Below are 54,363 nucleotides of genomic sequence, written 5' to 3'. Positions count from 1 at the left end.
TCCGGCGGCAGGTGCCGCTGAACCGCTTCCACCAGCGACCCGGTCGCCGCCGGGTCGTACATCTCCGGGCCCTGGCCGGTCATCTCGGCCAGCATGGCGTCGAACGTCTCGAGCACGTGGCGATCGACCACTTCGCGCAGCGCCTCCTTCGAACCGAAGTGATGGACGACCAGCGCCGCCGACACCCCCGCCGCGGCGGCGATCTGCCGCACCGACACCGCGTCCGGGCCGTGCTGCGCGAACAGGCGCAGCGCCTCGTCCCGGATCACCGCCCGCGCGGTCCGATCATCCCTGACTGAACGCATGTACAGCATACTAAACGCTCGTTCAGCGAGAATCCACGCGGGTGTCCGGTCGAATGCCCCTCCCGCACGTCAGAGACGCAGGAGAGCTGCTCAGGTCAGCAGGTCGGCGGGTCAGCGGTTCAGCGGATCGGCGGATCAGGCGTCGAGCCCGGCTTCGCGCCGGTCGAGTTCGGCCTGCAGGCGGCGGCGCAGCCCGTCGCCGATCTGCTCCTCGGCGAACAGGCGCCGCAGTTCGGCGGCTTGGACGCTGAGGACATCGCGACGCAACATGGCCAGGTCCTCCAGCAGTGCGGCGTCGGTGTCCGGGTCCAGACGCTCGGCATAGCGTCCCCGCAACCGGACCACGGCCAACTCGTTCACCTTGCCGGTCGCCGCCAAGTCGTCCAGGTACTCCACGACGGCCTGATCCATCGCCGCGCGGGCCGCCTCCTCCTTGGCCGCGGCGTGTTCCGGAGCGACGGCCAGCCCGGAGGTCTTCACCACGCCGGCCAGACTCAGGCCCTGCACCGTGAGGGTGGCGGCGACCACGGCCGTCGTCAGGACCAGGACCAGCGGACGGCCCGGCAGCGGGGTGCCGTCGTCGGCCAGCAGGGGGATCGACAGCGCCGCCGCCAGCGGCATCACGCCCCGGGTCCCCGCCCAGGTGACCACGCGCGTCAGCGGCCACGTCGGATACGAACGCGTCGGCCGGGCCAGGGCGGTCGTCGGCCACACCCAGGCCATGCGGACGCCGATCAGCGCCGCGGCCAGCACCGCCGCCTGCAGCGGCCACCAGGCGTCGCCGGGACCGAGATCGCGGACCAGCGTCGGCAGTTGCAGGCCGATCAGCGCGAACACCACCGACTCCAGACCGAACACCACGACGGCGTAGACGCTGTGCAGGTGCAGCCGGGTGTGGGCGTCGGTGATCCGGTGGGCGACGCTGCCGGAGACGATCCCGGCCACCACGACCGCGGTCACCCCGGAGACGTCGACACTCTCCGCCAGCAGATACGCGGTGTACGGGGTGACCAGGGCGATCACCGTTTCCAGCACCGGGTCGTCGATGAACGAGCGCAACAACGCCACGGCCCCGGCCAGCGCCGCGCCGATCGCGATGCCGCCGCCGGCCAGGACGAAGAACTTCCCCACCGCACCGAACACCCCCACCGAGCCCGCCGCCGCGGCCACGACCGCGACCTTGAACAACACCAGCGACGTGGCGTCGTTGAACAGGCTCTCGGACTGCACCAGCACCTGGATCCGGCCCGGCAGCGGCAGCCGCCGCCCCAGGGCCGTCACCGCGACCGGATCGGTGGAGGCCAGCACCGCGCCCAGCACGAACGCCATCGCCCCGGACAATGCGGTCAACGCCAGCGCCAGCGAGGCGACCACGGCGGCCGTGGCCAACACCAGCCCCAGGGCCAGCACGAGAACCGGGGCCCATACCCGACGCAGATCGCGTGCGGAGATCTCCTCGGCGGAGGCATACAACAGCGGCGGCAACACCACCAGCGCGATCACGTCCGGGGCCACGTGGACGGTGGGCGCTCCGGGAACCAGCGCCACCGCGATCCCGGCCAGCACGAGCAACGACGGCGCCGGGATCCCCCAACGGCCCGCGAACGTGGCCACGGCGGTGCCCAACACCACCAACACCAGCACGATCCCCACCGCATGCAGCACCGGAAAGCTCCTGAACCCGATCGTCGGATCCGACACCTCTGGCAGGTATCGGGAAACCCCGAGCCGACCAGACTTCCCGGCGCACCACCGCACAGCCTATTGATCAACAAACGAGTTCGCCACGCCGATCTCACGGCTTGCTCGCACACCATGAAGGTCAATGGGCTCGGCCGGGGACCGCCACACGGCAGCCCGACGTGCTGGGCCACTGGTCAGAGTATGGTGAACGACCCCTGGTCACGGGAGAGCAGCAGAAGGAACAACACGCGGATACGCGCAAGCAGGCTGAGCCGCAGCGGCGGCAGACCGGTGTGATCAGCCGGTACAGACATAGGAATCACCTTCCTAGGTACGATCATTTTAGTACCTAGGCCGGATCCGCACCGGCTTCCACCACGGGCTCCAGCGCGGACAGGCTCCGCACCACAGCCCCGCCGCGGCAGCCGCACGATCGCGGCCTGCTGAACGCGGACGGGGAACGGCGCGGTCGGCTCCGTCTCGGTGACGACGGTCAGTTCTTGCGGCGGTAGGCGCCCAGGGTCAGCGGCGCGAACACCGCGATCATCGCCAGCGCGGTGAGCAGCACCCCTGCGACCTGCCCCGCCGTGATGCTCCCGGCCATGGCGGCGCGGGTGGCGGTGACCAGGTGGGTGACCGGGTTGGCGTCCACGACCGCACGGAGCCAGCCGGGCATGGTGTGCGGGTCGACGAAGGTGTTGCTGGCCAGGGTGAGCGGGAACAGCACGACCATCGCCAGGCTCATGATGGCGTTGGCCGAACGCAGCAGCAGTCCCAGCCAGCAGAACACCCAGGACAGGGCGGAGGCGAAGCCGATCACCAGAGCCATGCCGAGCACAATCCCGCCGGCGCCGCCGTGGGGACGGAAGCCGAGCGCCAGCCCGAGGCCGACGACGAGGACGGAGGCGAGCAGGTAACGCAGGGCATCGCCGAGCAGGGCGCCGACGATCGGAGCCGGGCGCCACATCGGCAGGGTGCGGAACCGGTCGTAGACGCCCTTGTCCATGTCCGCGTTCAGGTTGACGCCGGTGTACATCGTGGCCAGCAGCACCGCCATCACCAAGGTTCCAGGCAGGAGGAACTGCAGGTAGCGGTGCGGAGATCCGGCCATGGCACCCCCGAACAGGTACGTGAACAACACCGTGAAGATGATCGGCACGGCGATGACGTCGGACAGCTGCTCCGGCACGTGCTTGATCTTCAGCAACGCGCGCCAGGCGAAGACCCGGGCGGCGGCAGCGGGTCCGGGGCGTGGCGGCCGTGCCGCGGGTGACAAGGCTTTGATGAGCTGTCGTGGCTCGGCGGCGGTGTGGGCGGGCGTGGTCGTGCTCATGTCTGCTCCCGGCGGTGGTCAGGTGATGGCTGGTTCGGTCAGCTCGGGATGGGGGTGTGTCCGGTGAGGGTGAGGAAGACCTCGTCCAGGCTGGGCTGCTCCAGGGCGAAGGAGGCCAGCGCGACACCGGCTTGTTCGAGCTCTGTCAGAACCGCCAGGGCCCGGCCGGGTTCGAGTGCTGTCATGGTCAGCGCGGCCGGGTCGCCGTCCAGGCGCGGTGGGGCGTCCAGGCGGGCGGCGAGCAGGTGTGCGACGTCGTCACGGCGGTGGGGCTCGACGAGGCGGATGTGGAGGGCGCCGGTGCCGGTGGCGGCCTTCAGTTCGCCGGGGGTGCCTTCGGCGATCAGCCGTCCGTGGTCGATCACGGCCAGCCGATCGGCCAACTGGTCGGCCTCGTCCAGATACTGGGTGGTCAGCAGCACCGTGGTGCCCTGGGCGGCCAGGGTCCGGACGACGTCCCAGACCTGGTTGCGGCTGGCGGGGTCCAGGCCGGTGGTGGGCTCGTCCAGGAACAGCAGTTCGGGGGTGACGATGAGGCTGGCCGCGACGTCGAGACGGCGGCGCATCCCGCCGGAGTAGGTCTTCACCGGTTTGCCGGCGGCTTCGTCCAGGCCGAAGGCCGACAGCAGTTCCGCGGCGCGGCCGGCCGCCGGCTCGGGCCGGTGGCCGAGCAGCCGGGCCAGGACCCTGAGGTTCTCGGCGCCGGTCAGGTCGTCGTCGAGGGCCGCGAACTGGCCGGTCAGAGCGATCCGCGCCCGGACCGCTTCGGGATCGCGGGTGACGTCGTGGCCCAAGACGGCCGCCGTTCCGGCGTCCGGGCGCAGCAAGGTGGCCAGCATGCGCACCGTGGTCGTCTTGCCGGCGCCGTTGGGCCCGAGGAAGCCGTAGACGCAACCCGCCGGGACGGCCAGGTCCAGCCCGTCGACCGCACGGGTGCCCTTGAAGTCCTTGGTGAGCCCGACCGCGTGGACTGCCAGGTCGGATGCTGGAGTCATGGATGATCCCCTCGTCGTGGCACGGCGGCGCGCTCACCGTCGCGGCCATAAACGTGACAGTTCTGTCACCGTAAACCGCCCGCGGTAAGATTGGCAACCGTGTCACCTTTAAGCCCGTCGCCCGCCCCCCGCCGACGCCGCGCCGACGCCGTGCACAACGCCCAGGCGATCCTGAACGCCGCCTCCGCCGTGCTGACCGAACGACCCGAGGCAGGTCTGGCCGAGGTCGCCAAGGCCGCGGGCATCAGCCGCAAGACGCTGTACACGCACTTCCCCTCCCGCGACGCCCTGATCAACGCCTTGATCGACCGGGCCACCGCACGCGTCGTCGCCGCGATCGAAGCCGCCGACCTGGAAACCGGGCCAGCCGACCAAGCCCTGGTCCGGCTTCTGGAAGCCGGATGGCGCAGCTTCGAAGACGACCCTTTTCTGCTGCACCTGTCCGCGGCGCCGGCCCCCGCCGAACAGGACCGCGACCGTCACGCCCCGGTCCTGGAGCACCTGCGCCGCGTGGTGATCCGCGGTCAGCGCGAGGGCGACATCGACCCGGAAGCCTCGGTGGACTGGCTGCTGGCCGCCACCCTCGCCCTCGGCCATGCCGCCGGCGAGGAGGTGCGGGCCGGACGGATGACTTCGCAGCAGGCCATCGACGCCCTGCGGATCGGCATTCCTCGTCTCATCGGCAGGCCGAGCGCGACCGGTGAGACGTCGAGCGGGACATGAGCGCGGCCACCGGCCAGGCGGTGACGTGCTGGATCACCGCGGTCGGCGACCTGGTGTACGTGTCCAACGCCGGCAGCGCCACCGTCAGCGTCTACCGCGTGGGCGCCGACGGTTCGTTCCAGCCGGTCGGCACCACCCTCACCCACCCGGGCACCGTCGACTCCGCCGCATCAGGCGACGGCCGGTACCTCTACGTCCAGACCGGAGGCACAGGAACCCTGGACGCGTTCGGGATCAACCCCGACGGCAGCCTCACCCCGATCGACTCCGAGCTCGTGCCGAACGCCGTCGGCGGTGAAGGCGTCGTAGCCTCCTGATCCCTCGGTGCGGCGACACACGTGATCGCCCGCCGCCGATGACACGGCGGGCGATCTGTCGGCCCCGGGCCCAGTGGCGCCCGCAGGCACGCCCGCACCACCGACAGATGCGTCACAAGTGCGCGTTCTACGCGTTCGGGTCCCATTCCGCGAGCTGCTCCATCGGCTCGGTGTCGCCGGTGGTCTCCACGCTGTCGAGCGGGATGCGCGCGTAGAAGTAGAGGACCAGTTCGCTCGCTGCGCCTCGCATCGTCATGTCGCCCGGCTCCGCGTCGGCGGCGAGGTCGTCGCAGCGGACGCCGTCGGCGTCGAGGGTCAGGCGCCAGGAGCGGCCCTCGGTCGCGTGCAGGTCGATCGTCGCCGGCTTGAACGGCCACGGGACGGTCGTCGCCGAGACGGTCGTCAGGAACTCGTCGACGCCCTCGACCGCGACATCCGTCGGCAGCGGCTGTGCGGCACCCTGGGTGAGCTGGGCGTCGTAGGTGTGGAGGGCGATCTCCTGGATCTGGTGCCGGGCCACGGCTCCGCTGGTCTGCGGGGCCTGCGAGCGGCCCCACCAGGTCCAGCAGCCGCGGTCCGGGCCGGCCTCGCGCAGCGCGTCGAGCATGAGCCCGGTCGACTCGGCGAGCCAGGCGTCCAGGGCTTCGCGGTCGCGAGGCGCGGTCGGGGCGCCCTTGGGGTCCGTCTTCGCCGGGGGCTCGGCGCCCGGGCCCGCCGCGACGATGGCGGCCTGGCGGCGGCGGCCGTCGCCGAGGTGCTGCGCCAGGTCGCGCAGCGTCCAGTCCGGGCAGGTCGGGACCTGGACGTCGAGGTCGGGGGCGGACGCGATCGCGGCGCGGAACGCGGCCGAGCGGTCTTCGATCAGCCGCAGGACCTCGGGGAACTCCAAGATGTTTTGCACGTGGGATGGTGTACCACGGTGCTCCGGCCGCCGGGTAGCGAATTCGCCGGACGAACGCGTCGCCGGCCGGGCGGAACGCTGGAGCCGCCGGCACCGGCGCCGAAGCATCCTGATGCTCCGCGCACTGCTCGCCGACGCCGTCGCCGACGATTCACCGCGGGCGTCCCGTCCACTCCCGCAGACGCTCGAGCGGCCAGGTCGTGATCAGCCGGTCCGTGCCCAGGCCGGCGCGGGTGGCGCGGGCGTAGCCGGAGGACTGCCAGTGCAGTTGCTCGGGGGCGTGGGCGTCGGTGTCAACGGCGAACAGGCAGCCCGCGGCGGCGGCCTGGTGCAGCAGATCGTCCGGTGGGTCGCGGCGCTCCGGACGGCAGTTGATCTCCACTGCCGTACCCGCCTGGGCGCAGGCCGCGAACACGGCCTCGGCGTCGAAGCGCGACTGGGGGCGGCCGCGGCCGGTGACGATGCGGCCGGTGCAGTGGCCCAGGACGTCGACGTGCGGGTTGCGCACCGCCGCCACCATGCGCGCGGTCATCGGCTCGGGGTCGGAGCGCAGTTTGGAGTGCACGGAGGCCACGACGACGTCGAGCCGGTCGAGCAGGTCCTCTTCCTGGTCGAGGGAGCCGTCCTCCAGGATGTCGCACTCGATGCCGGTCAGGAGACGGAAGCCGGGTTCGGACCCCGCGTTCAGGTCCGCCACCACGTCCAACTGGCGCCGGAGCCGGTCGGGGCTCAGACCGTGGGCGATCGTGAGGCGCGGCGAGTGGTCGGTGAGTACCGTCCAGCGGTGGCCGAGGGCGCGGGCGGCGGCCGCCATGTCCCCGATGGGGCTGCCGCCGTCCGACCAGTCGGAGTGGACGTGGCAGTCGCCCTGGCTCGCCGCGGCCAGGTCCCAGCCGGCTGCGGCGGCCGGCCCGGTTTCGGCCTCCAGGCGGGCCAGGTAGCCCGGCACGGCACCGGCCGAAGCCTGGGCGATCACCGCGGCGGTGACCGGGCCGACCCCGCGCAGCTGCGTGGCCGCGGCGGCGTCCACGGGCCCCGGCGGCAGGTCGCGCGCGACGTCGGCCGCCGTGTGGAAGGCCCGCACCCGGTAGGGGGAGGCGCCGCGCCACTCCAGGAGGAACGCGATCCGCCGCAGGGCTTCGCCCGGGTCCATGGCTCCAGTGTCAGTCCGGCTCATCGCCCTCGCTCCCCCGGAACGTTCTCCGGTATGCCTGAGGTGACACGCCGACCGTCGCGTTGAAATGGCCTCGCAACGACGCGGAGCTGCCGAAGCCGACGCTCCGGGCGAGGTGGTCGACGGGCAGGTCGCTGGTTTCGAGGAGGTGGCGGGCGTACTCCACGCGTTGCCGGATGAGCCAGTCGCCCGGGGTCAGGCCGACTTCCTGGCGGAAGCGGCGGGTCAGGGTGCGGACGCTCATGCGGGCGTGGCGGGCCAGTTCGTCCAGCGGCAGCGGCTGGTCCAGGCGTTGGAGGGCCCAGGAGCGGGTGGCCGAGGTCGACGTATCGGCCGCGTCGGGCACCGCGCGTTCGATGTACTGGGCCTGGCCGCCGTCGCGCCACGGTGGGACGACGCAGTGGCGGGCCGCCTGGTTGGCGACGGCGCTGCCGTGGTCGCGGCGGATGAGGTGCAGGCACAGGTCGACACCGGCGGCCACACCCGCGGAGGTGAGGACATCGCCGTCGTCGACGAAGAGCACGTCGGCGTCCCAGTCGACCCCCGGGAACAGCCGCCGGCAGGCCTCGGCCTCCTCCCAGTGGGTGGTCGCGGGGCGGCCGTCGAGCAGCCCGGCCGTGCGGGACGTCGACGTCGTCCTCGACGCGGTCGGCGGCGATTACGCGCCCCGCTCCCTGCGCACCATGCGCCGTGGCGGCGTGCTCGTCGCGATCGTGTTCTCGCAGCGGGAGCAGGTGAAGGCCATGGCGCGGGAGTACGGCGTCCGGGTGGAGCACCTGACCGTCGAGGCCGACCACGCGGGGATGGAGGCGATCGCCGACCTCGTCGCGCAGGACCGGCTGCGCGTCGAGATCGACGATGTCCTCCCGTTGGAGAAGGCCGCCGAGGCTCAGCAGCGAGGCGAGACCGGGCGGACGACCGGCAAGCTGGTCCTCACCGTCGCAGCTCGGCAAGCCGGGTAGCGATACTCGCCGGGCTCGCCGTCCGCGCGATCTCCGCACTGACCTCTGCGGCGGCCGCCGCCCACGCCGCATAAGCAGCCGCGCGGATGGCGTGCTGAGCGGCGGTGCAGAGTTCTGCGACGCCCTCGTCGTCGGCTTCCAAGCCGCGTTCGAGGGCGGTCAGAGTGCGACGGATCTCGGGAGAGGATTCGTGGAGCTGCTGCTGCACGGAGAACGGCAGGGCTATACCTCTCGGGACGAGGCAGATCCCGGAGACGGAAACGTGGTGAACTTGCTCACCCTGGATCGCCCCGAGTACCGCAAGACCCGACTACTGCTCGCCGGTGCGGACTATGCTTCGTTCATGTCAAAGCTCCCCGGCTTAGACGGCCCGCGTCGGCTGGGTGCCGAGCATCTGGAACAGCTGGCGGGCATCGACACGGAGCGCTCCGTGGAGTCGGTTCAGGACTTCGCCGAGGCGCTGCAGCGGACGCTGCTGCCGTCCGCTCCGCCGCACCTGGATGGTGCGCACATCGCGTTCCGCTACCTGCCCAGCAACGACGTCACCGCCGTCGGCGGGGACTGGTTCGACGCGATGGCGCTGCCGGGGAAGCGCATCGCGCTGGTGGTGGGCGACGTCATGGGGCACGGGGTCGCCTCGGCGGCGATCATGGGACAGTTGCGGACCGCGGTGCAGACGCTGGCCCACCTGGGGCTGCCGCCGGACGAGGTGCTGTGGGAACTGGACGAGTGCGCGCGGAGGTTGTCGGACACCCACCTGGCCACGTGCCTGTACGGGATCTACGACCGGGTGACGCAGGTCTTCTCGGTCGCCAACGCCGGGCACATACCCCCGATCCTGGCCGTGCCCGGTCAGCGCGCGGCGCTTGCGGACATCCCCTGCGGGACCCCCATCGGGGTCGGCGGGCACGGGTTCGAGACCGCACACCTGCAGATACCGGACGGGACGACGCTGGTGTTGTGCACGGACGGGTTGGTCGAGACCCGGACACGCGAGGTCGGGGAAGGGCTCGATGCGCTGTGCGCGCTGGTCACCGGGCTGCGGTCGCCGCTGGAGCAGGCGTGCGACGCGGTGGTGCAGATGTTGGCGACGGTGCCGCGCGGGGATGACGCCGCGCTGGTCATGGCTTCCTTCGCCGGCATCGCGGACGACCAGGTGGCCAGCTGGTCGCTGGAGCCGGTGCCGCGCGCGGCCGGCCAGGCCCGCCGCCTGGTGCGCCGCCGGCTCGCCGACTGGAAAGCGGGCCACCTCTCCGAGACCGCCGAGGCACTGATCGGCGAACTGGTCGCCAACACGTGCGGCTACGCTTCCCGTCCGGTCACCGTCCGGCTGATCCGCACCGAGACACTCACGTGCGAGGTCTACGACGACGCTCACAAGCTCCCGGCTCGGAAGTATCCTGACGTGCTCAGCGAATCCGGTCGCGGCCTCGGCGTCGTCGCCGCACTGGCCGATCGCTGGGGCTACAGCAGGACCGAGGACGGGAAAGTGGTCTGGTTCGAGCTCGACGGCGCCGCACCGGACGACGGTCACGGCGACGGCGGCCACGACGGAGACCGAGGCACTTCACCACCGGCGGACACGAGCGAGGAGAGCGGTCAATGACTGAGGAGTGGGTCCCGGCCGAAGTGGACGTCAACCGTCCCAGCATCGCGCGCATCTACGACTACCACCTGGGGGGAACCCACAACTTCCCCGCCGACCGCGAGGCCGCGGCCCAGGTGGTCGCCTCGATGCCCGAGCTCCCCGCGGTCCTCCGGGTCAACCGCGACTTCCTGGGCCGCTGCGTGCAATACCTGGCCGACCAGGGCATCCGCTACTTCCTCGACCTCGGCTCCGGCATCCCGACGAACGGCAACGTCCACGAGATAGCGCAGGCCGTCGACCCCTCGGCCCGCGTCGTCTACGTCGACAACGACCCGACGGCCGTCATCCACGCCCGCAAGCTGCTCGCCGGCAACGACCGCGTCGCCGTCCTGAACGCCGACCTCCGCGAGCCGAAGGCGATCCTCGACGACCCCGAGGTGAAGCGCCTCCTGCTCCTCGACCTGGACGAGCCCATCGCGATCCTGATGAGCGCGGTCCTGCACTTCGTCCCGGACGACACCGAGGCCGAGGCGCTGGTGGCGGCGTATCGCGATGCGATGCCGCCGGGGAGCTTCCTCGCGATCTCGCATGGCGCCGACACCTCGGAGGACGCTGAGCGGATCGACACGGCTGTGCAGACCTACACGCGGGCGGTCGCACCGTTGAAGCTGCGTACGAAGCAGCAGGTCGGTGCGTTTCTCACGGGGCTGGAGATCGTGGAGCCCGGGGTGGTCCACTGCTCGGAGTGGCGTCAGGCGGCGCCGGAGGGTCAACAGCTGCCTCAGATCTGTGGTGTGGGGCGCAAGCCGGTGGGCTCCCAGTAGGGCCGAATCCCGTGGATCTTGGCGTCCTCCGTGAGCTGACGGCGGCAGCCCCGCCACGGCGGTCGAGGGCCGCGAGAAGGTCGTCGAGTGTCGCTGTCACCACTGTCGGTCGTCGGCCCCACCGGGTTCTCCGGGGCCGTTCAGAAAAGCCGCCAGTGGCCCTCGGAGACGATCTCGACGGCTCCGTCAGCCACCATGACGGCGGTGTCGTCGTCGATGGCATAAGCCGGGTTCGGCAAGGCGGCTGCCCAGCGCTCGGCTTCGGCCATGGTGTTCTCCGGCAGGGCCGGGTGGTCCAGATGCGGGAAGAGGGAGAAGTCGACGAGGCCCAGGGTCTCGTCGTTGCCGGTGGGCGACTTCCACCCGACGAACTCCTCCCCGATGCGGGGCGTCATGACCATGCTCCCGGCGCTCAGCCCGACCCATACCTTCTCGTGCAGGGAGGGGAGCAGCTCCGCCAGGCCGGACTGGCGCATCCAGTGGCACAGGTACAGCGCGTCACCGCCGTTGGCGAGCAGGACGTCGGCCTGCTGGACCCAGGGCAGCCACCGCTCCACACCGATGCTGGGCAAGGCGGTGAGCTCCAGGACGCCCATGGATCTCCAGCCGAGCTCGCACATCGGGGTGGTGGCCCGCCCGGTGATGAAGCGCCAGGCTCCGGCCGGGCTCCCCATGGGGTGTCCGTAGCCGGCGGTGGGGATGCACAGGGCGTCGGCCTCCTCTACGGGCTTGCCCAGGAGGTCGACCAGGGCCTGCTGGATGCTGGGGTTCTTCACTCCGGCGGAGGTGAGGAGCAGTTTCACGATGTCTCCAGCGCAGGGTAATCGTTTCTGCGGATAGTGTCCTGGAGCCCGCCACGGTAGGGCGGGCGGCCTGGGGGCTGGCCCGGGTTGTTCGCAGTCTGACACGCAGGACTGACAACACCGGGGCGGCACGGTCTGCGGCGGTCTCGCACCGCGGGGCGGCCACCATGTGGCGGTGGAGGCTCCAGTCGGCCTCGTCGTCGGGGACCAGCTTGTGCGCGGCGTCGCTCCTCGCGGCCGTCGGGCTCCGCCGCGCTCTCGTCCATCGTGTACATCGGCTCCCCTCGAAAGGCGCGGATGAAAAAACGTGACCCCCGCGGCGCCCCCGCGTCTCCTTGGTCAACTACCCCTCACCAAGGAGCACCCCTGATGCGCAAGACCCCTTCGGCCGTGGCCGCCGGCATCCTCGCCGCCGCGCTCGCCGGATGTGCCTCGTCCGCGGCCCCGCAGTCACAGGCGGCGGGTGGGACGGACTCGGCTCCCTCCTCCGTTTCGGCCACGACCGGCTCGACGGACGCGACCGACTCGACGGACGCGACCACGCCCGCGGCGGCCGACCCGACCCCGCAACCGACGTCCTCCCCCGCCGCCAAGCCGACGTCCTCGCACTCCCCGACCACCCCCGCGCCGACCACCCCGCCCAGCAAGTCCAAGACCACCAGTCCGGCCGGCACGACGACACGGCCCACGACACCCGGCACCGTACCCTCGTCCTTCGGCTACAACCCTTCGGCCGACTCGAAGGGCCAGATAGCCGCGGCGCGCGCCGCCGCCAAGGCCGACAACCGCGAGGTCCTGCTCGACTTCGGCGCGAGCTGGTGCGGCAACTGCGTCGCGATGGACAAGGACTTCCACGACCCGAAGGTCCAAGCGGTCTTGGCGGCGTCGTACCACCTGGTGCAGATCGACGTGGACGCCAGCGGCAGCATGAACCTGCTGGCGCAGTACTCGCCGAACAGTGCCGGCGGCTACGGCCTGCCCGTGCTGATCATTCTCAGTCCGTCGGGCGCCACGCGCGTGGACACGGACAAGAGCGGCAATCCCGGTTTCGACACGGCGTCGTTCCTGGCGTTCCTGAAGAAGTGGGCGGGATGAAGCCCGCCCGGATCCAGCTCGCCGGCGGCGTCGCAGCCCTCGTGATCGCCGCCGGCGCCGCCTATGTGGCCGCTGTGGCCACAGCCGATGACGGTGGCAGCAAGCCGTCAGGGTCCACGCAGCTGGCCCGGTTCTCCGATCAAGGCGTGACGGTCACCATCGGCGTCAAGGACCGCTCCGCGGCCCACGCCACCCTGGTGGCCACCTTCGCCCCGGACCGCCCCGGCTTCCATCTCTACAGCATCGACCTGCCCCCTGACGGCATCCACGGTGTCGGCCGCCCCATCTCGCTGGCGGCGACGAAGGGCGGCATGCTGACGGCGACCGGCCCGCTGAGCGCCGAGACCGCCGCCACCACGCTCACGCTGACGGGCACGGACCTGACGCTGCCGGTCTACCCCGACGGGCCGGTGACGGTCGACCTCCCGGTGACCGTCGCCGACCACGGCGATGCGACGGTGCTGGTCGGCTACGCCGCGTGCAGCAGGTCGACGTGCCTGCCGCCGGTCAGCGGCCATCCCGTGGTCCTGAAGATCACGTAGGGGACCGTCTGGACGACCGCCTAGGTGTCGGAAGCCTCGGAGCCGGCGACAGCGTCCCGCCACCGCGCGAGCCTGCCGCTGCTCCGTTTGTCGGCTCGCCGCTGTGCGCGCCGCGCCTTGCGGCCATCCGGGCGATAGAAGCGTCGGGCCCATGGGGAGTCCGGCTTGGCCAGGCGGAGGGTTCCGACCAGGGCGATCAAGGGGACCAGGACTCCGCAGACCGCGGTGTAGGCCTTGCCCTTGTACGCGCACACCAGCGCGAACGCGAGGTTGACCGCGACGGTCGCGGCGAAGGTCCCGCGCCCGGTCCCGGGCTGGTCGTCGGCGAACGGGTTGCTCGCCACGAGCAGCAGGGCGCCGAAGCCCGCGGCGTAGACCACGACGTCGACGGACTTGCGGCCCTCGGTCGCCCAGTAGACGTCGCCCAGGTAGAGCCACAGGGCGTACTCGTCGAGGGTCAGTGCGGCGCCGGCGCCGAACAGGGCGGCGAACACGTGGTACCAGGGCGCGCCCGGGCGGAAGGAGAACTCGGCGACGCCCGCGATCATCATGGCGAAGATGCCGTAGACCAGGTGATGAACATGGACGCCGCCCTGCACGTTGTCCCGGAAGGGCCCGCGCCCGGCCCGGATGAGGTGGGTGACGATGCGGGTGACCGCGAAGGCCGCCACGAACGCCGCCAGCATCCAGAGCGTGGCGGCCCGACCGGAGGTGCTGAGCAGTTCCACGGGTGCTCCCGCCGATGTCCACGAGGTCGGCGTCGATCATCCAGCCGCCTCGTGCTCGCACCCTATGTCGGCCGGCGGCGGACTGCGACTGCAGACGGCCGCCGCGGCTCAGCCCTCCGGCAGCAGCCCCATCTCGTCGGGGTTGCAACCGGTACTCAGGTACGGGTTTACCGTCATACAGGTCCCTGTGCAGGGACGTGACGACGGGAGTGCGCGCGATGAGTGATCTTGCCTGGGTGCCGCAGTCCTGCACGCTGCCCACGGAGGAACAACCGCTGCGCGTCGCCGAGTGGGACGCGCTGTTCGCCGGCCATGCGGTGTCGCTGTCCCGGCCGCAGCCGCTGCGTCTGCGTGTTGAGCTTGCGGGCGGGCCCGGCGTCGGGGAGCGGGTGCGTGATCTCGCCGAGCGGGAGGGCGGCTGCTGCTCGTTCTTCACCTTCGCCGTCTCCAGCTCCGGCGACGAGAGGCGGATCGCGCTGGACATCGTGGTGGACCCGGTGCATGAGGCGGTTCTGGAGTCCTTGGCCACGCGGATCACGCGGTCCGTGGAGGCGCGGTGAGCGGCGGCCTGCGCAGCGGACAGGTCGCCGCGGCGGCCGGGGTCAACGTCGAGACGCTGCGCTACTACGAGCGGCGCGGCCTGCTGACGAAGCCCGAGCGCAGCAACGGCGGACACCGCCTGTACCCCGAGGACACCGTGACCGTACTGCGGGTGATCAAGGTCGCTCAGCGGCTCGGCTTCACGTTGGAGGAGGTCGCCGAGCTGCTGGAGACCGGCCGCCACCGGCACGACCGCGGCGTTCCCGGGCTGAGGGCGCGTGCCGAGGCCAAGCTCGCGGAGATCGACGCGAAGATCGCCGGCCTGATCGGCATCCGCGCCGCCCTGGTCGCCGCCGTGGAGGCCGGATGCGACGACCTGACCGCCTGTGCGACCAGCATCTGCTGCCCCATCCCCTTCGCCGGGCCCGTCGACCGTTCACCAGATACCCCCTAGGGTATAGTGGGCGGAGACGCCGAAGAAAGGGAGTGCCTCACATGTGCCGACGCGCCACCTGCAAGACCTGCGGCAAGGCGACCTACCGGGGCTGCGGGATGCACGTCGAGCAGGTGCTCGCCGGCGTACCCGGCTCGGAGCGCTGCGACTGCGCACGAACGAAGGGCGCGTCCGGCAGCGGCTTCTTTTCCCGGCTGCGGGGATCGCGCAAGGCTGAGTAATCTCTGCGCGTGGACAATCACGAGCGGTACGCGGGGTATCAGGAAGATGCGAACCTGCTGGCGGCGATCGGGGAACTGGTCGACGCCCAAGTCGGCCGCGTCACGGTACGCCTGCCCAAAACTGTGGCCGAGGCCGCTGTGGCCGCGTGGGAGCGGGACGACCCGTACGAAGACACCCTCGAGACCACCGAGCAGCGTGAGGTGCGGGGGAAGGCGGCGGATCTGGCGATGATCGGCTTGGAGATCTCGCAGCGCGGCCGGGTCGAGGGCGAGGAGGTCGTGGTCGACCTGCGAGTCGGTTTGGCGGGCGCCGCGGTGGTGGCCTCGCTGTAGCCCCGTCCCGCTACCCTCGGGTATATGGCGATTCAGCGTATGGACAATGTCGGCATCGTCGTCGAAGATCTCGACGCAGCCGTCGCCTTCTTCACCGAACTCGGCATGGAGCTCGAAGGCAGGATGCCGATCGAGGGGCCCTGGGCCGAGAAGTGCGTCGGGATCGAGGGCATGCGGAGCGAGATCGCGATGATGCGGATCCCGGACGCGCCGGGCCGGCTCGAACTGGCGATGTACCACGCCCCGAAGGCGATCGTCCCGGAACCCGCGGTCTATCCGCCGAACACCGTGGGCCTGCACCGCGTCATGTTCGCCGTCGACGACCTCCAGGGCACTCTTGAGCGCCTGCGCCCACACGGCGCCGAACTCGTCGGCGAGGTGACGCGCTTCGAGGACAGCTACCTGCTGTGCTACCTGCGCGGGCCGAGCGGCATCATCGTCGCGCTCGCCGAGCAGTTGAGCTAGCTTCCGCGGGGCCGAGGTCCCGCGATGTAGCTGTCGGTGCCTCTGCCGCAGAGGCCCCCCTCCCTTAGGGAGGCGGGCCTCTGATTCATTTCCAAAGCGTCACCAGCGGCCACTCGCTCAGGCAGCCGGGGTGTAGATCTGGTTGATCACACCGCTTGCGAAGGCCTCGGCCGACGACAGGCTCAGCTTCACGTCTTCGAGGTCGTCGAACCAGCGGGTGCCCTTGCCGAGGACGAGAGGGTGGACGAACAGCTGGAGGCGATCGAGGAGTCCGGCCCTGAGCAGCGACCGGACGAGGGTGATGCTGCCGGTGACGGCGATGTCCTTGCCCTCGGTGTCCTTCAGGGCGCTGATTCCGGCCAGCACGTCGCCGGTGATGATCTCGGTGTTGTTCCAGGTGGCTTCCGTCAGGGTGGTGGTGACGACGTACTTCTTCTGGTTGTTCATGAAGCCGGCGAACTCGTCTTCGCTGGTGGGCCAGTAGGCGGCGAACTCCTGGTACTGGACACGGCCCAGCAGCATCGCGTCGCAGTCGGCCATGGCGGCGCCCACGGCGTTACCCATCTCGTCGTCGAAGTAGGGGAAGTGCCAGGTGTCGGGTGCCTGGGCCACGCCGTCCAGGGAAACGAACAAGCTCGCGACGATCTTGCGCATCGGAATCTCCAAGGTGAACTGTACTGTACGGTACTGCCTGTGGGTACTGTACCGTACGGTACACTCCTGAGGGTGTCAACGGTCGCTGGCACCGAAGCGGGAGGAGCGAAGATGCAGAAGGCCGGTCCGTCACCCTCGGACGCCGGTGAGGACGTCACCACGCAGGCCAGGCACCGCATCATCGACGCCGCGATGGAGGTGTTCCTGCGAGACGGCTACGTGGGCGCCAAGACCGACGAGATCGCGTCGGTGGCCGGGGCGTCCAAGCAGACGATCTACAAGCACTTCGGTCGCAAAGAGAACCTCTTCGAGCAGATCGTCCTCGACCGCCTGGGCGGCATCGACGAGATCTTCCAGGCCGCCATCCGCAAGCTGGCGGTGACCGACGACGTCGAGGTCACCTTGACGGCGGTCGCGCGCGAATTCGTCCACACCATCATGCAGCCGTCCCAGCTGCGGGTGCGCCGCCTCGTCATCGCCGAAGCCGGCCGCTTCCCCCATCTCGGGCTCGCCTACTTCGAGGCCGGACCCGAGCGCGTGCACGCCGCGCTGGCGTCGGCCTTCGGACAGCTCGCCGACCGCGGACTGCTGCGGATCGACGAACCGGTCCTCGCCGCCAACCACTTCACCTGGCTCGTCGTCTCGATCCCGGTCAACAAGGTCATGTTCTGCGGCGACGACACCCAGTTCACTCAAGCAGAGCTCGATCATTATGCTGACGCCGCCGTCCAGGTCTTCACGGCCGCCTACCGCCCGGTGCGTGGCCCAGCTGAGTCTTAGAGGAACAGGCGTACCGCTCCACTCCCCGTGACGGTGAGCAGGCACAAGGCCGCGGGGCTGGTCAGGAACCGTCGCCCCGCAGGGAACAAGTTCGGGTGCCGCGTGATCCAGTCGGCGCGGCGCGCCCAGCGGCCGGGTTCGCGCGGCGTGTCACGCTCGCGGCAGTAGAACAGCGCGGTGAAGGCCAGCCGCAAGGGGATGTAGGCCGCGATCAGGGCGGCGAGGGCACGGGCGACAGCCACTGGGCACCTCCTTCCGGTTACTGAGGTGTTGTAGGGAGTATCTGCTGCTTGGGCGTTTTTTGGCAGAAACTGATCACGATGTGAGAGAGCACACACCCGACACCGTCGTGCGGAGCCACATCAGCACTATCGTGCCCCACCGATACCGGTAGTCCAGCGGATCCGGTCGCCTGGAAGATGGTGACATGAACGTCTTGTGGCTCGGCGGCCCGCCGGGATCGGGGAAGAGCACGATCGCCCGGCGGATCGCCCGGCGCCACGGCCTGCGGTGGTACTGCTCCGACCCGCATACGTGGGACCACCGCGCGCGGGCCGTGCGCGCGGGGGTCCCGGCCGCGCTCCGCTTCGACGCGCTCTCGCCGGAGCAGCGCGCGGCGCTCCCGATGCCGGAGCAGCTCGCGATGGCGCTGAACCGCGAGCGCGGCCCGCTGACCGTCGAAGATCTGGCGGCGCTCCCCCGTGCGCCGCTGATCATCGCCGAGGGCACGCCGATCACCCCGGACGTCGTCCCGAGCGGGGCGCCGGCGCTGTTTCTCACGCTGTCGGCGGACCGCCGGCGCGAACGGCTCGACCGGCGCCACGGGCCCGGCTCCGTCCCCGCCCGCTACCTGCACCTCGGACAGGTGATCGCGGACGAGCTGAAGGAGTCCGACGCGCCGACCCTGGCCGTCGACGACCTGTCGCCCGACCAAGCCGTCGCCGCCGTCGAGGCCCACTTCGCGCGGGCTCTGGCCCGCGGCCCCAAGGCCGGCACGGCCGCCGAACGGCGCGCGCTCCTGCGCTACGCGAACCGTGCCGAGGTCCAGCGCCACACCGATTTCCACGCCCGGCCGACCAGCTCCGGCGACCTGGCCTCCGTGCGCCACGCGTTCCTGTGCGAGTGCGATCTGCCGGACTGCGAAGCCCAGGTCGAGCTGGCCGTCTCGGACTTCCCCGGTCCTCCGGACGACGGGTCGTCCCCGTTCTTGGCTCCGGGGCACCGGGCGTGCGGCTGAAAGTTTTTCCGGCGAGCCTGTAGTGATCCGGCCGGCCCGTTCGTCAATCAGACGCCAACGGCGCGAGACGCCGTCCGACGAGGAGTGAACGGAGCAGACAGATGAAGTACCTGATGCTGGTGTGCGTGGACCCCGGCTTCAAGGAGCGGGACCCGGGGGCGCCCGACGTCGAGGAGTGGGTCAAGGACAACGACGCCAAGGGCATCCGGCTGCTGGGCGACCGCATCCGCCCCGAGAGCGACGCGACCACCGTGCGGGTGCGCGGCGGCGAGGTGCTGCTCACCGACGGCCCGTACGTGGAGACCAAGGACCTGATCGCCGGGTTCGACGTCCTGGAGTGCGCCGATCTGGACGAGGCCGTCGCGGTCGCGGCGGGGCACCCGATGGCGTGGCACGGCGTGATCGAGCTGCGGCCGTTCTGGGCCGACGGAGCCGACGGAGCCGACGACTAGATGGTCGCCACCGACGACTGATCGGGCAGCGCCGACAGGCAGAACGCGACGCGCGGGAAGGCGAGGGGAACGGCGATGGCCGACGGAGCCGACGAGGTCGACAGGATCGAGGGGGTCGACAGGATCGAGGGGGTCGACGGGGCCGAGGGCGCCGACGGGCTCGGCAGCGCCGCCTCGGCGAGTGAGCTCATCGCCGGGATCTACGCCGACGGGTGGAGCCGGATCGTGGCCACCATGATCCGGTTCACCGGCGGCGACTGGGACCTGGCCGAGGAGTGCGCGCAGGACGCGTTCGCCCAGGCGCTGCGCCGATGGCCGGAGGAGGGTGTCCCCCGCCAGCCGCTGGCCTGGCTCACCACCGCCGCCCGCAACCGCGCCGTCGACCGGTTGCGCCGCTCCGCGACCGAGGCGGCGAAGCTGCGGCAGTGGGCCGCTCTGGAGGCCGAGCCGCCCCCGCCCTACACCAGCGACGGCGAGATCCCGGACGAGCGCCTGGAGCTCATGTTCACCTGCTGCCACCCGGCGCTGAATCTCGACGCCCAGGTGGCGCTCACCCTGCGGGCGCTGGCCGGTCTGAGCACCGCCGACATCGCCCGGGCGTTCCTGGTCTCGGAGCGGACGATGGGCCAGCGCGTCTTCCGCGCCAAGCAGAAGGTCCGGCACGCCGTCATCCCGTTCCGCGTCCCGCCGGCCCACCTGCTGCCGGACCGGCTGCCGGCCGTCCTGCACGTGCTCTACCTGCTGTTCAACGAGGGCTACAGCGACCAGCAGGAGAAAGTGCGCCTGAGCGCGGAGGCGATCCGCCTGGCCCGGGTCCTGGCCACGCTGATGCCGGACGAGCCCGAGGCGCGGGGTCTGCTCGCGCTGATGCTGCTGCAGGACGCGCGCCGTCCGTCGCGGCGGGACGCGGACGGCGGGATCGTCACCTTGGAGGAGCAGGACCGCGCCCGGTGGGACCGTGAGCACATCGAGGAGGGCTCGGCGATCCTCGAAAGCGCCCTGCGGCGCCGCCGCGCCGGCCCGTTCCAGATCCAGGCGGCGATCGCGGCCTGCCACGCCACCGCCCCCTCGTTCGAGGCCACCGACTGGCCACAGATCGTCGGACTGTACGACCAGCTCCAGCAGGTGGCCCCGAGTCCGATGGTGGAGCTGAACCGCGCCGTCGCACTCGCCATGGCGCAGGGCCCTGAGAAGGCGCTGCCGGTGGTGGACCAGATCGCGGCGTCCGGCCGCCTCGACGGCTACCACCTGCTGCACGCCACGCGCGCCGATCTGCTCCGCCGCCTCGGACGGACCGCCGAAGCGGAGAAGAGCCTGCGCACGGCGCTGGATCTGGCGCCGACCGACGCCGAGCGGCGGTTGCTGGAGCGACGGATCCAAGCGCAGCGGTAAGGACCGCGCATAGGATCTACCCATGACCATAGACATCCGGCCCATCGTCGAGCCCGAGTTCCCCGCCTGGTCTGACGGAAGTCGCGAAACCGGAGCCCGGGAGTTGTCGGATCCGGCCCGCCCCGTTCGTGGTCAAGGTGAAGGGGCCGCCCGTGAGGGGTCCGCCGCACGACCGCAGGAGATGACGCCAGATGCCACACCCGCTGACCAAGATCCACCGCATGTCCGAGCTCATCGAGCCGATCGGTACCGTCACCTTCTCAGAGGTACCGAACGAGGCGTTCCTGGCCGTCGGGATGCGGAACTACTGGGATGGGTACTTCGCGGGCCGGGCCGCGCCGCTGGGGCCGGCGCCGGCCGAGGTGGTGCACGCGGTCTTCTACAACTTCGCCGAGGGCGAGGTGGCGCGGCACATCCCGTGGGTCTGGGGGAAGGTCACGCCTCAGGAGGCGATCGCCGTGCGCGAGCGCGGCAGCGCGGCCGCGCTGCGGCAGCGGATCGGGCAGCTCGCCGAGGACCCCGGCCTGGTGCGGGCCGTCGACCTCGCCACGCGGGCGGCGGTCAGCGCGCCGACCGAGGGCCGGGCGCTGTACGCCGGGCTGCGGGCGCTCGACCTGCCCGAGGATCCGGTGGCCCGGCTCTGGCACGTCGCGACGCTGCTGCGCGAGCACCGAGGGGACGGTCACAACGCCGCACTCCTCGCTCATGGGATCGGCGGCACCGAGGCCCATGTGCTGATGGCCCTCTCCCTCGGGATGCGGGCAGAGGAGTTCGGCCGGCTTCACCACCTGCCCAGGCCGCGGCTGACCGCCGTCGTCGACGGGCTGCACAGGCGCGGCCTGGTGGACGCCGCCGGCGGGTTCACCGACGCGGGGCGGAAGACCAAGGAACGGATCGAAGCGCTCACCGACGAGCTGGCGGCGCCGGCCTACGACGTCCTCAGCGCGGACGAGCTCGACGAGCTGATCGCGCGGCTGGTGCCGATCGCCGCCGCGGTGGAGGCCGCCGGGGATTGAGCGGGCGGGTCAGCCGGCGCGCCACGGGCTCTCGTCGGCGCTTTCCTGCCCACCAGTACGGTGTCACAGTGGCCGAACATGAAGATCACTCTCGCGTCCCCGAGCTGCGCTGGGCCTCCCTGTCCCACCGTCAGGTCCTCGCCGCGCTGATCGAAGCAGGCTGGGTGCCGAGCGGAGTCGGCGACTGGGCCACCGGTCTGCGATCCCCGGACGGGACTCTCGTCGCGCGGATCTGCCCGTTCGATCCGGCCTACGCCGCGTTCGTCGAACTGTGCCGGGTCTGCGCCGGCAACCCGTGGCTGCCGAAGATCGAGCTCGCCGCCGAGCTGGAAGGCGGCGGCTCGGCGGTCTTCCTGGAGTACGCGGCCCCCGCCGGGCCCGAGGTCGCCGAAGAACTCGCCGAGCGGTTCCGCGACGGTGACGGCACCGGCTTCGACGACGAGTTCCAGCAGGTCCGCGACGCCGCCGGGAAGATCGACGCGAGCTACCGGGCCGCGACCCCGTGGTGGGACGGCCTCGACCTCAACGAGGCACACGTCCGCCGTGCCCTCGACGGTCGCCTCATCCTCATCGACATCTTCTGCATGGACGGCGCCGCTCTCTACGGCATGATCCTCGACGACCTCGCCGAGGTGCACCGCCGCATGCCCCGCGACCGCATGCGCTACGTGCTGGAGATCCCGTACATCGCGCGCGAGAGCAGCCCCGCTGAGATCGCCGCTCTCCGGAACGCCTGGTCAGCACTGGATTAGACGACGGCAGCTGCCTGCTCCAGGAGATCGGGCTGGACGGCTGAGGTGCCGGGCCGCCGCCGTCGGCGAAGCCTGATCCGCGCACGTCCGGCCAGCGCCGCGCCGACCAGCAGCCCCGCCGCGCCGAGGGCCTGGAGCGTGGTGAAGGACTCGCCGAGGAACACGGTGCCGCAGAACGTGTTCACAGCCGGGACCAGGAACATCATCAGCGAGGCCGACGTGGGGCCGACGGCGCCTATGCCGCGGTAGTAGAAGACGTTGGCGACCGCGGTCGCGCCGAGGGCGAGGTAGGCCACGTTGAGCCAGACCTGCGAGGGCAGCGCGCCCCACGGGACGCGGCCGAAGTCGGGCGCGGCGAGGACGGCGAGCAGCACCGCGCCCGCGCAGGTCGCGCACGTCATCGCCGTCAACGGCTCGATGTCGGCCAGAACCTTCGGCGCGGAGAGCGTGAAGGCCACCCAGCACACCGCGCTGAGCAGGTACAGGGCGTCGCCGGCCAGCCGGTCCGAGCCGGCTCCGCCGCCGTCGGCTCCGACGAGGTAGACGGCGGCTCCGGCCAAGCCCAGCCCCAGCCCGAGCAGCCTCCTGCGGGACACGGCCTCGACGCCCCGGACGAGCTGGAAGGCGGTGGTCAGTACGGGGCTCATCACCGGGATCAAGATGCCGCCGTCCAGCGACGGGGCCAGCGACAGGCCCCAGAAGAAGAACCCGTTGTAGGCGAAGACGCCGAGCACGCCGGCCAGCGAGGCGCGGGTCACGGCGCGCGCCGTGACCTTCCGGGCCGGACGCCGCCGGCCGGACACCGCCACGGCGACCAGCAACGCGATCGCGCCGCCGCCGAACCGCAGCGTGGCGGCGACGGTGTGCGGGACGTGGTCGACGACCGTCTTGGAGCTGGAGAAGGCGCCGCCCCACAGCATCATGGTGACGGTGAGGAGCAGGAAGGGGTTCCGCGAGCGTTGATCGGCCGACATGCCCCCGACCCTGGCCCCGGCCCGCGCTTCCGGTCTTGAACGCTCGTGCGGGTGCATCCGGACTGGACGGTATGAGAATGGCCGGGTGACGAGCACGCGCGGGTGGGCGGAGTACTGGCGGGACGACGGCCGGGGCCTGGAAGCCATGCACGCGCGCTTCCGCGAGCACGTCTACACCCCGCACACCCACGACGCGTACTCGTTCGGCGTCACCGACGCCGGGGCCCAGCAGTTCCACTGCCGCGGAGCCCTGCACACGAGCACCCCGGGCATGGTGATGGCGCTGAACCCGGACGAGGTCCACGACGGGCGCGCGGCCGTGGAGCTCGGCTATCACTACCGCATCGTCTACGTCCATCCGCGGGTGGTGAGCTCGGTGCTCGCCGACGCCGCGGACCTGCCGACGGACCTGTCCGAGCCGTTCGGCGACGCGAGCGCGACGGCCCCGCTTCCGCTGTTCACCCGGCCGGTCATCGGCGACCGCCGCCTGGCCGACGCGATCGCCCGCTTCCACGCGGCGCTGGCCGGCGCCGCGAACGAGCTGGTCCGGGACGAGCGCCTCCGTGCGGTCATCCTCGCGGCGGCCACCCGCGGGGCGACCCGGCCGCCGAAGACACGGTCGCTCGAAGGCGGCGCCCAGCGCAGGGCCGCGCTCAGGGCGCGGGCGCTGATCCGCGACTCCTATCCGGAGCCGGTCCCGGTCGAGCTGCTCGCCCAGGCCGCCGGGTGCAGCCGGTTCGCGCTCTACCGCGCCTTCCACGCCGAGTTCGGCATGTCCCCCAGCGATTACGAGCGCCTGCTGCGCCTGCGGCACGCGCGGTCTCTGTTGGCCGCGGGCAGCCGCCCCGCCGACGCCGCGTCGCTGAGCGGCTTCGCCGACCAGGCGCATCTGGCGCGCTGGTTCAAGCGCACGTACGGCATCACGCCGGGTGTCTTCGCCGGCGCCGGCTACGCGTCCGTGGAGAGCACGAGCTGACCGCGCAGTGAGTCGTAGGCGAAATCCACGAACTGCTCGATGGACCAGGCCCGGTCGCGTACCAGTAGCAGGTACAGCTCCGGGCTGAGCATCGCGTAGAGCAGGTCCGCCGCCCGCTCCACGCTGACATCCGGACGCGCGCCGGGTTTGGCGAGCAGGGCTTCCGCGGCCGCCAGCTGCACTGTCAGCCGCTGTGCGTTGCCTTCGCGCCACAGCTCGTCGAGCTCTGCCTCCTGCGCAGCGGCCGTCCGCAGCACCTCGAACACCGCGCTGGCCCGTGAGCCGACGCCGACGGCGCCCTCGACGTGCGCCCGCAGGTGCTCGGCGGCGGTCGGCGCGGCCAGGGCCGTGGTGAACCACGTGCGCTCCATGGTCGGGATCGGGTCGTCGTCGCCGGCGACCGCGACGTCGACGACCTCCTTCAGCAGCGAGCGCTTGTTGCGGAAGGTGAAGTAGATCGTCTGGACCGACACGCCGGCCCGGTCCGCGACTTGGACCAGCGTGGTGGCGCCGTAACCGTGCTCGACGAACAGCTCCTCGGCGGCGGTGAGCATCCGCCGCCGGGTCTGCCGCGCCTTCTCCGCCTGCTTGGCGTTGACGGGACTCATGACTGAAGTCTAGCTTTAGAGTTGAACTCTAAAGCTCAACTCTAGTGTCTGACTTCAGGAGGTACACCATGCCTGTGCTGCGGATAGTCCGCTTCACCACCGAGCCCGAGCAGGCCGAGGCGATGCTGAAGTGCCGGGCCGCGCTGATCGGCGCCACCCGCGAGCGGTTCGCGGGGCTGACCGAGACCCGGCTGGCCCGCGTCGACGAGCGCACGTGGATCGACCACTGGCGCTGGGAGTCGGCCGAGCACATGCAACGGGCGCTGGACGACGTCGCGACGATCCCGGGCGCCGGGGAGGCGTTCGCGCTCATCGCCGACCCCCAGCCCCTGGTCGCCGAGATCGCCGACGAGACCACCGGTGAATGATCATGGACAGCGTCAGCGTCGACTACGTCCTCACCGCCGACCGCGTCTTCGACGGCGAGGAGGTCCACGAACACCACGCGGTGGCCGTCTCCGGGAACCGGATCGCGGCCGTCGGGCCGAGCGCGGAACTGCGCGGGCGCGGACGCACCATCGCCCTCGAAGGCACCTTGCTGCCCGGATTCATCGACCTGCACGCCCACGTGCATCTGGACCAGACGCCGCGCGACGTGGTGCTGCGGCACGGCCTGACCACCGTCCGGGACACCGGCGGGCCTCTGGTGCCGCTGGAGGGAGGCGACGGCCGCCTCAGGGTCCTGGGCTCCGGGCCGATCCTGACCGCGCCGGGCGGCTACCCGGTACCGGTGTTCGGACCGCGGGCCGCCCGGGAGGTCGCCGACGCCGACGCGGCGCGCGAGGCGGTCCGCAACCTGGCCGCCGGCGGGGCGGCGATGGTGAAGATCGGGCTGGAGCCGGGCGGCTCCGGCGGCGCCCCGTGGAGCGCGCACGCGGCCACGTCCGCCCCGCCGTGGCCGCTGCTTCCGGTGGAGACCGTCGCCGCGATCGTCGCCGAGGCGCACGCCCACGAGCTGATCGTCAGTGCGCATCTGTCCGGGCCGGCGGGTGCGGAGATCGCGCTGGCCGCCGGCGTGGACGAGTGGGCGCACGTCCCCTGCGACGCGTTGCCCGACGAGCTGATCGAGAAGGCCGCGAGCGCCGGGGTCCGCGTGATCGGGACACTGGACACCCTGTCCCGGACCTCGGGGTCGTTCCCCAACGCCGTCCGCATGGCACAGGCCGGGATCCGGCTGCTGTACGGCACCGACCTGGCGCACCCCGACGTGCCGTGGGGCATCGACGCGTTCGAACTCCAGCTGATGCTGCACACCGCCGGCGGCGCGGCGACCCCGGCCGAAGTGCTGGCGGCGGCCACGGCGCGCGCCGGCGAGCACCTCGGGCTGGCTCCGCTCGGACGCCTGGTCGCCGGGGCGCCCGCGGATCTGATCGGGACCCGGGGCGACGCGCTGTCCCGGTTCAAGCTGCTGGAGTATCCGGCGCTCGTGGTGTCGGGGGGTGTGATCGTGGTGGATCCCCGGGGCTGATCGTGCTCGGCACCGGCTCCCGCCTGCTGCCGGTCCTCAGCCGGTCCTCAGCCGGTCCTCAGCCGGTCCTCAGCCGGTCCGCGGCAGCAGCGTCGCCCCCCGTGGATGACACACGGCTCCCGCGATCCGCCGCGTGTCGCGGTGCGCCTCCAGCGACAGGGTCGCGGCCCGGCGCGCCTCGCGGTCGGTCCCCTCCGCCTCGGCCCGGTCCCGCGCGTAGAGGCGCGCCAGGCCGCCGAGGCGGTAGCGGGGCTTGCCGTGGTCGTCGCGGCCGGCCGGGCGGACGATGTGCGAGGCGACGAGCTGGTCCAGGACATCGTCGGCGGTGTCCTGGTCGACGCCGAGGAGCTGGGAGACCAGGCGCGGGTCGAAGTGGTCGTCGTCGAGGCGGCCGAGCTGGCGGAACAGGGTGCGGGCCGGTTTGTCCAGGGAGCGGTAGCCGTGGTCGAGGGCGTCGCGGACGGCCATGCGGCCGTGCACGAGCTCGTCCAGGCGGCCGCGCTCGTCGGACAGGCGGGCCACCAGCCGGGAGATGGGCCAGTGCGGGCGGGTGAGCAGGCGCGCGCCGGCGATGCGGACCGCTATCGGGAGCCGGCCGCACAGTTCCGTCAGGACCCTGGCCGCCTGGGGTTCGGCACGGACGCGGTCCTCGCCGGTGACGGCGGCCAGCAGGCGGATGGCCTCGGCCTCGCGCAGCACGTCCACGATGACCCGGGTGCAGCCGATGCCGGCCAGGTGGTCGCGGCTGGTGATCAGCACGCCGCAGTCCGGCGAGCCCGGGAGCAGCGGCGCGACCTGTTCCTCGTCGGCGATGCCGTCGAGGACGACGAGCACGCGGCGGCCGGCCAGGGCCCCGCGGTAGAGGTCGGCCAGTTCCTCGACGGTGTCCGGCAGCGTCTCGGTGGCCACGCCGAGGGCCCGCAGAAAGCGGACGAGGATCTGCGCGGTCACGGCGGGTCCGGCGCCGCCGTTGAGCTCGGCGTAGAGCTGGCCGTCGGGGAACTCCTCCCGCAGCAGGTGGGCGACGTGGAGGGCGAGGGCCGACTTGCCCAGGCCGCTGGCGCCGATGACGGCGACGATGGCGGCCGAGGGCTGGTCGGCCCCGGTGAGCGCGGCGGCGATCGCGGCCTCCTCCTCGGGACGGCCGGCGAAGTGGTCGATCTGCGCCGGGAGCATGTGGGGGCGCACCACCGGGTGCTCGGCCCACGCGCGGTGCCGGTGCGCGATCGGCGGCCGTACCGGTGCCGGATCCGGCCCGCCGCGCCGCAGGACCGGCGCCGTCCGCCGGTCCGCGCCGACCGGATCGAGGGCGCCGCGCAGGATGTCCTCGTGCAGGCGGCGCAGTTCCGCGCCGGGCTCCACGCCGAGTTCGGAGGCGATGGTCCCGCGGGTGCGGGCGAACACCTCCAGCGCCTCGGCGGTGCGGCCGGCGTGGTGCAGGGCGGTCATCAGGGCGGCGGCCAGGTCCTCGGCGAGCGGCTGGTCGGTGAGGGCCTGGTGCAGGGCGTCGACGACGGTGGCCGGGCGGCCGAGGCGGGTCTCGACGGCGGCGTAGCCGATGAGCGCCTCGCCGCGCTGGCGGACCAGGTGCTCGCGAGCGCGGGCGGCCCAGGCACAGGTGAGGTCGGCGAGCGGGATGCCGTCGGCGCCGGCCAGGGCGGCCCGGAACAGGGTGCTGCGTTCGGCGTCGTCCAGGCCGGGGCCCTTGGCCCGGGCGGTCAGGGTCCGGAGGCGGTGGACGTCGACGGCGTCCGGGTCGGCTTCCAGGAGGTAGCCGCCGGAGCGGCGCAGGAGATGGACCGGGGCGGACTCCTCGCCCTCCCCGTTCGCGGACGCCAGGACCCTGCGGAGCCTCGTGACATAGGTGTAGAGGACGTTGCGGACCTCGGCGGGCGGGGCGTCGTCCCAGACCCGCTCAATGAGCGTCTCCTGGGTGACGACGCGCCCGGTGTCGGCGAGCAGCGCGGCCATGACGGTGCGCTGCTTCAGGGGGCCCAGGTCGACGCGGCCGTCAGGGCCCCAGCACTCCACCGGACCGATGAGTCGGAACTGAGGTTGAAAGTCCATCGCTCCCCCCGCACGGTTCACCACGCCGATCGAGAAAACTACGCGATCGCGTAGTTCTATCAGCGTTCGAACCTAGCGTAGCGGAACGCGGACCGTCTGCGGTGTGCTGCCTTCGACACGTCACGAAGTATTAACTTGAGCCGTTCGGCCGAACTGGTGAACCGTACGCCTCACCGCGTAAGTTATAAGTGAAAGCGAAACAATTTCGGGAACCGTCATGCCGCCTCGGCCCGCACCAGGGCGGCCAGCGCCTCCGGGGTGCCCGCCGAGACCGCGGGGATCCGCGCGTCGATGCGCGCCGCCAGTCCCCCGAGCGTCCGCCCCGGCCCCAGTTCCAGGAACCGCCCACAACCCATCTTCCCGATAAGAGTCCTGACACACTCCTCCCAGCGCACCGGCGCGGTGAGCTGCTGCTCCATCAGCCGCGGCCAGTCGGCGCCGTCGACGTGCGTCCGGGCGTCGACGTTCGCGACCACCGGCGCGTGCTCGGCGGCGAACCCCGCGTGCCGCAGCGCCGACCACAGGCGCTTGGCCGCCGGCTCCATGAGGGGGCTGTGAAACGCGCCGCCCACGTCCAGCCGCACCCACCGCGCTCCGAGATCCTCCTCGACCCGCTCGCAGGCGGCGGCGACGCCGTCGTCGGTGCCGGAGACGACGACCTGGTTCGGCGCGTTCAGGTTCGCGGACCAGACCTCGAACCCGGCCGCCCGGCACGCGCCGAGCACGCCCTCGACGTCCTGCGCCACGGCGTCCTTCACGGCGGCCATGGCACCCGGCCGGGCGGCCGCCGCCTCCCGCATCGCGCCGCCCCGTTCGGCGACGAGGTGCGCCGCGTCCTTCAGGCGGATGGCCCCGGCGGCGTACAAGGCCACATACTCGCCGAGGCTGTGTCCGGCGTAGGCGACCGCGCCGCTCAGCAGCCCGAGCCGCCCGGCCTCGGCATGCGCCAGAACCCCGGCCGCGAAGACGGCCAGTTGCGCCCGGTCGGTCCGCCGCAGTTCCCCGGCGTCCGCTTCGAGCAACAGCCACGCGAGGTCGACGCCGGTCCACTCGGACATGTCACCGATGAGCGCCCACGCCTCGGTCTGCTGCCACGGCCGCCCCATCCCGGGACGCTGCGTGCCCTGTCCGGGGAACAGGATCCCCAGATCGTTCATCGCCGTTGCTTCCATACGGCGATGCTGGCGCACCCCCGCGGGTGCGAACCTTGAACGAACCTGAACCGGCGTGGTCAGACCGCCGCAAAGCGGCTCAGCCGTCCGCGACGCGGTCCATCAGGGCGGCGGCCAGGCGGAGCACTTCGCGTTCGGTCACCGTCAGCGGGGCGAGGGCGGCGGCGAGCCAGGAATCACGCTCGGCCACGTCCTCCTCCAGGGCCCGCGCACCGGCTTCGGTGATGGTGATGATCGACTGGCGGCGGTCGGTGGGAGCGGCCACCCGCGCCACGAGGCCGTCGCGCTCCAGTTCGGCGAACACGCGGGTGAGGGACTGGGGCTGCTGGCGGTCGGAGGCGGCCACGTCGCCGGGCGTGGACGGACCGTGGCGGCGCAGGTGGCTCAGGACACTGATCTTGTTCGTGCTGAGCGCGCCGGTGGGGCGGACGGTCCGGACGCGGCGGGCCAGGCGGGTGGTGCCCTGCCGGAGGGCGGCGGCGATGGCGAGCAGGTCCGGGTCCGGCGGCGGATGGCTTGTCACGTCGCTAAGCTATCACTTACTATCTGTCCTCGACCAGACTTCGACCATAGGCACGCACGCTGCAGAATACGGCAGCCAACTACTCTAGGTAGTAGCGAATGAGTACTAATCTGATCGCCATCGGTCGCAGCCGCCCGGTGTGGCGCCCCGCCGCGCTCCGCGCCGCCGCCGTCACCATGGCGGCCGTGCTGTCCGCCTACGCGTCGGCGATCTGGATCGAACACCGGGCCCATCTGCACGTCGACATCGTCATCACCGCGGTGGCCGTCGCCATGACGCTGGCCCGCGTGCAGCTCGGCGCCGACCCCTGGGACCGGCTGATCGGCACCGCGGTGCTGGCGGCCTCCGCGGCCGGGGCCTCGGAGGTCAGCTCCCTGATCCTGCGGCACCAGATCCTCGGCGACGCCGCGTTCACGGCCGCGGTGGCGGCCTCGATCTGGATCCGGCGCTTCGGGCCGCGCGCGACGAAGGCCGGCACGGTGCTGGTCGTGCCGTTCGTGACGCTGCTGGTCACACACGCCGAAGGCGTCCCGCCCCACGCCGCCTCCTACGACCTGTGGTCCGCGCTGATCGCCGGCGTCGCCGCGTTCTGGGTGGCCGCGTTCCAGCTCGGCGCCGCCGCGGTCGGCCTGCGCGAGCAGCGGGGGCGGCGGCCGGACGCCCCGGCGAAGGCCGCCGCGGAGCCCACGGCACGCCGCATCGCCGCCAGTACCCGCATGGCCTGCCAGATGGCCGTCGCGCTGGCCGCCGCCTTCGCCATCGGGCACCGGGCCTTCCACGACCACTGGCCGTGGGCCGTGCTCACGGCCTTCATCGTGTGCAGCGGCGCCCGGGGACGCGGCGACGTCCTGCACAAGGGCGTCCTCCGCGCCGCCGGGGCGGCGGCCGGCACCGTGATCGCGACGTGGATCGCCGACGCCTTCCCGCCGAACGACCGCTGGTCGGTCGTCATCATCTTCGCGGTGCTGGGACTGGCCGGCTGGCTTCGCGAGATCAGCTACGCCTGGTGGGCGGGCAGCGTCACCGCCGCCTTGTCGCTGCTCTACGGGTACTTCGGCCAGAGCGCTTCGTCACTGCTCCAGACGCGGCTGGAGGCGATCCTGGTCGGAGCGGCGATCGGGATCGCAGCGTCCTGGCTCGTCCTGCCGGTCCGCACCCGGGACGTCCTCAAGAGGCGCCTGGCCGACGCGCTGGCCGCCCTCGGCGACTTCCTCGGCGCCCCCCAGGACGACCGGGCCGAGATCCGGCGCCGCCAGGGCCGATTCCTGCACGCCGTCACCCTGCTGGAGCAGATCGCCAGGCCGCTGCGGGCTCAGCGGATGCTCGGCCTGGGCCGGCGCGCGGACCTCGTCGACGCGGTCCACGGCTGCGTCGAACCGGTCGGCACGCTGGCCGCGGTGTCCGTCAGCCCGGAATCCGAACCGCTCCGCCGCGCCGTCGCCGCGAACGTGGGCGCGATCCGCAGATCGATCGGCCGCAAACCCGGCGCGTCCTACCAACCGGTCCCGTCGGGCGGCCGGTCCACCGCCGCCGTGGCGCTCGCCGACCTCGACGCCGCCCTCGGCACCCTCGACGCCTTCTACGGCCCGGCTCCGGCCCCCGAATCGGGACCGGAGCCGGAAACGACGAAGACGAAGCCGGGTCAGTGCCCGGAGATCCACGTGTCGATCATCCCGAAGGACTCCCCCGCCGACGGATGCAACGCCACCGAGTGGCCGGTCTCCGGCACCAAGACCACGTCGACCGACGGCGCCGACGTGTAGAACGACCGCTCGTTGGCCGCGACCCCGGCCACGTCGGCGCAGTCGACCGTCGAGCCGCAGAACAGGCCGTCTCGCCGGCCGTCGAGGACCAGGACCGGCTCAGTGACCCCGGCGGCGGCGTTCAGCACCGGCGGCAGCTGCGAAGCCGGGAGCCCGATCGCCAGGTCGGTGGCCGAGGCCGTGTCCTTGTGCGCCTCGTCGTACGCGATCACCTGCGGATCGGCCGAGGCGGAGAAGAACGCCGGTCCGCGCGTCCCCGGCTCCGTCGTCACATAGCCGGGGTCCAGGCCGCGGCCGGCGAACTGCGGATCGTTCCGGGCCGGGTAGAAGATCGACGCCGGCGGGGCGACCGCCTTCTCGTCGTGCAACAGCCCGGTGACCACGAGGCGGTCGGTGTCGTGGAACGCCGCCGCCTCCTGGACCGCGACGATCGAGCCGAACGAGTGCCCGACCGCGTCGACCGTCGCGAAACCCCGCTGCCGAAGCGCCACGACGACCTGGTGCAGCACGTAGGCGTCGGCCTGCGGCGTGAGCAGCACGCTCAGCGGATGGCTGCTGGCACCGGCGCCGACGCGGTCGTAGGCGAACGTCGCACGGCCGGCGGCCAGCGTCTTGTCGACATAGGAGTAGGTATCCGGCGCGACCGGCCAGTCCCAGTAGGTGCGGTTGTATCCGGCGCCGTGGATCAGGACGTCGACCTGAGTGGTCCCGGCCGCAGGAAGGCAAAGCGTCCCGTCGACCACCTCCGTACGCGGCGAACCGGGAGCCAGGGCGACGGGAAGCCGGACATCAGTACACGTCTTGTCTTCAGCGGCGCGCGCCGGAACCGCTGCGACGCCCATCGCCAACGCGATCCCCAGTAAGGATGCGAAGGCCGTATTCGTAGCTCTCATCTTTGTCCTCACTTCGCGGCGACGCGGTCCAGGAACTCGGCGAGTTCCGACCCGACGCCCCCGAACGCCTCATGCGCGCCGGGATACTTGTGCCATTCGACGGGATGGCCGTGCTCCTCCAAAAGATCCCTGACATCGATGCCGATGAAGTAAGGGATCACCCAGTCCCGGCGGCCATGGCCGAGCCACACCGGCAGCTCGGCGTTGGCCGCGCTCCGGCTCTCCATCAGCGGGACGTCCCCGAACCGGAAGGCCGCGTACAGCGCCAGTCCTCCGAGCCGCTCCGGATACCGCAGCGCCACGTAGAGAGCCATGGCGGCGCCCTGCGAGAACCCGGCCAGCACCACGTGTTCGGCGCCGACCCGCTTCGACTCCTCCTCGATCAGGTGTCGCAGCCCTTCCTCGGTGGCCGCCAGCGTCACGGGATCGGTGGTCCCCAGCTTCAGCACCGACTGGTCCACCCACGCCCGGGTCGGGGCACCGGTGATCGAGGACTTGGCCTGCGCGGGTGCGCGCGGGAAGACCGCGCGCACCCCCTGCTCGGCGAGTCCCAGCCGGTCCGCGATCGCGGCCGGGTGCCCGGTGTCCTGGCCCATGCCGTGCAGCCAGATCACCGACACCCGCTCCGGGCCGCGGGCCTCGGCCTCGACCAGTTCCAGCCCCGCGGAGACCTCGACCGATCCGCTCCGTCCGGCGTCACCGGTCCCCCGGTCGCCCGCGGTCATCAGGCCGACGCCGCCGGGGCGGCCTTGGTGAACACCATCGACGCGTACTGCCCGCCGAAGCCGAACGAGCTCTTCAGCACGGTGCGCACCGGGCGCTCGACCGGGGTGAGCGAGGTCTTCACCCCGCACTTCGGGTCCGGTTCGGTGGTGGTCGCGACCGGCGGCACGATGTCGTGGGTCAGGGTCAGCGCCGCCGCCACCGTCTCCACCACCCCGGAGGCCGCCGAGCCGTGGCCGGTCAGCGACTTGACCGCGCACACGTCGATCTCCGCGAGCCGGTCGCCGAAGACCCGGCGCAGCGCGCCGGCCTCGGTGACGTCGTTCAGCTTCGTCGACGTGCCGTGCGCGTTGACCGTGTCGATGTCGTCCGGCGTCAGGCCCGAGCGGTCGATCGCGGTGCGGATCACGCGCTCGACCTCGGTGACGTCGGGCGCGGTGACGTGCCCGGTCCCGACCGCCAGCCCCCAGCCGCCGATCGCGGCGTGGAACCGCTCGACACCGCGGGCGCGGGCGTGCGAGGCCCGCTCGACGATCACCGCGCCGGCCGACTCGTTGATCACCATGCCCGAGCGCCGGGCGTCGAAGGGCGTCGACGCCTGGGCCGGATCCTCGCCCTTCCACCGGGACAGGGCCATGAGCTGCCCGTACTGCGACAGCACATACGGCGTGCTGCGGGAGACGCTCGCGGTCACGATCGCGATGTCGGCGTCGCCCAGGCGCAGCAGCCGCGCCGCCTCGGCGACGGCCCGCAGGCCGCCGGAGCAGGTGGCCTCCAGCCGGGTGCCCAGCACCGGGGCCCCGAGCTTGGCGGCGACCTCGGCCTGGAACTCCGAGACGTCGGTCAGCTCCGGCGGCAGCGCTCGGTCCGCGAGGTACTCGGCGTTGGCCACCGGGTCGGTGCCGGCCGCCTGGTACCGCTCGGCCTGCGCGCGCAGGTGCGGGGCGTAGTCCTGCGGGAACGAGCCGCTCGGGCCCGGCCACACCCGCGCCCACACCAGCGCGGCCGCGCGCGCCGGCGGCGCGGTGACGGCCGCGTCGGCCAGCGCCTGGTCCAGCGCGTCGTGCATCAGGGTGTCGCCCCAGGACCGTTCGGCGCCGCCGGGCCCGGTGCCGGACCGCTCGCGCACGGCGTCCTTCAGGTCGTCCGGGATGATCCCGGCCACCCAGCCGCACGGCAGCTGCGACAGGTCCATCCGGTCCTCGAACCGCAGTCCGGACCGGCCCCGCAGGTTGGCCTCCCAGAAGTCGGCGACCGAGGCGCCGATCGGGGTGACCACGCCCATACCGGTGATGACGATCTCGTCGTCGTCGAGCTCTGACATCCGCGTCCCGCCGTCCGTGTCCGGGTCCGTGCTCACAGCGCTCCTCCCCACAGCACGGCCGCGCCGGCCGTCGAGGCCTTGACCCCGTGGCTGACCGACGTCACCAGGGCGGTGCGCGCCGAGGCCGCCGCCCGCGGCCCGCCGACCACGAACTCCAGGTCGCCCAGGTCCGGGTCCGGCTTCACCAGCAGCCCGACCGGCGGCGTCCGGCCCCGGCGCAGGCTCTCGGCGGCCAGCGCCACGTCGATGAGCCCGCCGCACTCGAAGGCGTTGCCGACGGTGCCCTTGCTGGCGGTGACGTGCGCGCCCGCGGCCAGCGGCCCGAGCACGGCGCACTCCTCGGCGTCCAGGCCGACCGACCCGGACCCGTGCGCCCACCACACGTCCGGCACGGCGCCGTGCCGGCTCAGCGCGGCGCCGGCGGCCGCGGAGATCGCCTCCGGCCGGGCCGGCGTGCACCGGGTCTCGCAGGCCACGAGCTCGACCGGGGAGGCGTCGGCGCCGAACACCGGCGCGGCGTCGTCCCGCTCCAGCAGCAGCGCCACCGCGGCCTGGCCGGGGAAGGTCCCGCCGCGGCCGGCGTCGAAGGGCCCGGCGCCGGGCGCGGCGGAGGTGCCGAGCCGGTCCTCGCGGTCATAGGCCACGAGCATGGTGGTCGACAGCGGCGGGGCCACCCCGACCACGATCACCCGGTCCAGCTCCCCGCTGCGCAGCAGCCGGGACGCCTGCGCCAGCGCGCCGAGCCCGGCGGCGCCGCCCTCGCCGTAGACGGCGACGTTGGAACCCCGGAACCCGGTCGCGATGGCCACGAACTGGCCGATCTGCGAGGGGATGCCGCGGATGTAGGAGAAGTCCGGGACCTCGTCGTAGAGCAGCTTCGGCAGCGGCCGCGGGTCGGTCTGCGCCGAGACCGCGATCTTCCCCATGGCCTCGTTCAGCTCGTCGGAGCCGCTGCAGCCGACGGCCATCACCACGCCGGAGGCGATGGCGGTGGCGCCCTCGACCGGGTCGGCGCCGGCCATGGCCTGCACCGCGGCCGCGACCGCGCCGAACGCCGCGGTGTTCGCGTACTTCTTCGCGTTGTCCCACAGCTTGCCGGCCGGCCACGGCGTGTCCGCCGGATCCAGCGTCACGATCGGCCAGGGCGAGCGCCGCTGCCGCGCCTCGGCGGCGGTGGGGACGTACGACCGGCCGGCGGCCATCGCCGCGAGCACCGGGTCGACCCCGGCGCCCGCGGCGGTGATCAGCCCGGTCCGGGTGATCAGGATCCTAGGCATTCTGCTCCCCCGCGGTCCGGCCGACGCCGCCCCACAGGCGGTAGCCGCCGTCGACCGTGATGGTCTGGCCGGCGATCCACTCGGCCTCGTCCAGGCAGAGCATGGCGACCGCGTCGGCGCTGTTGTCCACGGTGGTGCTGCGGTCGTCCGGCCATGGCGAGATCGCCGCCTCGTGCCGGACGCCGTTGTTGAAGTCCGGCCGGACGTTGAACACGCCGGTCTGGACCAGGCCGGGGCGGACGCAGTTGCAGACGATGCCGTAGGGCGCGAGCTCGTAGGAGAGGTACTCGGTGAGGACCTCCAGCCCGGCCTTGGCCGCGGCGAACAGGCCGGCCCGCGGGATGATGCGGGTCGTCGTGGAGTTGGTGATGGTGATGAAGCGCGCGCCGGGCCGGCCCTTGAGCAGCGGGATGGCCTCCTTGGCGAGCAGCCAGGTGGCGCGGGAGTTGGTGTCCTGGACGAACTGCCACTGGTCCAGCGTGGCGTGCTCCAGGCGCGAGAACTTGGTGGCGCCGGCGTTCTGGACCAGGATGTTCAGGCCGCCGTGCTCGGCCTGGATCTGGTCCATCAGGCGCCGGATGGCCTGCGGGTCGGCGAGGTCGGCCTGGTGCAGGGAGACCTTCGTGCCCTGCTCCTCCAGCTCGGCCTTGAGCTCGCGGGCCGGCTTGGCGCGGTCGACGTAGTTCACGGCCAGCGTGCAGCCCCAGGCCGCGAGCTTGCGCGAGATGCCCTCGCCGATGCCGCGGGAGCCGCCGGTGACCAGGGCGATGCGGCCGGCCAGCGGCTGGAAGCCGGTGGTGCGGGTGTCGGTGGTGCGGGTGTCGGTGGTGGTGCTCATGCGGTGGCCGCCTCCTGCGGTCGGCGCTCGCGGCGCAGGACGACGGCGCTCATCCGACCGATCGCGTAGGCGGCGCCGTCCTCGTCGATGACGCGGCGCACCGTGTTGACCAGTCCGAATCGCTCGTCGATCTCCTCGGCGTGCGCGGTCTCGGTGGTGAAGTGGAAGGGGACGTCGGGATACAGGGGCTTGACGAAGTCCCAGTGCATCGAGCGCATGCCGACGATGGCGGCGCGCGCGCCGTGCTGGACGGTCCAGCCGGAGGTGATGGAGTGGATGAACCCGCCGGGCACGATCGGCTTGGTCCGCTCGGCCTTGGCCGCGAACTCGGCGTCGTCGTGGATGGGGTGCTTCTCCCCCATCAGGTCCAGCAGGTGGTCCAGCAGTTCGCTGGGGAAGGTCAGCGGGCCGTAGGTGCGCACCGGCGCGGCCGCGAGGTCCTCCCAGTACTTGACGTCTGCCATGCCGGGGCCTACTTGCTGCCGCGCGGGCGCATGACCAGCCGCCCGCCGTCGGCGGTGATGGTCTGGCCCTGGATGTAGTCGGCCTCGTCGGAGGCCAGGAAGGCGACCAGTCCGGACACGTCCTCGGGCAGGCCCCAGCGGGGTCCGGCGGCGTCGTCGCCGCCGAGCTTGTCGGCGACCGGGCCGGTCATGTCGGTGCGGACCCGGCCGGGCGCCACGCAGTTCACGCGGATGCCCTTGCGCCCGACCTCCATCGCCAGGCCGCGGGTCAGCGCCTCGACGCCGCCCTTGGAAGCGGCGTAGGCGGTCTGGCCGGCGCCGGGGATGCGGACCGAGTTCGAGGAGACGTTGATGATGCGTCCCCAGCCCTGGTCCAGCATGGCCGGCAGCACGGCGCGGCAGAGCAGGAACGGACCGGTCAGGTTGACCCGCAGCACCTGCTCCCAGCGCTCGGTGCTGGTCAGCATCAGCAGGTGGTCGTCGATGACGCCGGCGTTGTTCACCAGGACGTGGATCGCGCCCTCGGCGTCGGCGACGGTCCGCACCAGCTCCTCGACGGCCGGCTCGTCGGCGACGTCGGCGCGGTGCGCGACGGCGTGGCCGCCGTCGGCCAGGATCTCCTCGACCACCTGCTTGGCGGCGCCCTCGGCGTCCCGGTAGACGAGGTGCACGCGCAGCCCGTCGGCGGCCAGCCGGCGGCAGACCGCCGCGCCGATGCCGCGGGAGCCGCCGGTGACGATCGCGACCCGGTCCGTGGTGGCGTCCGGTGCGCTCACGCGGCTCACGCCGCTCACGCCTCGATGCCGTCGAGCAGCGACTGGACCGTGCGGCCGTGCTCGGCGGCGTTCTCACCCCAGGTGTCGAGGTCGAAGACGCCGAGGTCGCGGTTGATCTTGCGGCTCAGCTGCAGGATGTCCAGCGAGTCCAGCCCCAGGTCGTCGACGAGCGAGTCCGACGGCAGGACCTTGGTGTCGGCCAGTCCCGGCTTCACCTCGACGATCAGCGCGACGATCTGCTCCAGCGCGGCGGTGGCGGTCTTCTCGGTGGCAGGCATGCCCATTCCCCTCATCGTGGTCTGACACTGACACGGGGCGTCCCGTGCCAGACCAGCTTCGAAGGGGCGGCGCGGCGGGAACCTTGACGGCCGCTTGGCGTGTTTCTTGACGTTCCCTGACCGACGTCCCGACCGGTGTATCAGGCCCCTTCAACGGCTTCGGGCATCGGCCACGGCGCAAGGTCGCGGCCGGCGTGGAGGTTCCGTTCCAGTCCCGCCTGACTCAGTATCGTCGGGGCCGTGACGATCCTGCTGCCCGTTGTCCTGTCGGTGAATACCGGCGTCGCCCAGCCCACCGAACACTCCGACGTGAACTTCACGGCCATCGACAAGCAGCCGATCGCCGGGCCGGTGCGGGTCTCCGTTCCGGGCCTCGGTGGCAGCGGAGTGGCCGGCGACGAGCTCTGCGACACCCGGTACCACGGCGGGGAGGCGCAGGCGGTGTATGCGTTCGCGCGCGAGGACTTGGACGACTGGGCCGCGAGCCTGGGACGCTCGCTGGGGAACGGCGTTTTCGGGGAGAACCTGACCACCTCAGGGCTCGACGTCACCGGCGCGGTGGTCGGCGAGCGGTGGCGCGTCGGGTCGGCGCTGCTGGAGGTGACGGCGCCTCGGATCCCGTGCCGGACGTTCGCCGGGTGGCTCGAGGAACAGAGGTGGGTGAAGCGGTTCACCGAGCGGGCCGCGCCGGGAGCGTATCTGCGGGTGGTCGAGGAGGGCGAGCTCCAGGCCGGTGACGCGGTGGCGGTGCTGGACCGGCCCGGGCACGGGGTGACCATCGGTGAGGCGTTCCGGGCGCTGACCACGGAACGGGAGTTGCTGCCGCGGTTGCTGGAGGTGGAGTCGCTGGCCGGGAAGGCCCGGAAGCGGTTGAGGGCTTAGGCGATGAACAGCCTCCGGAAAAGGCGCCGCCAGTGCTCGCGGTCCCGGCGCACGTAGAGCACCAGTGTCAGGAGTGAGAGCAGAGGCAGGTACCAGATGAAGGGACTGGCGCTCTGGTTGTCCAGGGGGTCGCCGAGCACCTCCGCCAAGGCGTAGCGGCGGTCGCCGAAGTTGCCGGTGATGGTGACCGCGAAGACGACCGTCTCCACGAGCGAGGCCAAGGCCAGCAGGTAGCCGAGCACCAGCCAGCCGCGCCTCATGCCGGGGATCACCCAGAACACGAGCGCGAGGAGGAGGCCGGCGTAGACGGTCACACCCATCGCTACCGGCCACCCGCTGTCGTAGTGCCAGGACTCCATGAAGCCGACGTGCAGCCCTGAGCTGTAGGTCCGTTCCGTGTCGCCCGAGCTCACTTTCAACACCGGGACGAAGGGCATCGCGGCCACCAGGAGGAACGGGATCACGCGGCCGGCCCAGATGAGGATCGGGGGGCGTGCCTTGGAGTTGGAGCCGGAGCCAGAGCTGGTGTCGGGGCCGGACCTCGCGCCGGAGCCGGTGCCAGTACCGTCGGCTGGGGTCACTGCTGCTTCGGTCGGAGCTGGTGGGGCAGCGGCCTCGGTCGGAGCCGCACCCGCGCCGACACCCGCACCACCGCCTGAGCCACGGCCGGCGTCGACGACTGCTGTGGGCCCCGGCACCGCCCCCTCCGCGGGCACCATCTCCAGCGCCCGTTCGACATCCGGACGCGCGTCCGGGTCCTTGTCCAGCAGCGCGACGATCAGCGGCGCCAGCGCACCGGCCCGCGACGGCGCCGGCACGTCCTCGAACAGCACCGCCCCCAACGTCGCGGCCACCGTCTCCCGCGCGAACGCCGACACCCCCTCGACCGCGTGATACAGCGTCGCCCCGAGCGAGAACATGTCGGCGGCCGGGCGGCTCTCCTCCCCCTTGGCCCGCTCCGGCGCCACGTACTCCACCGAGCCGATGAACTGCCCGGCGGTGGTCAGCCGCGTGTCCGAGGTCAGCACCGCGATGCCGAAGTCGGTCAGCAGCACCCTGCCGTCGTCGGTGAGCATCACGTTCGCCGGCTTCACGTCGCGGTGCACGATGCCCGCCGCGTGCGAGGCGCCGAGCGCGCTCAGCACGGCGCGCGCCACCCGCGTGGCCTGCTCGACGGTCAGCGCGCCGTCGTCCCGCAGCCGGTCGGCCAGCGAGCGGCCGGGCACCAGCTCCATGACGATCCACGGCGTGCCGTCGTCGATCACGACGTCATGGACGCTGACCACGTGCGGGTTGCTCCGCAGCCGCGCGGCGTTGCGCGCCTCCCGCCCCGCGCGGGTGACCCGGTCGGCACGCTCGGCGTCGGTGAGCTCCGGCGGCAGCACCACTTCCTTGATGGCCACCTCGACATCGAGCGAGGTGTCGACGGCGCGCCAGACCCGGCCGAACCCCCCGGAGCCGAGCCGGTCCACGAGCCGGTACCGGCCCCCGACCAGACGTCCGGCCACCGCCACCGAGCGCGTGGGCCCGTCCGAAGCCGACATCACGTCACCACCCACCCTGACCGTCACCGATGCGTCGCCGACGGTGAGACTACCCGGCGTATCAGTGTTCGAGGCAGGGGGATCCAGGGTGGCGAACCGTCGATGGCCGGTCAGGCCTGTGGAAGGCGGCGGCTCTCCGAGGGCTGACTAACCGACCGCCGCCCCGTTCAACCGCTCCACACTCTCGACCAACGGCGCCAGACGCGCGTCGGCGCCCGCTGCGTCCAGCGCCTCGCGCAGCGCCGCGTCGTGCGTCGGCCGGGCCTGGTCGAGCAGAGCCAGGCCGGCAGGCGTGACATCCGTATAGATCCCGCGCCGGTCTGTGGGACACAGGTAGCGGGCCAGCAGGCCACGATCCTCCAGCCGCGTGACCAGCCGCGTAGTGGCGCTCTGACTCAGCACCACAGCCTCCGCGACCTGGTTCATACGCAGGTGTCCGCCCTCCCCGTCGTGCTGATGGCTCAGCACCTCCAAGAGCGAGTACTCACGGGCACTCAGCTCATGGGCGCCCTGCAACGCGCGCTCGAGGTGGGCGTCGATCCGGCCGTGCAGCAGCGAGAGGGCATACCAGCCCGGTGCCGCGCCGACGGCGGCGGAGACGACGTCGTCCGTGGCGGTCATAGCTCCTCCTTTACCCGCCAGTATACCGCGCGTGCAATCGTTGCGTTTGCAAGTACATGCGTTTGCAACTATTGTTGGCGCCTGTAAACCTCGTAAGCAATCGCATGGAGGGTCCCCCACATGCCTCTCGCGCTCCTCGCGCTGGCCATCGGCGCCTTCGGGATCGGCACCACGGAGTTCGTGGTCATGGGCCTGTTGCCGCAGATCGCCGGCGACTTCGGCGTCTCCATTCCCTCGGCGGGCCTGCTGGTCACCGGCTACGCCCTCGGGGTGGTCGCCGGCGCGCCGCTGATGACCGTGCTCGGCACCAAGATCGACCGCAAGCGCATGCTCATGCTCCTCATGGGCCTGTTCACGCTCGGCAACCTGCTCTCCGCCCTCGCCCCGGTCTTCGTCCTGATGCTGGCCGGACGCATCGTCGCGTCCCTGGCCCACGGGGCCTTCTTCGGCATCGGCGCGGTCGTGGCGGCCGGACTGGTCGCCCCGGACAAGAAGGCCGGCGCCATCGCCACGATGTTCACGGGGCTGACCGTGGCGAACATCGTCGGCGTGCCGCTGGGTACGTACGCCGGTCAGGCCGCCGGCTGGCGCGCCACGTTCGCCGGGGTCGCGGCGCTCGGGGTCGTCGGGCTGCTGGGCATCGCGAAGCTGGTCCCGCCCCTGCCCCGCCCGGAAGGCACGCGCCTGCGCGGCGAACTGGCGGCGTTCCGCAACGCCCAGGTCGTCCTGGCCATGGCGATGACCGTCCTCGGCTTCGGCGGCGTGTTCGCCGCGATCACCTACGTGGCACCGATGACGACCCGCGTCACCGGCTACTCCGACGGCGCCGTGACCTGGCTCCTGGTCCTGTTCGGCGTCGGCATGTTCCTCGGGAACCTGCTCGGCGGCCGCTACGCCGACCGCAAGCTGATGCCGATGCTGTACACGACGCTGGGCGGCCTGGCCGTCGTCCTGGGCGTGTTCACCCTCACCGCCCACGACAAGGTCCTCGCCGCGATCACCATCCTGCTCATCGGCGCCCTCGGCTTCGCCACCGTCCCCCCGTTGCAGAAGCGGGTCCTGGACCAGGCGCACGGCGCGCCGACGCTGGCCTCCGCCGTCAACATCGGCGCCTTCAACCTCGGCAACGCGCTGGCGGCCTGGCTCGGCGGCGTCGTGATCGAGGCTGGGCTGGGATACACGGCGCCGAACTGGGTCGGGGCTCTGCTGGCGGGCTCGGCGCTGGTGCTCGCGGTCTGGTCGGCGGCATTGGAGCGGCGGGCCGGGGAGCGGCGGGGCGCCGGTGCCGGTGCCGGTGCCCATGACGGCGCCGATGCCGATGCCGGTGAAAATGCCCTGTCCAGACTTGTCCAGGATCCGCTATCGGAGGCCCGGGCATCCGGCATCGTGGAACACGTCTAGACGGCGTCCGGTCGGATGCTGGTCCGGGGAGGGATCACGTTGAGGACCGGGGCGCCGTGAAGAGGGCCCGGGCAGGCCGACAATCCGCACGGGGTGGTGCTGGACTTCCACAACCAGGTTGGTGGGGCTGAGCTGGTTGCGGACGGGATGTCCGGGCTCTGGACACAGTGGGGTTCCCGCCGCCGGAACGGGGGCGGCGAGCCGTATCAGAGGGCTGAAGATGGTTGTGAGCCCGGTTTCAGTTCTCTGAGCCACGCCATGACCGTCGCCGCCTCCGGGACACTGAGCCGAGTGAAGACCTGGAACGCCCGCTCGGCGTGTGCGGAGGCGGCGTCGGCCGGGCCTCCCGCGGCGGCCAGGACCGTCGCCAGGCCGAACTCGGCGCAGCCCTGCTCGTACAGGCCGGCGCCGGCGGTGGACAGCTCCAGCGCGGACCGGTAGTGCTGCCGCGCCGCCTCCAGATCACCCAGCCGCCGGCGCACCTCGCCCGTGTCGATGTGGATCTGCGCGGCCCAGCGGTTGTTGTCCCGGTCCCGGCACACCGCCAGCGCCTGCGACTGGTAGTCCAGCGCGGTGGCCGGGTCCCCGCGTTGCAGACTGGCCACGCCGAGCGTGTTCAGGGCCCCGGCCTCGTCGTTCGGGTCGCTGTACTCGCGCGCCAGCCGCAACGCCCGGTGCGCCCGGTCGGCGGCCTCCCGCGGCTGTCCGAAGCGCGCGTGCGCGATGCCCAGCCCCAGCAGCGCGTAGGTGCGGTTCCGGTGGTCGCCCAGCTCCTCGGCGATCGCGAGCCCCTCCTCCAGCGAGGCGAACGCCTGCTCCCGCTCGCCGAGCCGGGTCCGCAGCCGGCCGATGTTGCTGTGCGTCAGGCACTCGGCCTGCCGGTCGCCCAGCTCCCGCAGCAGCACCAGGTTGGCCTCGAACTGCTCGATGGCGTCCCGGTACCGGCCCAGGTCCCCGAAGGTCAGGGCGATGTTCGCCAGGTTCAGGGCCGCCGCGTAACGGTCGCCGTTCGCCCGGTTGGTCGCCAGCGCCCGGCGGTGGTGCTCCAGCGCCAGGTCGTAGCGCTGGGTGGCGTGGTAGCTCGCGCCGAGCGCGTTGAGCGTCGCCGCGCGCCCCCGCCGGTCGCCGATCGCGTCCCGGACGCCGAGCGACGTCCGCAGCTGGCACACGGCCTGGTCGTGCCGGCCGGAGGCGAACCAGGCGACGCCGAGCGCGTGCCGGATCTCGCCCTCGGCGTAAGCGTCGCCGAGCTGGAGCGCGGCGCGCAGCGCGTGCGCGTGCGTGTCGAACCAGTCGTCACGATGCCCGGAGCGGTAGAAGAACGTCCACAACGTGTTCGCGAGCCGCCACGCGTGCTCCGGCCACTCGGCGTCGGCTCCGTGCCGGATCATCGCCGCGAGCCCCGGCCGCTCGGCCTCCAGCCACGCCCGCGCCGCGTCCGCGCCGGCCGGATCCGGGCCGGGGACCACGGGCACGGCGGGCGGCGCGGGCAGCTCGCGCCGGTTCGGGTTCACCCGGTCCATCGCGGCGTTCGCGGCGTGCAGAGCCCAGTCGAACAACCGGGTCAGGGCACTGTGACGCTCCTGCTCGTCCTCCTCCAGCGCGGCCAGCTCCCCGGCATAGACCCGCAGCAGGTCGTGCAACCGGAACCGGCCGCCGGCGACCGGCTCGATCAGATGCACGCCGACCAGCACGTCCAGCAGCCGCCGGGTCTCGGCCAGGCTCACGCCGGCCAGGTTGGCCGTGCCCAGGGGGTCGAAGTCGGGGCCGGGATGCAGCCCCAGCAACCGGAACACGCGGGCGGCCGGGCCGGGCAGATCCTCGTAGGACCACGAGAAGACGGCCCGCACGTCCGACAGCGGGTCGCCGGCGGTCTCCAGCAGGTCCAGCGTGCGGGTCCGGTCGGCGAGCTCGGCGACCAGCCCGCCCAGCGGGCCGTCGGCGTGCCGGCCCGCCCGCTCGGCGGCGATCCGCACCGCCAGCGGCAGCCCCGCGCACCACCGCACCAGCTCGGTGCACGCCTCCGGATCCCGGTGCACGGCCTCGGGCCCGAGCAGCCGCCGCAGCAGCTCCAGCCCCTCCGTCGTGGACAGCCGGTCCAGCACCAGCCGGTGCGCGCCGTCCCGTGCCACCAGCCCGGCCAGACCGTCGCGGCTGGTCACCACCACGTGCGCGCCGCCCGCGCCGGGAAGCAGCGGACGCACCTGCTCGGCGGTGCGGGCGTTGTCCAGCACCACCAGCACCCGCCGGTCCACCAGGATGCTGCGATACAGCGCGCTGCGCTCGTCCAGATCGGCCGGGATCGCCCCGGCCCCCAGCGCCCGCAGGAAGCGTTCCAGAGCCACGCCCGACGGCAACGGTTCCCCGGGGTCGTAGCCGCGCAGGTCCACGTAGAGCTGCCCGTCGGGGAACCGCTCGGCCACCCGGTGCGCCCAGTGCACCGCCAGCGCTGTCTTCCCGACCCCGGCCGTGCCCACCACCACCGAGACCGTCATCGCCGTCCCGCCGCCGGACTCGACCAGCTCGTCGAGCCGCTTCAGGAACGCCTGACGGCCGGTGAACGCCATCACGTCGGCCGGCAGCTGCCGGGTCCGCGACGGCGCCGCCGCCGCGACGGCCCCGGCCGCGTCACCCGCCATCGCGGCCCCGCCGGCGCCGCCGCCACGCAACCGCTCCGCGCTCGCCGCCTCCCACGCGGTCGCCCACTCCCGCGCCTCGGCCGGACTCGCCCCCAGCGCCAGCACCACGGCGTCCAGCACGTCGGCGGGCATCAGCGTCGCCCCGGACAGGTAATTGGCAAGGCTGCTGCGCGGCACGCCGGTCGCGGCCGCCAGGTCCCGCAACGGCACCCGTGCCTTCCCCGTGCCGCGTGCGGCGCGCACCCGCCAGCGGTCCAGCTCTGCCAGCAGCTCCCGCATCAGGTGGCCGCCGACCACGCCGTGCGATCTCCCAGTCGTCATGGTCGAACCCATTGTAAGGCTCTGAGAAACACTTTTGCGAAGGGCGGACGGCGTGGCAGGACCCGGACTTCGGGGTAGGTCAAGCTCAGCCCGCGACCGCGCCGGCCCACGGGGTCACCCCCACGATCCGCCCGATCACCGCCCGGCGCGTCGGCCACCCGGAGCGATGAGAAGGTGATCACCCATGCTCGACGACCGCCGCCCGGACCGCACGAGACCAGGGGACGGACTCGCCGGAACCACGGCCGAGGAGATCGTCTACCTGGAACTGTGCCGTCTGGAGACCGCCACCACCGGCCAGTTGTCCCGCGCGCTGTCCCTGGACCGCGAACGCACCCTGCGCCTGCTCGCCGGCCTGCACACCCGCCGCCTGGTCCGGGTGGCTGAGAACGGGCCCACGGTGCTGTGGGCCCCGGTCGCCCCCGACGTCGCGCTCAGCCGCGTGCTCAACGACCGCGAGCACGCCGAACGCCATCTGCGCGAGGAGATCACCCGGCTGCTGGACGGCTACCACCGGGGGCCGGGACGCCGCGGACGGACCGGCGCGGCCGTCGCCGAGGTCGTCACCGGACGCGGCGCCATCGCCCAGACCTGGCGCGCGCTGCAGGCCGGCGCCCGCCGGGAGGTCTGGGTCCTGGACAAACCCCCGTTCGTCCAGCTCGACGCGGTCGACCCGGAGTTGGAGGCGCTGAGCCGGGGCGTGGCGTTCCGCGGCGTCTACGAACGCGCGTCGCTCCTGCTGCCCGGACGGCTCGAACAGGTGAGGAGCCTGATAGCGGCCGGCGAGTCCGGTGCCGTGGTGCCCGAGGTGCCGTTCAAGCTCGGCATCGTCGACCAGCGCTGGGCCCTGCTGCCGGTCGCCGCCGGCGCGGAGCTGGAAGAAGCGCTGGTCATCCGGCCGTCGCTGATGTTGGACGCGTTGGTGCACAGCTTCCAGATCCAGTGGGCGAAAGCCGTGCCGATCCCGCCCGCGGCCGGTTCTCCGGACGGCGGCGCGGAGAACCAGAGGACGGTCGACGAGGACGGCGCTCCGGGGACCCACGACCTGTTGACGTTGCTGACCGCCGGGCTGACCGACGACGCGATCGCACGTCAGTTGCACATCTCGGCGCGCACGGTGCAGCGGCGGGTGCGGGAGCTGATGGAGGAACTCGGCGCGCGCAACCGGTTCCAGGCCGGAGTGCAAGCCGCACGGCGCGGGCTGCTGTGACGACTTCCTGACAAGTCCAGAAGTCGCCAGCCCGGTTGCCTGGTCTCGGCCCGACCCCGCAATACCCTGCGACACAGGGCACATCGCTCCCAAACCGATAGGAGTCGCCGTGAATAATCAGAAAACCCCCACCAATGTCCGCCGACGTCGCACCACCGCCGTGACGGCGGCCGTCGCCGCCGGGCTGACCGCCGCCGTCCTCGCCATCCCACCCGCCGAGGCCCGGACCGCGCCCCCGGCGGCCCGGTCCTTCACCCCCGCGGCCGCGGCGGCCACCATCCGCTCGCTCACCGCCCGGCTCGGCGAGGACGAGACCGGCGGCGCCTATTACGACAAGACGACCGGCGCCCTGGTCGTCAATGTCCTGAACGCACAGGCCGCCGACCAGGTGCGCCGCACCGGCGCCCAGCCCCGGATCGTGCGCTACTCGATGAGCACGCTGCACGCGTCGGAAGCGGCGCTCAGCCGCCAGGCACGCATCGCGGGGACCGCGTGGTCCGTCGACCCGCGCACCGACCAGGTCGTCGTCAGCGCCGACCGGACGGTGCGGGGCGCCCACCTCGCCCGGCTCCAGGGCGCCGTCGCCGCCCTCGGTGGCACCGCACGTCTGCACTCGACGGCGGGCACGTTCCGTCCCCTGATTCTCGGCGGCGACGCGATCTGGGGCCCCGGCGTGCGGTGCTCACTGGGCTTCAACGTCAGCGTCGGCGGCCAGCCGTACTTCCTCACCGCGGGACACTGCGGCGAGGCGGCTTCCAGCTGGTCCGACAGCCGAGGCGGCTACGAGGTCGGGCAGGTGGTCGGCGCCACGTTCCCCGGGCACGACTACTCCCTGGTGCGGTACGACGATCCGAACTCCGCCCACGCCAGCGCGGTCGACCTCTACAACGGCTCCACACAGCGGATCGACGGCGCGACCGACGCCACCGTCGGAATGCAGGTGGAGCGCAGCGGCAGCACCACCGGGGTGTACGGCGGCACGGTGACCGGCGTTGACGCGACGGTCAACTACGAGGAGGGATCGGTATACGGGCTCATCGACACCGACGTGTGTGCCGAGCCCGGAGACAGCGGCGGGGCGCTGTTCTCCGGTGACCGGGCCGTAGGGCTGACGTCCGGCGGCAGCGGCGACTGCAGCAGAGGCGGGGAGACGTTCTTCCAGCCCGTGACCGACGCGCTGAACGCGTACGGCGCGACGCTGCCCTAGTTCCGAAGTTCCGACGTTCCTACCGCGCGCAGAGGGTTTGGACTCGACAGGTACAAACCCTCTGCCACTCCATCGGCAGGCAAGGGCTGGAGTGAGCGCTGGGATCGACAGCTCTCATTTCATAAGCGTCATGATCAGCCTCGCAGCCACTGCGGGCCTGGCAGCCGGGCACCACTCAACCGAGCGGGCCCTCCAGGCCGTCGGGCTCGACGAACTCGACCGCGTCCGTTTCGCGCAGCACCGCCCGTCGGGACTGTCCTTCAACCTGTACGACGCGGCCACAAACCGGCTCGCCGGCGGGCAGGTCTCCTGCTTCGGCGGCGGCACCGGTGCCGACAACGTCGTCTCTCCGATCATCGTGCCGAACCCGGGCACGTACACGGTGTTGACGATCCCCGAGAACGGCACCACCACCGGCACCGTCACCACCCAGCTCTACGCGGGCGGCGCGGGAACGACCGGCATTCCGACCGGGGCGGCGAGCACCGTGCTGGGTATCGCCGCGCCGGGTGAGTCGGCGCTCGCGACGATCGCGACGACCGCCCCGGACCAGACGCCGACGTCATCCGCACACCGGAGAACCCGGTCGCGCAGATCGGCGGCGTCGCCGTCCTGCACGGCAACCTCGCCCCGGACGGTGCCGTGATCAAGCACCTGGCCGCCGACCCCCGCCTGCTGACCCACACCGGCCCAGCCGTCGTCTTCGACTCCTACGCCGACCTTCGCGAGCGCATCGACGACCCGGCGCTATCGGTCACCGAGGACTCGGTGCTCGTCCTGCGCGAGTCCGGCCCCCTCGGCGGCCCGGGCATGCCCGAGTACGGCATGCTGCCGATCCCGCGCCACCTGTTGGAGAAAGGCGTGACAGACCTGGTCCGCATCTCCGACGCCCGCATGAGCGGCACCAGCTACGGCGCCTGCGTCCTGCACGTGGCCCCGGAGTCCCACGCGGGCGGACCGCTGGCCCTGGTCCGCACCGGCGACCTGATCACCCTGGACGTCCCGGCACGCACCCTGCGCCTGGAGGCCGACGACGCCGAACTCGCGCGGCGCAAGGCCGCCTGGCAACCGCCGGAACCGCACTTCGACCGCGGATACGGCGCCCTCTACTCGGCACACATCACGCAAGCGGATCAGGGCTGCGACTTCGACTTCCTGGCCCGTCCGGGCCGCAACCCGCTGCCCGACCCGCAATAGCCGTACAGCCGCGCCGACCGCACCGACCGCACCGACCACACCGACCACACCGACCGCACCGGCAGACACGTGGTACCTCAACGCAGGGATTGCGTCCTGGACCCCCCAAAGCCGAGTGCCCGCCGCAGGCACCCGCGACCAGGCCGGAGGAGCGGCTCCCTAGCACCGCACACCCCTCCGGCCCACGAACTAGTCTTGCCTCACCGACACCGTTTCAGCTCGCCGCGACATCATCGAACAAGGTGTACGTCGGGTCGCCGGCGTAGTTGTCGTCGTGCGACGTCAGGGTCAGCGTGTAGCTGTGCCCTGCGGTGATGGACGCGGTCACCTGCTTCCAACCCGAGCTGCTCACGCACGTCTTGGCCAGCACCGTCGTCGTCGTGCCCGCCGTGTTGTCCCGCAGCGTCGCCGTGGCCCAGTCGTAGGTCACCGTGTCCGGGCACGTCACGTTGTACCAGAACGACACCTTGCTGCTGCCGCTGGGCGCCGTGAAGCTCTGCGCGGCGCTGGAGTCGCCGTTGGTCGGCGTCGTCCCGCCGAGCCGGGCCGCGTAAGCACCCGAGTGCGCACCCGAACTCACGATCGAGGAGCCGGCTCCGGAAGTGGTCCAGCTCGACAGGTCGCCGGTCTCGAAGCCGCCGTTGACGATCTGGTTGTTCGGCGGCGGAGACGTGCTGCCGTAGACCGCGCCGCTGCCGTACAGCACGTTGGTGAATCCGGAGATGTAGTCGTGGATATCAGTGCTGGTCAGGTTGTACGTGAGATAGGCGCCGTAGCCGCCGGAGACGGTCTGCTGCGCGAGGCTCGTCGCCGTGCTCGCCGATGTCGAGCCGAAGTCGACGGCGGCCGGCGCGAGGCGGCTCTTCGGCAGGGCGATGCTCGGCACACTGAAGCTGCCGTACCACGGGTTCCACGCGTAGTCGAAGTCCGACGTGACATCGACGCCGTTGTACGACAACGCCGACGCGGACGGGCCGATATCGTACAGCGTGATCAGCTTGCCGGGCATGTCGGCGCGCAGGGCCTGCACCAGGTAGACGAAGGAGCTGGCGTTGGGCTGCGCGGTGCCGTTCACCCCGTAGTCGGCGTACTCGTCGTCGAAGTCGATGCCGTCCAGACCGTATGTGGTGACCGCGTCCGACAGCTGCTTGGCGAAGGCCGAAGCGGCGGCTTGAGAGGGGAAGTTGGCGAAGCCGGCGCCCTGGTGGTTGCCCAGGATGGACAGCTCGACCTTGATGCCCTGCTGCTGAAGCGGCTTGATCTGGGTCGCCGCGTTGTCCAGCACGCTCTGCACCTGCGGATTGAAGGACAAGTAGGCGTTGCTGCCGTCGTAGTTGATGTTCGCGGCGAAGATGACGCCGATGTCGAACACGTTGGCCCCGTTGCCGGCGAGGGTGTACTTGCCGACGTTCAGCATGCTGTTGCTGTTGACCTCGATGTACGCGACCGAGATCGGCCCGGTCTTCGTCGCGGCGCGGGCGGTCCCCGAAAGGCCCGTCACGGCCAACATCAGGGCACTGAGGCACGCGAACAGGGACTTCCGTCTCGGTCTGACTCTGGACAGCATCGAGCCATCTCCTCGCTGGGTGAAAGGCGATCGTGCGGGAAGACTAAACCGATTCAGTCACCGGGACTATCCAACCGGAGAGCCTGCTTGTCAAGGCTCATCCCGCCCACGTGCCCGCAGTGGGCCGACCCCGGCGCCCACCTCCCTGAACCACCTGAACCGGAAGGCTCCACCGCACCGGGACCGACCCCGCTCCCATCAGGGCACGGCAACCGCCGAAACCAACTGCTGCTGCCGGTTCGCCGGGTTGGTCCCGTCGTTGTAGGTCGTCACCGACGTGGTGTAGTCGGTGTAACCGCCGGAACCCGAGGATCCGACCACGTTCCCGAAGTAGTCACCGAGGAACGTGGTGCTGCTCGCAACGCTCGACGCATGCGGCGAGTTCAACTGCGGATCGAACGCATGCGGCGACAGCCGGATATTGCCGCCGAGCGGCTTCAACGTCGCGTCATAGAACTGAATCGCCGTATTGACGCAGTAGTTGGCAGCGCCGTACGGCGGCAACGCACCGCCGTAATCCGGGTTCGCTGTATCCAGCGCCAGCCCCGCGGCCGACGCCTCCACCGATCCGGCCGCCGGACAGGCCAGCCGCCGGTCATAGAACGCGACCGAAACCGTACCGTCAGCCGCGGCAGCCAGATTCGGCTGGAACTCGTCAGCGGGCGCCGCGTTGTCATTGACCCGCACCGGAGCGGTCCACGTGGCACCTCCGTCATACGAGGCCGTCAGCAGCGAGTCCGTGAAACCGGAGGTCACGTTCTCATAGGCCACATACAGCGGGTAGTGACCATCGACCAGCTTGTCCCCGGTCGTGAACGTGTCCTCGATTCCGCTCCGGAACGTCGTGTTCGCGTAGCCCATGGCGGCAACCGCCGAAGGCACCGGCGTACCGGCGACCGACCAGCTCGCCCCGCCATCCGTCGACACGTCGGCGACCACGGTCGTCACCGCGAACTTGTGCGCCGGGTCGGAGTTGGTCAACGTGGTGTACACGTCGCCGTCCGGCGTCACATGCGGCAGCAGGTACGTCGCGCCCTGCGGCGTGTGCGGCGGCTCGGGCAGCGCCTGCGGCGTCGACCAGGGCGTGTGCGTGCCGTCCGGCAACGCCTGCGCATAGGAGACGTAGGGAACCGGGACCAGGTCGTGGAAGTCGACCCACATCGCGTAGACGCGATCGAAGTGCGGGCTGCCCGGATTGGTGTCGATGGTGATCCACTGCTTGTCCGGCGCGTTGCCGATGGAGTCGTACGTCGCGATGAAGTCCGGCCGGCCGTTCACCGTCGCCTTCCAGTCCGTGGCCGACGTGGCGCCGTGCGGACGCACCTGGATCGCGATCGCCTCCGACGGCTCGGCGGGGTTCGGCTCCCGCGCGCCGCCGACACTGAAGTCGTGCGAGCCGTCGGCGTTGTAGAAGAACTGATACGGCAGGTTCAGGGAGTAGAAGTTCCCGTAGCTGTCGAAGGCGCCGACCGGGTCGGTGTCGTCGGTCCAGCCCTCATAGCCGGGCAGGTGTCCCTGGACCGGCCAGGTCCGGCCGCCGTCGAAGGACTCGAAGAAGCCGAGCTGGTGGTTGTAGCCCTCGGGGCTGACGATCCACTTCGACGTGCCGATCAGGTGCTCCTGGTCGGTGGGGTCGACCCGGATGTCGGACTCGGAGTGGTCCTTGACCAGCATCGGATCCGCGGCTGGGAAGCCGGGGTTGGAACCGGCCTGCGTGGGATACGGCGTGGCGCCGACGTCCTCGCCGGTCGTGGCGCCGGGGCAGGCGCTCTCACCGCTGTAGCCGTCGAGCGGCCCGAGGTCCGCCGCGTACGGCACCTCCGGCCGGTAGCAGCTGACCGCCGCGGCGGTCGCTTCGACACTGCGCACGTGCGCCCTGGTGTAGCTGGCGGCGAACTGGTCGTCGGTCTGGGTCCCACCGGCCGTCGCGGTGTGCGCGGGCGCCGCCGCCCACACCGCCGTGCCGACCAGAATCAGCGCGGCCAGAAGCGAAGTCGATCTGCGTCGGGGCATCGTCGGGTCAGTCCTTCCTCGAGAAAGCGGTTCTAGAGGTGGTTCCGGACTACGCAACTTGTAGAGGCGCTGTCGATCTCCGCCCCGTTACGCCCGCCTGCCGAGGTCGTCACCCGGAGCACGGCCCGGACCTCGTGCCCGAAGCCCCGGCGCGCGGTTCGACGGTCGTCAAGCGAACAACGCCTTCCCCCACCAGTCACCGGCAGCGGCCAGTCCGGGCGGCACCGCGAACAGGCCGCTGCCGGTGTGCCGGATGTACTCGTTCAGGTTGTCGTGCTGGGCGAGCCGGGACTGGATGGGGACGAACTGCTTGCGCGGATCCTTCTGATAAGCGATGAAGAACAGGCCCGCGTCGAGGAGACCGGTCGTGGTGTCGATGCCGTCGGTGTAGGAGTATCCGCGCCGGAGAAGCTTCTGCCCGTCGTTGTTCTCCGGAGCCGCCAGGCGTATGTGAGCGCGCGCGCCGATCACCGGCTGACCATCAGGGCCCTTGGCCGCGAAGTCCGGGGCGTCGAACTCCGTCTTGCCGGTCAGAGGGGCACCGGAGGTCTTGAAGCGGCCGAAGACGTTCTCCTGGTCGGCCAAATAGTCGGTGTCCCAGGACTCGATCAGCATCCGGATACGCCGGGCGACCAGGTAGCTACCGCCCTTCATCCACGGCTGGTCGGACTCCTCCCCCACCCACACGTAGCCGTCGAGGTCGGGCGCGCTCTCGGCCTTGATGTTGCGGGTGCCGTCCTTGAAGCCCATCAGGTTCCGCTCCGTCTGCTGCCCGATGGAGGTGGACGACGTGCGCCCGAAGCCCAGCTGCGACCAGCGGATCACCGCCGTGCCCCGGGCCAGGCGGGCGAAGTTGCGGATGACGTGGAAGGCGACCGTCGGGTCGTCGGCGCAGGCCTGGACGCACAGGTCCCCGCCGCTGCGGGCCGGGACCAGCGTGCCGTCGCCGGGAAGCGTCGGCAGGTCGGCGAGCGCCGCCGGGCGCCTGCCGGCCAGACCGAAACGCCCGTCGAACAGCGACGGTCCGAAGCCCACGGTGATCGTCAGCCGCGCCGCGCTGAGCCCTTCGGCCTCGCCGGTGTCGATCGGCGGTGCCTGCGGGGCGGTCTCCACCGCTCCCACCGGCAGGCCGCGGGTCATCTGCGAAGCGGCGGCCGCCCACTTGCCGAGCAGCATCTGGAGGTCGCTCACCGAAACGCTGGTGACGTCGAACGCCGCGAAGGCCAGGCGGTCCTGAGCCGGGGTGGCTATTCCCGCCTGGTGGGTACCGTAGAAGGGCACGATGTCGGCGGCCGGGTCGCGCGTAGGTGCGGCGGCCGGTGCGGCGGCCGGTGCGGCGGCCGGTGCGGCGGGCGGGGCGGCGGGCGG

Annotated in this window: 55 protein-coding genes and 4 pseudogenes (1 of these 59 only partly in view); 28 read left to right on the top strand and 31 right to left on the bottom strand. The window is 71.8% G+C overall.

All coding sequences use genetic code 11. The features are described from left to right. From ABD466_RS13680 to ABD466_RS13665, 4 genes are all read right to left on the bottom strand, one after another. Positions 1 to 305, bottom strand: partial view of a TetR/AcrR family transcriptional regulator gene (locus ABD466_RS13680; RefSeq protein WP_344657381.1) — the beginning only. It extends 331 nt beyond the left edge of the window; the window shows 305 of its 636 coding nt (coding positions 1-305); the start codon lies at positions 303 to 305; the stop codon falls past the left edge of the window. 135 nt (positions 306 to 440) lie between these two features. Continuing rightward, on the bottom strand, positions 441 to 1,967 hold the full coding sequence (locus ABD466_RS13675) for a Na+/H+ antiporter (RefSeq protein ID WP_425558641.1): 1,527 nt from the start codon (positions 1,965 to 1,967) through the stop codon (positions 441 to 443). A gap of 514 nt (positions 1,968 to 2,481) precedes the next feature. Continuing rightward, positions 2,482 to 3,321: an ABC transporter permease gene (locus ABD466_RS13670; protein WP_344657379.1), complete on the bottom strand. Its 840-nt coding sequence runs from the start codon at positions 3,319 to 3,321 to the stop codon at positions 2,482 to 2,484. A 38-nt stretch (positions 3,322 to 3,359) separates the two neighbouring features. After that, positions 3,360 to 4,316, bottom strand: coding sequence for an ATP-binding cassette domain-containing protein (locus tag ABD466_RS13665; protein WP_344657378.1), 957 nt, complete (start codon positions 4,314 to 4,316; stop codon positions 3,360 to 3,362). A 99-nt stretch (positions 4,317 to 4,415) separates the two neighbouring features. Between ABD466_RS13665 and ABD466_RS13660 the strand changes: the two genes are divergently transcribed. Then, a complete protein-coding gene (locus ABD466_RS13660) occupies positions 4,416 to 5,039 on the top strand; it encodes a TetR/AcrR family transcriptional regulator (protein ID WP_344657377.1) in 624 nt (207 codons plus the stop codon). After that, positions 5,036 to 5,356, top strand: a complete 321-nt coding sequence (locus tag ABD466_RS13655) for a lactonase family protein (protein ID WP_344657376.1) — start codon at positions 5,036 to 5,038, stop codon at positions 5,354 to 5,356. Before ABD466_RS13660 ends, ABD466_RS13655 begins: the two co-directional genes overlap by 4 nt. 127 nt (positions 5,357 to 5,483) lie before the next feature. On the opposite strand, the gene ABD466_RS13650 is transcribed toward ABD466_RS13655, so the two are convergent. The 3 genes and pseudogenes from ABD466_RS13650 to ABD466_RS13640 form a co-directional block, all read right to left on the bottom strand. Next, complete coding sequence (locus ABD466_RS13650; protein WP_344657375.1) at positions 5,484 to 6,257, bottom strand: maleylpyruvate isomerase family mycothiol-dependent enzyme; 774 nt, start codon at positions 6,255 to 6,257, stop codon at positions 5,484 to 5,486. A gap of 151 nt (positions 6,258 to 6,408) precedes the next feature. Continuing rightward, the gene (locus tag ABD466_RS13645; protein WP_344657374.1) at positions 6,409 to 7,410 is read right to left on the bottom strand and encodes a PHP domain-containing protein; all 1,002 of its coding nucleotides are present in this window, start codon (positions 7,408 to 7,410) and stop codon (positions 6,409 to 6,411) included. A 10-nt stretch (positions 7,411 to 7,420) separates the two neighbouring features. Further along, positions 7,421 to 8,047, bottom strand: a pseudogene (locus tag ABD466_RS13640) (GlxA family transcriptional regulator); the annotation flags it as partial. Between ABD466_RS13640 and ABD466_RS13635 the strand changes: the two are divergent. The 3 genes from ABD466_RS13635 (at position 8,016) to ABD466_RS13625 (ending at position 10,805) form a co-directional block, all read left to right on the top strand. Then, positions 8,016 to 8,393, top strand: coding sequence for a zinc-binding dehydrogenase (locus tag ABD466_RS13635; protein WP_344657470.1), 378 nt, complete (start codon positions 8,016 to 8,018; stop codon positions 8,391 to 8,393). The pseudogene ABD466_RS13640 and the gene ABD466_RS13635 overlap by 32 nt on opposite strands. Positions 8,394 to 8,736: 343 nt before the next feature. Further along, a complete protein-coding gene (locus ABD466_RS13630; protein ID WP_344657373.1) occupies positions 8,737 to 9,999 on the top strand; it encodes a SpoIIE family protein phosphatase in 1,263 nt (420 codons plus the stop codon). Further along, positions 9,996 to 10,805, top strand: a complete 810-nt coding sequence (locus tag ABD466_RS13625) for an SAM-dependent methyltransferase (protein ID WP_344657372.1) — start codon at positions 9,996 to 9,998, stop codon at positions 10,803 to 10,805. Before ABD466_RS13630 ends, ABD466_RS13625 begins: the two co-directional genes overlap by 4 nt. A 140-nt stretch (positions 10,806 to 10,945) precedes the next feature. Here ABD466_RS13625 and ABD466_RS13620 read toward each other — a convergent pair whose 3' ends face one another. Next, the gene (locus ABD466_RS13620) at positions 10,946 to 11,608 is read right to left on the bottom strand and encodes a Type 1 glutamine amidotransferase-like domain-containing protein (RefSeq protein ID WP_344657371.1); all 663 of its coding nucleotides are present in this window, start codon (positions 11,606 to 11,608) and stop codon (positions 10,946 to 10,948) included. Between the two features lie 369 nt (positions 11,609 to 11,977). Between ABD466_RS13620 and ABD466_RS13615 the strand changes: the two genes are divergently transcribed. Together ABD466_RS13615 and ABD466_RS13610 are read left to right on the top strand one after the other, a co-directional pair. Continuing rightward, a complete protein-coding gene (locus tag ABD466_RS13615; RefSeq protein ID WP_344657370.1) occupies positions 11,978 to 12,703 on the top strand; it encodes a thioredoxin family protein in 726 nt (241 codons plus the stop codon). After that, positions 12,700 to 13,245, top strand: coding sequence for a hypothetical protein (locus ABD466_RS13610; RefSeq protein WP_344657369.1), 546 nt, complete (start codon positions 12,700 to 12,702; stop codon positions 13,243 to 13,245). Before ABD466_RS13615 ends, ABD466_RS13610 begins: the two co-directional genes overlap by 4 nt. A 20-nt stretch (positions 13,246 to 13,265) precedes the next feature. On the opposite strand, the gene ABD466_RS13605 is transcribed toward ABD466_RS13610, so the two are convergent. Next, positions 13,266 to 13,973 carry a hypothetical protein gene (locus ABD466_RS13605; protein WP_344657368.1) on the bottom strand — a complete coding sequence of 236 codons (708 nt, stop codon included), beginning with the start codon at positions 13,971 to 13,973 and terminating at the stop codon, positions 13,266 to 13,268. A gap of 218 nt (positions 13,974 to 14,191) precedes the next feature. Between ABD466_RS13605 and ABD466_RS13600 the strand changes: the two genes are divergently transcribed. The 5 genes from ABD466_RS13600 to ABD466_RS13580 are packed head-to-tail and all read left to right on the top strand — an operon-like array spanning position 14,192 to position 15,986. Beyond that, entirely contained in the window at positions 14,192 to 14,533 is a 342-nt protein-coding gene (locus tag ABD466_RS13600) for a hypothetical protein (protein ID WP_344657367.1), read from the top strand. After that, positions 14,530 to 14,967: a MerR family transcriptional regulator gene (locus tag ABD466_RS13595; protein ID WP_344657366.1), complete on the top strand. Its 438-nt coding sequence runs from the start codon at positions 14,530 to 14,532 to the stop codon at positions 14,965 to 14,967. The genes ABD466_RS13600 and ABD466_RS13595 overlap by 4 nt, the downstream gene beginning before the upstream one ends. A gap of 41 nt (positions 14,968 to 15,008) precedes the next feature. Next, a complete protein-coding gene (locus tag ABD466_RS13590; protein ID WP_344657365.1) occupies positions 15,009 to 15,188 on the top strand; it encodes a hypothetical protein in 180 nt (59 codons plus the stop codon). A gap of 9 nt (positions 15,189 to 15,197) precedes the next feature. Further along, a complete protein-coding gene (locus ABD466_RS13585) occupies positions 15,198 to 15,521 on the top strand; it encodes a hypothetical protein (protein WP_344657364.1) in 324 nt (107 codons plus the stop codon). A gap of 24 nt (positions 15,522 to 15,545) precedes the next feature. After that, positions 15,546 to 15,986, top strand: a complete 441-nt coding sequence (locus ABD466_RS13580; protein WP_344657363.1) for a VOC family protein — start codon at positions 15,546 to 15,548, stop codon at positions 15,984 to 15,986. Between the two features lie 117 nt (positions 15,987 to 16,103). Here ABD466_RS13580 and ABD466_RS13575 read toward each other — a convergent pair whose 3' ends face one another. Next, the gene (locus ABD466_RS13575; RefSeq protein ID WP_344657362.1) at positions 16,104 to 16,640 is read right to left on the bottom strand and encodes a dihydrofolate reductase family protein; all 537 of its coding nucleotides are present in this window, start codon (positions 16,638 to 16,640) and stop codon (positions 16,104 to 16,106) included. A 111-nt stretch (positions 16,641 to 16,751) separates the two neighbouring features. Here ABD466_RS13575 and ABD466_RS13570 point away from each other — a divergent pair, with 111 nt between their 5' ends. Next, positions 16,752 to 17,420 (top strand): TetR/AcrR family transcriptional regulator, encoded by a 669-nt coding sequence (locus ABD466_RS13570; RefSeq protein ID WP_344657361.1) that lies wholly within the window; start codon positions 16,752 to 16,754, stop codon positions 17,418 to 17,420. On the opposite strand, the gene ABD466_RS13565 is transcribed toward ABD466_RS13570, so the two are convergent. Continuing rightward, positions 17,417 to 17,662: a hypothetical protein gene (locus ABD466_RS13565; RefSeq protein ID WP_344657360.1), complete on the bottom strand. Its 246-nt coding sequence runs from the start codon at positions 17,660 to 17,662 to the stop codon at positions 17,417 to 17,419. The two genes, ABD466_RS13570 and ABD466_RS13565, sit on opposite strands and share 4 nt — an antisense overlap. Positions 17,663 to 17,847: 185 nt before the next feature. Here ABD466_RS13565 and ABD466_RS13560 point away from each other — a divergent pair, with 185 nt between their 5' ends. The 5 genes from ABD466_RS13560 (at position 17,848) to ABD466_RS13540 (ending at position 22,269) form a co-directional block, all read left to right on the top strand. After that, the gene (locus tag ABD466_RS13560; RefSeq protein WP_344657359.1) at positions 17,848 to 18,657 is read left to right on the top strand and encodes a P-loop nucleotide/nucleoside kinase family protein; all 810 of its coding nucleotides are present in this window, start codon (positions 17,848 to 17,850) and stop codon (positions 18,655 to 18,657) included. A 101-nt stretch (positions 18,658 to 18,758) separates the two neighbouring features. Continuing rightward, positions 18,759 to 19,109, top strand: a complete 351-nt coding sequence (locus ABD466_RS13555) for a YciI family protein (RefSeq protein WP_344657358.1) — start codon at positions 18,759 to 18,761, stop codon at positions 19,107 to 19,109. 234 nt (positions 19,110 to 19,343) lie between these two features. Continuing rightward, complete coding sequence (locus ABD466_RS13550) at positions 19,344 to 20,501, top strand: RNA polymerase sigma factor (RefSeq protein ID WP_344657469.1); 1,158 nt, start codon at positions 19,344 to 19,346, stop codon at positions 20,499 to 20,501. A gap of 191 nt (positions 20,502 to 20,692) precedes the next feature. Then, the gene (locus tag ABD466_RS13545; protein WP_344657357.1) at positions 20,693 to 21,517 is read left to right on the top strand and encodes a MarR family winged helix-turn-helix transcriptional regulator; all 825 of its coding nucleotides are present in this window, start codon (positions 20,693 to 20,695) and stop codon (positions 21,515 to 21,517) included. Positions 21,518 to 21,585: 68 nt separating this feature from the next. After that, positions 21,586 to 22,269: a hypothetical protein gene (locus ABD466_RS13540; RefSeq protein ID WP_344657356.1), complete on the top strand. Its 684-nt coding sequence runs from the start codon at positions 21,586 to 21,588 to the stop codon at positions 22,267 to 22,269. Here the strand turns inward: ABD466_RS13540 and ABD466_RS13535 are convergent. Continuing rightward, entirely contained in the window at positions 22,266 to 23,243 is a 978-nt protein-coding gene (locus ABD466_RS13535; RefSeq protein WP_344657355.1) for a DMT family transporter, read from the bottom strand. The two genes, ABD466_RS13540 and ABD466_RS13535, sit on opposite strands and share 4 nt — an antisense overlap. Before the next feature lie 145 nt (positions 23,244 to 23,388). Between ABD466_RS13535 and ABD466_RS13530 the strand changes: the two genes are divergently transcribed. Then, positions 23,389 to 24,219: an AraC family transcriptional regulator gene (locus ABD466_RS13530; protein ID WP_344657468.1), complete on the top strand. Its 831-nt coding sequence runs from the start codon at positions 23,389 to 23,391 to the stop codon at positions 24,217 to 24,219. On the opposite strand, the gene ABD466_RS13525 is transcribed toward ABD466_RS13530, so the two are convergent. Beyond that, positions 24,192 to 24,827 carry a TetR/AcrR family transcriptional regulator gene (locus ABD466_RS13525; RefSeq protein WP_344657354.1) on the bottom strand — a complete coding sequence of 212 codons (636 nt, stop codon included), beginning with the start codon at positions 24,825 to 24,827 and terminating at the stop codon, positions 24,192 to 24,194. The two genes, ABD466_RS13530 and ABD466_RS13525, sit on opposite strands and share 28 nt — an antisense overlap. A gap of 68 nt (positions 24,828 to 24,895) precedes the next feature. Here ABD466_RS13525 and ABD466_RS13520 point away from each other — a divergent pair, with 68 nt between their 5' ends. Then, the gene (locus tag ABD466_RS13520) at positions 24,896 to 25,195 is read left to right on the top strand and encodes a hypothetical protein (protein ID WP_344657353.1); all 300 of its coding nucleotides are present in this window, start codon (positions 24,896 to 24,898) and stop codon (positions 25,193 to 25,195) included. A 2-nt stretch (positions 25,196 to 25,197) separates the two neighbouring features. Next, positions 25,198 to 26,295 (top strand): amidohydrolase family protein, encoded by a 1,098-nt coding sequence (locus ABD466_RS13515; protein WP_344657352.1) that lies wholly within the window; start codon positions 25,198 to 25,200, stop codon positions 26,293 to 26,295. A 69-nt stretch (positions 26,296 to 26,364) separates the two neighbouring features. Here ABD466_RS13515 and ABD466_RS13510 read toward each other — a convergent pair whose 3' ends face one another. The 3 genes from ABD466_RS13510 to ABD466_RS13500 all read right to left on the bottom strand — a co-directional run bounded on the left by ABD466_RS13510 (position 26,365) and on the right by ABD466_RS13500 (position 30,057). After that, positions 26,365 to 28,362: an AfsR/SARP family transcriptional regulator gene (locus ABD466_RS13510; RefSeq protein WP_344657351.1), complete on the bottom strand. Its 1,998-nt coding sequence runs from the start codon at positions 28,360 to 28,362 to the stop codon at positions 26,365 to 26,367. A 215-nt stretch (positions 28,363 to 28,577) separates the two neighbouring features. Further along, on the bottom strand, positions 28,578 to 29,534 hold the full coding sequence (locus tag ABD466_RS13505; RefSeq protein WP_344657350.1) for an ACP S-malonyltransferase: 957 nt from the start codon (positions 29,532 to 29,534) through the stop codon (positions 28,578 to 28,580). A gap of 79 nt (positions 29,535 to 29,613) precedes the next feature. Continuing rightward, positions 29,614 to 30,057 carry a MarR family winged helix-turn-helix transcriptional regulator gene (locus tag ABD466_RS13500; protein WP_344657349.1) on the bottom strand — a complete coding sequence of 148 codons (444 nt, stop codon included), beginning with the start codon at positions 30,055 to 30,057 and terminating at the stop codon, positions 29,614 to 29,616. A 98-nt stretch (positions 30,058 to 30,155) separates the two neighbouring features. Between ABD466_RS13500 and ABD466_RS13495 the strand changes: the two are divergent. Then, positions 30,156 to 31,172, top strand: a pseudogene (locus ABD466_RS13495) (FUSC family protein); the annotation flags it as partial. 527 nt (positions 31,173 to 31,699) lie between these two features. Here ABD466_RS13495 and ABD466_RS13490 read toward each other — a convergent pair. Genes ABD466_RS13490 through ABD466_RS13455 form a run of 8 tightly spaced genes read right to left on the bottom strand, consistent with a single transcriptional unit; the run spans position 31,700 to position 38,393 of the window. Beyond that, positions 31,700 to 32,662 carry an alpha/beta hydrolase gene (locus tag ABD466_RS13490; RefSeq protein ID WP_344657348.1) on the bottom strand — a complete coding sequence of 321 codons (963 nt, stop codon included), beginning with the start codon at positions 32,660 to 32,662 and terminating at the stop codon, positions 31,700 to 31,702. A 59-nt stretch (positions 32,663 to 32,721) separates the two neighbouring features. Beyond that, entirely contained in the window at positions 32,722 to 33,438 is a 717-nt protein-coding gene (locus ABD466_RS13485; RefSeq protein ID WP_344657347.1) for an alpha/beta hydrolase, read from the bottom strand. Further along, a complete protein-coding gene (locus ABD466_RS13480; protein ID WP_344657346.1) occupies positions 33,438 to 34,796 on the bottom strand; it encodes a beta-ketoacyl-[acyl-carrier-protein] synthase family protein in 1,359 nt (452 codons plus the stop codon). The genes ABD466_RS13485 and ABD466_RS13480 overlap by 1 nt, the downstream gene beginning before the upstream one ends. Then, a complete protein-coding gene (locus ABD466_RS13475) occupies positions 34,793 to 36,037 on the bottom strand; it encodes a beta-ketoacyl synthase N-terminal-like domain-containing protein (protein WP_344657345.1) in 1,245 nt (414 codons plus the stop codon). Before ABD466_RS13475 ends, ABD466_RS13480 begins: the two co-directional genes overlap by 4 nt. Beyond that, a complete protein-coding gene (locus ABD466_RS13470; protein WP_344657344.1) occupies positions 36,030 to 36,875 on the bottom strand; it encodes an SDR family NAD(P)-dependent oxidoreductase in 846 nt (281 codons plus the stop codon). The genes ABD466_RS13475 and ABD466_RS13470 overlap by 8 nt, the downstream gene beginning before the upstream one ends. Further along, positions 36,872 to 37,339 carry a MaoC family dehydratase gene (locus tag ABD466_RS13465; RefSeq protein WP_344657343.1) on the bottom strand — a complete coding sequence of 156 codons (468 nt, stop codon included), beginning with the start codon at positions 37,337 to 37,339 and terminating at the stop codon, positions 36,872 to 36,874. The genes ABD466_RS13470 and ABD466_RS13465 overlap by 4 nt, the downstream gene beginning before the upstream one ends. 8 nt (positions 37,340 to 37,347) lie before the next feature. After that, entirely contained in the window at positions 37,348 to 38,124 is a 777-nt protein-coding gene (locus ABD466_RS13460) for an SDR family NAD(P)-dependent oxidoreductase (RefSeq protein ID WP_344657342.1), read from the bottom strand. Positions 38,125 to 38,129: 5 nt separating this feature from the next. Further along, entirely contained in the window at positions 38,130 to 38,393 is a 264-nt protein-coding gene (locus tag ABD466_RS13455) for an acyl carrier protein (RefSeq protein ID WP_344657341.1), read from the bottom strand. Between the two features lie 246 nt (positions 38,394 to 38,639). Between ABD466_RS13455 and ABD466_RS13450 the strand changes: the two genes are divergently transcribed. Further along, the gene (locus ABD466_RS13450; RefSeq protein WP_344657467.1) at positions 38,640 to 39,275 is read left to right on the top strand and encodes an MOSC domain-containing protein; all 636 of its coding nucleotides are present in this window, start codon (positions 38,640 to 38,642) and stop codon (positions 39,273 to 39,275) included. Here ABD466_RS13450 and ABD466_RS13445 read toward each other — a convergent pair. Both ABD466_RS13445 and ABD466_RS13440 read right to left on the bottom strand, forming a co-directional pair. Next, on the bottom strand, positions 39,272 to 40,819 hold the full coding sequence (locus ABD466_RS13445; RefSeq protein ID WP_344657340.1) for a serine/threonine-protein kinase: 1,548 nt from the start codon (positions 40,817 to 40,819) through the stop codon (positions 39,272 to 39,274). The genes ABD466_RS13450 and ABD466_RS13445 overlap by 4 nt on opposite strands. A 147-nt stretch (positions 40,820 to 40,966) precedes the next feature. Next, positions 40,967 to 41,440, bottom strand: a complete 474-nt coding sequence (locus tag ABD466_RS13440; protein ID WP_344657339.1) for a MarR family winged helix-turn-helix transcriptional regulator — start codon at positions 41,438 to 41,440, stop codon at positions 40,967 to 40,969. Positions 41,441 to 41,560: 120 nt separating this feature from the next. On the opposite strand from ABD466_RS13440, the gene ABD466_RS13435 reads away from it, so the two are divergent. Beyond that, positions 41,561 to 42,841 carry an MFS transporter gene (locus ABD466_RS13435; RefSeq protein ID WP_344657338.1) on the top strand — a complete coding sequence of 427 codons (1,281 nt, stop codon included), beginning with the start codon at positions 41,561 to 41,563 and terminating at the stop codon, positions 42,839 to 42,841. Positions 42,842 to 43,047: 206 nt separating this feature from the next. Here the strand turns inward: ABD466_RS13435 and ABD466_RS13430 are convergent, their stop codons facing one another. Further along, positions 43,048 to 45,801, bottom strand: a complete 2,754-nt coding sequence (locus tag ABD466_RS13430; protein ID WP_344657337.1) for an ATP-binding protein — start codon at positions 45,799 to 45,801, stop codon at positions 43,048 to 43,050. Positions 45,802 to 45,985: 184 nt separating this feature from the next. Here ABD466_RS13430 and ABD466_RS13425 point away from each other — a divergent pair, with 184 nt between their 5' ends. The 4 genes and pseudogenes from ABD466_RS13425 to ABD466_RS13410 form a co-directional block, all read left to right on the top strand. Beyond that, positions 45,986 to 47,011, top strand: coding sequence for a LuxR C-terminal-related transcriptional regulator (locus ABD466_RS13425; RefSeq protein ID WP_344657336.1), 1,026 nt, complete (start codon positions 45,986 to 45,988; stop codon positions 47,009 to 47,011). A gap of 109 nt (positions 47,012 to 47,120) precedes the next feature. Further along, positions 47,121 to 48,218: a S1 family peptidase gene (locus tag ABD466_RS13420; RefSeq protein ID WP_344657335.1), complete on the top strand. Its 1,098-nt coding sequence runs from the start codon at positions 47,121 to 47,123 to the stop codon at positions 48,216 to 48,218. Between the two features lie 130 nt (positions 48,219 to 48,348). After that, positions 48,349 to 48,864, top strand: coding sequence for a hypothetical protein (locus tag ABD466_RS13415; RefSeq protein WP_344657334.1), 516 nt, complete (start codon positions 48,349 to 48,351; stop codon positions 48,862 to 48,864). Beyond that, positions 48,771 to 49,415, top strand: a pseudogene (locus ABD466_RS13410) (IlvD/Edd family dehydratase); the annotation flags it as partial. The gene ABD466_RS13415 and the pseudogene ABD466_RS13410, both read left to right, overlap by 94 nt. Positions 49,416 to 49,629: 214 nt before the next feature. Here ABD466_RS13410 and ABD466_RS13405 read toward each other — a convergent pair. The 4 genes and pseudogenes from ABD466_RS13405 to efeB all read right to left on the bottom strand — a co-directional run. Next, on the bottom strand, positions 49,630 to 50,064 hold the full coding sequence (locus ABD466_RS13405) for a hypothetical protein (RefSeq protein ID WP_425558640.1): 435 nt from the start codon (positions 50,062 to 50,064) through the stop codon (positions 49,630 to 49,632). 24 nt (positions 50,065 to 50,088) lie between these two features. Then, a pseudogene (locus ABD466_RS13400) lies at positions 50,089 to 50,925 on the bottom strand (endo-beta-N-acetylglucosaminidase H); the annotation flags it as partial. 255 nt (positions 50,926 to 51,180) lie between these two features. Further along, positions 51,181 to 52,995 carry a sialidase family protein gene (locus ABD466_RS13395; protein ID WP_344657333.1) on the bottom strand — a complete coding sequence of 605 codons (1,815 nt, stop codon included), beginning with the start codon at positions 52,993 to 52,995 and terminating at the stop codon, positions 51,181 to 51,183. Between the two features lie 168 nt (positions 52,996 to 53,163). Continuing rightward, positions 53,164 to 54,363, bottom strand: a 1,200-nt coding sequence (gene efeB, locus ABD466_RS13390; RefSeq protein ID WP_344657332.1) for an iron uptake transporter deferrochelatase/peroxidase subunit, incomplete at its 5' end; no start/stop codon positions are given.

Origin of the sequence: Catenulispora subtropica (genome assembly GCF_039531675.1) — a bacterium.
GTDB classification, from domain to species: domain Bacteria; phylum Actinomycetota; class Actinomycetes; order Streptomycetales; family Catenulisporaceae; genus Catenulispora; species Catenulispora subtropica.
Note: the sequence above shows the minus strand (reverse complement) of the source record. Positions and strands in the feature narration are given on the sequence as shown.

What these genes read in the sequence shown, in the direction of transcription:
- ABD466_RS13670 (WP_344657379.1), bottom strand. Translation starts at nt 3,321, where the DNA reads ATGAGCACGACCACGCCCGCCCACACCGCCGCCGAGCCACGACAGCTC.
- ABD466_RS13665 (WP_344657378.1), bottom strand. Translation starts at nt 4,316, where the DNA reads ATGACTCCAGCATCCGACCTGGCAGTCCACGCGGTCGGGCTCACCAAG.
- ABD466_RS13655 (WP_344657376.1), top strand. Translation starts at nt 5,036, where the DNA reads ATGAGCGCGGCCACCGGCCAGGCGGTGACGTGCTGGATCACCGCGGTC.
- ABD466_RS13645 (WP_344657374.1), bottom strand. Translation starts at nt 7,410, where the DNA reads ATGGACCCGGGCGAAGCCCTGCGGCGGATCGCGTTCCTCCTGGAGTGG.
- ABD466_RS13630 (WP_344657373.1), top strand. Translation starts at nt 8,737, where the DNA reads ATGTCAAAGCTCCCCGGCTTAGACGGCCCGCGTCGGCTGGGTGCCGAG.
- ABD466_RS13625 (WP_344657372.1), top strand. Translation starts at nt 9,996, where the DNA reads ATGACTGAGGAGTGGGTCCCGGCCGAAGTGGACGTCAACCGTCCCAGC.
- ABD466_RS13615 (WP_344657370.1), top strand. Translation starts at nt 11,978, where the DNA reads ATGCGCAAGACCCCTTCGGCCGTGGCCGCCGGCATCCTCGCCGCCGCG.
- ABD466_RS13610 (WP_344657369.1), top strand. Translation starts at nt 12,700, where the DNA reads ATGAAGCCCGCCCGGATCCAGCTCGCCGGCGGCGTCGCAGCCCTCGTG.
- ABD466_RS13600 (WP_344657367.1), top strand. Translation starts at nt 14,192, where the DNA reads ATGAGTGATCTTGCCTGGGTGCCGCAGTCCTGCACGCTGCCCACGGAG.
- ABD466_RS13590 (WP_344657365.1), top strand. Translation starts at nt 15,009, where the DNA reads ATGTGCCGACGCGCCACCTGCAAGACCTGCGGCAAGGCGACCTACCGG.
- ABD466_RS13580 (WP_344657363.1), top strand. Translation starts at nt 15,546, where the DNA reads ATGGCGATTCAGCGTATGGACAATGTCGGCATCGTCGTCGAAGATCTC.
- ABD466_RS13575 (WP_344657362.1), bottom strand. Translation starts at nt 16,640, where the DNA reads ATGCGCAAGATCGTCGCGAGCTTGTTCGTTTCCCTGGACGGCGTGGCC.
- ABD466_RS13570 (WP_344657361.1), top strand. Translation starts at nt 16,752, where the DNA reads ATGCAGAAGGCCGGTCCGTCACCCTCGGACGCCGGTGAGGACGTCACC.
- ABD466_RS13560 (WP_344657359.1), top strand. Translation starts at nt 17,848, where the DNA reads ATGAACGTCTTGTGGCTCGGCGGCCCGCCGGGATCGGGGAAGAGCACG.
- ABD466_RS13555 (WP_344657358.1), top strand. Translation starts at nt 18,759, where the DNA reads ATGAAGTACCTGATGCTGGTGTGCGTGGACCCCGGCTTCAAGGAGCGG.
- ABD466_RS13550 (WP_344657469.1), top strand. Translation starts at nt 19,344, where the DNA reads ATGATCCGGTTCACCGGCGGCGACTGGGACCTGGCCGAGGAGTGCGCG.
- ABD466_RS13545 (WP_344657357.1), top strand. Translation starts at nt 20,693, where the DNA reads ATGCCACACCCGCTGACCAAGATCCACCGCATGTCCGAGCTCATCGAG.
- ABD466_RS13535 (WP_344657355.1), bottom strand. Translation starts at nt 23,243, where the DNA reads ATGTCGGCCGATCAACGCTCGCGGAACCCCTTCCTGCTCCTCACCGTC.
- ABD466_RS13530 (WP_344657468.1), top strand. Translation starts at nt 23,389, where the DNA reads ATGCACGCGCGCTTCCGCGAGCACGTCTACACCCCGCACACCCACGAC.
- ABD466_RS13525 (WP_344657354.1), bottom strand. Translation starts at nt 24,827, where the DNA reads ATGAGTCCCGTCAACGCCAAGCAGGCGGAGAAGGCGCGGCAGACCCGG.
- ABD466_RS13520 (WP_344657353.1), top strand. Translation starts at nt 24,896, where the DNA reads ATGCCTGTGCTGCGGATAGTCCGCTTCACCACCGAGCCCGAGCAGGCC.
- ABD466_RS13515 (WP_344657352.1), top strand. Translation starts at nt 25,198, where the DNA reads ATGGACAGCGTCAGCGTCGACTACGTCCTCACCGCCGACCGCGTCTTC.
- ABD466_RS13510 (WP_344657351.1), bottom strand. Translation starts at nt 28,362, where the DNA reads ATGGACTTTCAACCTCAGTTCCGACTCATCGGTCCGGTGGAGTGCTGG.
- ABD466_RS13505 (WP_344657350.1), bottom strand. Translation starts at nt 29,534, where the DNA reads ATGGAAGCAACGGCGATGAACGATCTGGGGATCCTGTTCCCCGGACAG.
- ABD466_RS13490 (WP_344657348.1), bottom strand. Translation starts at nt 32,662, where the DNA reads ATGGGCGTCGCAGCGGTTCCGGCGCGCGCCGCTGAAGACAAGACGTGT.
- ABD466_RS13485 (WP_344657347.1), bottom strand. Translation starts at nt 33,438, where the DNA reads ATGACCGCGGGCGACCGGGGGACCGGTGACGCCGGACGGAGCGGATCG.
- ABD466_RS13475 (WP_344657345.1), bottom strand. Translation starts at nt 36,037, where the DNA reads ATGCCTAGGATCCTGATCACCCGGACCGGGCTGATCACCGCCGCGGGC.
- ABD466_RS13470 (WP_344657344.1), bottom strand. Translation starts at nt 36,875, where the DNA reads ATGAGCACCACCACCGACACCCGCACCACCGACACCCGCACCACCGGC.
- ABD466_RS13465 (WP_344657343.1), bottom strand. Translation starts at nt 37,339, where the DNA reads ATGGCAGACGTCAAGTACTGGGAGGACCTCGCGGCCGCGCCGGTGCGC.
- ABD466_RS13455 (WP_344657341.1), bottom strand. Translation starts at nt 38,393, where the DNA reads ATGCCTGCCACCGAGAAGACCGCCACCGCCGCGCTGGAGCAGATCGTC.
- ABD466_RS13445 (WP_344657340.1), bottom strand. Translation starts at nt 40,819, where the DNA reads ATGTCGGCTTCGGACGGGCCCACGCGCTCGGTGGCGGTGGCCGGACGT.
- ABD466_RS13440 (WP_344657339.1), bottom strand. Translation starts at nt 41,440, where the DNA reads ATGACCGCCACGGACGACGTCGTCTCCGCCGCCGTCGGCGCGGCACCG.
- ABD466_RS13435 (WP_344657338.1), top strand. Translation starts at nt 41,561, where the DNA reads ATGCCTCTCGCGCTCCTCGCGCTGGCCATCGGCGCCTTCGGGATCGGC.
- ABD466_RS13430 (WP_344657337.1), bottom strand. Translation starts at nt 45,801, where the DNA reads ATGACGACTGGGAGATCGCACGGCGTGGTCGGCGGCCACCTGATGCGG.
- ABD466_RS13425 (WP_344657336.1), top strand. Translation starts at nt 45,986, where the DNA reads ATGCTCGACGACCGCCGCCCGGACCGCACGAGACCAGGGGACGGACTC.
- ABD466_RS13415 (WP_344657334.1), top strand. Translation starts at nt 48,349, where the DNA reads ATGATCAGCCTCGCAGCCACTGCGGGCCTGGCAGCCGGGCACCACTCA.
- ABD466_RS13395 (WP_344657333.1), bottom strand. Translation starts at nt 52,995, where the DNA reads ATGCCCCGACGCAGATCGACTTCGCTTCTGGCCGCGCTGATTCTGGTC.